The organism is Streptomyces hokutonensis (assembly GCF_000376565.1).
In the GTDB taxonomy this organism is placed as follows: domain Bacteria; phylum Actinomycetota; class Actinomycetes; order Streptomycetales; family Streptomycetaceae; genus Streptomyces; species Streptomyces hokutonensis.
Genome location: NZ_BARG01000024.1, coordinates 1 through 55941, shown reverse-complemented (window position 1 = coordinate 55941; position 55941 = coordinate 1). Strand labels below are relative to the sequence as shown.

Here is a 55941-nt window from a genome sequence, read left to right as displayed (position 1 = left end):
GCGAGCTGCGTGCCAACGGTCCGCACCCGCGCCCGGTCGTCGCGGCCAAGCTCGGCGTGTCCATCGCCGGTCTCGCCCGCGGCGGGGTCACCGAGCCGCTCACCACCGAGCAGATCGAGGCGCTGAAGAAGGAAAGCCCGGAGTGGCTGGAGAAGGAGCGCGCCACCCAGGCCGAGGTCCGCAAGGAAGCCGAGCGGATCAAGAACAAGAAGAACGCCGACAACGACTGACGGCCGCGGGGCGCAGGCGCTCAGGACGGAGACGCGCACGGTGACGGGGAAGTCGCTCGCGTTGTACCGGCAGGTGGCCGCCGACCTGGGCCGGGAGATCGGCGAGGGCCGCTACGGCTCCGGTGGACGGCTGCCCGCCGAGGGCGAACTCGCCGAGCGCTACGGCGTCTCCCGGGGCACGGTCCGCCAGGCGATGGCCCTGCTGCGCACCGAGGGCCTGATCGCCTCGCGGCGCGGCACCCGACGCGTCGTGATCGGAGCGCCGAGGCCCCAGAGCTTCGGCGAACTCCTCAGCTTCACGCGTTGGGCGCGTTCGACGGGTGAGGAACCGGGCGGCCGGATCGTCGCCGCGGAGACCCGCCCCGCCGACGCCACCGAGCGCGAACGGCTGCGGCTGCCGGCCGGGGCCGAGATCCACGCGGTACGGCGGCTGCGGACGCTCTCGGGGCGCCCCGTGATGGTGGAGCGCACCGTCTACCCGTCCGCCGTGGGCGAGTTGATCACCGGGCTGCCCCCGGACACCGTGTCGCACACCGTGGTCCTGGAGGATTCGGGGGTGCTGTTCGCGGACGCCCAGCACACCATCGACCTGTGCCTGGCCGACGCCGAGGACGCCCGCCTGCTCGGCTGCCGGCCCGGCGATCCGCTGCTGCGCGAGCGGCGCTGCAGCACCGACCCGGCGGGCACCCCGATCGAATGGTCCGAGGACCGCTATCTGCCGGAGACGGTGGCCTTCACCGTCCACAGCTCGGCCACGTCCGGCTCGTTGGCCCGACGGTCGGCGGACGAGGCGTGAGAGCGGCGATCCAGATCAGGCTCGTGCACAGGCGAACTGCTCGAGCAGCCAGTCCTGGGCTGCGCGCAGGACGTCGTCGCGGGCACGTGCCAGCGGGTTCCTGGCGATCTCCTCGTCCGGTGGGATCGCCGCGTCGTAGGTACGGCCCGTTCGGTCCGCGTCCCTGACTTCCGTCAGGGTTATCAGGGCGGCGTCGGACAGGCGGTACACCTTGTTGCCCGTGGGGACACCCCTGGTCGGTGTGCCGAAGGAGCGGGTGTTGGGACGCCCGCGGAAGGCCACCACGACCGCCTCGCCCGCGCTGGCTGTTCCTTGACTGGTCAGGACGGCGACCGGCGGGCTGCTCCTCGCGACGGGCCGGGCGTCGTCCCAACCCTTCGATATTCCGTCCAAATAGGGGGCACCGTTCTTGATCGACCAGGTGTACTTCTTGCCGCCGGCATCCACGAACATGCCGACCTTGCCGTCCCCCAGGATGGGTCCCACGACGGCCAGCACCGGCCACATGCCGCCGCCCGTTTCGTTGCGCAGATCGACCACCCAGCCGCAGGCGCCGTTCTCGTCCGCCTTCGCCACAGCCGCTCGACCCCGCCGTACGTACTGGTCGTACGCCTCCTGGGATCCCCGCGCCCCGGGAAAGGACAGGTAGCCGATCCCGTTCTTCAGTGAACGGCCCTCCAGCTCATGGAGATCAGTCGCGGAGGATTCCAACTGCTCCTTGGCCAGCTCGGGCTCCGCGAAGCTGCTGTGGGCGTCGCCCAGGCCCTGCAATGCCGAAGCGATCGCCCCGTAGGTGTCCGCCGGCTTCCGCGCACCGCGTGCCTGCGCGAACGCCTTGCTCCGCAGGTCCGTCCAGTCGACCTTGCGCCGAAGGAGCGAGTGCTCCTCCATGATGTCCAGGGCCTTCTACAGATACGTCCGCGCCACGGGCGCCATGTCGTCGTCCGTCGAATCCTGCGAACGGCTCGTACATCCCGTCGCCACGAGCATTCCGGCCAGCCCCGCACAGGTCGACATACGCCCTACCCGTCCCCACCCCACCGGTCCCCCAGCCTCTCGAAGCAGAAGGCAACCTTAAGACCGACGATCAACTACCGAGCAACTCCCTTACGTCACCGACTGGTTCGCAACAGGCTCATGAGCAGGGCCCGGAAGTGCGCGAAGTCCGGAGTCGTTGCCCCGGGGTCCTTGGCCTCGTCGTCCCAGCGGCGTACCGCGATGCCGTCGGCCGCGTGGGGACTCGCCTCGTATTCGGCGGTCTCGGCCGGCGGCATCGGGCCGCCCTGGATCTCCAGGGTGTGCACCGAGGCCGGGGAGAGGCGGTCGAAGTAGTCCGGTTCGACCGCGCACAGATACCGCTTCGCCGCCACGTGCAGCCGGATCGGCTCGGTGACCTCGGGGCCGAACCACTCGGCCAGCCGGTCCGCCCCGGTGTGGCTGTGCCGGTTGTCGATGCCCTCCTCCATCAACTCCGCGCCGCTGACCGGTCCGTGGAAGTGGCCGAGGTCGTGCAGCAGCGCGGCGACGACGAGTGCCTCGGACGCGCCCGCTTCCTCGGCACGGGCAGCGGCCTGGAGCATGTGCTGTGCCATCGTCACCCGCTCGCCCAGGTACGCGCTCGCGCCCTCCCCCTCGAAGAGTTGGGCCAGTTCCTCGATGAACTCCCCCGCTGCTACGGCCTCTTGGCGGCGCAGTACGGCCAACGTGCCCGCCAGCCCGTCGAGGTCGGCGTAGGTGCCCTGGAGGTGTCGGGCGCCGCTCTCCTCGAAGGCGGTGCGTGCGTGCAGCAGTCGTACGTTGTCGAAGATGAGGCAGTCGCCGGGCAACAGCCGGAATTCCAGCTGGAGTTCGGGGCGCAGGGTGATTTCGGCGAAGGTGCGGTAGGCCCGGTAGAAGGATGCCAGTTCGCCGACGGGGAGCGACAGGGTGCCGATGGAGCGGTTGTTGAAGCGCACCTCGCGGATGCGGCCGAGGCCGTCCACGTCGATCAGCGGGCGGTCGGCGGCCAGTTCGGTGTGCGCGTCGCCGAAGCGGAACGGCACCGGTGTACGGGTCAGCACCGCGAACGCCTCCGGGTCCTCGGCGCGCAGCAGTGCGGCGGCCTTGAAGCCGTCCACCAGACCGGAGTCGCCACCGGCCGCCGCGTTGGTCAGGCAGTGGAGCAGTTGGAGGGTCGGCACCGGGTCGCGGTACGGGTTGTCGGTGTGCGGGGTGATCCGGGCGCCGGTGAAGGCGAGGTTGTTGGGGTCCGGTTCGACCCGTACGTCGAAGAGCCGGCCGTAGTTGGTCTCGCGGACGTAGCCGAAGGTCCCGGCCACCTCCAGCACCTGGCCCTCGCGGCACGGCACCTCGCGCAGCAGGGCGAAGCCGAGCCCGATGACCGACTCCAGCACCCGCGCCTTGACCACCGGGTCGCTCAGATACTCCGCCCAACTCGCCTCGGGGAGACGGTCGTTCAGGTCGACGGCGGTCCACAGCGTCTTGCCGTTCTCGGCACGCCGGTCGCCGGGGCCACCCCCTGCGCCGGGCGCGTTGGCGGTCAGCCAGTGCGCGGAGTACGTGGACCGGTGGCCGTCCGGTGCCCAATCGACCTCGACGCCGTCCTGGGTCCGGCGTACGGCGTCCAGCGCGAGGTCGGCGGGCAGCTCGGTGATCTGGAACAGCTTCTGGCCGTTGCGCGGGTCGCGGCATCGGGGGCAGGGGCAGTTGTCCCGCAGCCACATGAGCGGAAGGTCTTCTACGGACTGTGACATCGCCATCACTCTCTCACCAAGTTGTACAGCCAACTTTTCGGACAGAGCGAACGTCTCAGCGCCGGATGAGCGAGAGGTGACGCACCGGCCACCGGCACATGAACCAGCTCGATGTCAGTCCGGCAGCAGGCGCAGGCCCGAGACGAGGACGTCGACCAGCCGGAGCGCGTCGTAGCGGTCGTCGCCCTCCGCGCCGACGCACAAGTTGCCGACGCCGCGCATGAGTTCGTAGGCGGTCAGGTCGGACCGGACCTCACCGGCCGCGGCCGCCGCGTCGAACAGTTCGGCGCACACGGGCAGGAGGCGGTCGAGGAAGTAGGAGTGCAGCGACTCGAAACCGGCACTGTCGGACCGCAGCACCGAGGCGAGTCCGTGCTTGGTGACCAGAAAGTCGACGAAGAGATTGATCCACTCTCGCAGCGCCATGTACGGACTTGCACTGCTCGCCAGCAGCGCCGGGCCGGCTTCGGCGCAGGCCTCGACCTGGTGGCGGTAGACCGCGATGACGAGATCCGCGCGGGTCGGGAAGTGGCGGTAGATCGTGCCGAGTCCGACACCGGCCTCGCGTGCGATGTCGCGCACGGGCGCGTCCACGCCGGACGCGACGAAGACCTTGGCAGCGGCGTCGAGAAGGGTCTCCTTGTTGCGCCGGGCGTCTGCCCGCTTGGACTGGGCCACCCCGCCCACACCTGCCTCGTTGTCGCTCACCGCGCAGTTCCTCCACCACTAGAGCTTGCTAAGCGGAACAAGGTTCCGTATCGTTTTCCGGAACAGCGTTCCGCTTGCTCATGATGCCAGAGCACAAGCCGGACGACCAAGCCATGCCTGCCACCACGTGTTGCCGAAGGACGGAAGGCGCCATGCCCCGCACACCCCGAACCACCTTCGGAATCATGACCGCCCCCATGCAGGTCGACTACCACGACATCCTCCGCGTCTGGCAGGAAGCCGATACCGTGCCGGAGATCGAGCACGCCTGGCTGTTCGACCACCTCATGCCGATCGGCGGCGACCCGGACGGACCGGCCTACGAGGGCTGGACGCTCCTCTCGGCGCTCGCCGCGCAGACCCGCCGGCTGCGGCTCGGCGTGATGGTGACGAGCAACCGTTTCCGGCCGCCCGCGCTGCTGGCCAAGATCGCCACGACCGTCGACATCGTCTCCGGCGGACGGCTCGACTTCGGCATCGGTGTCGGCTCCCGCCCGGACCATCCGCTGGCCCGGCGCGAGTACGCGGCACACGGCCTCCCCTTCCACGACTCCGGGCACGCGGTGGCGAGCCTCGCCGAGGCCTGCACGCTGATCCGGCGGCTGTGGACCGAGGAGCGGCCCTTCGACTTCCACGGCACCCACCACCACCTCACCGGAGCGTTCGGCAACCCCAAGCCCGTCCAGCGCCCCCACCCCCCGATCCTCATCGGCGGACGCTCGGCCGCGACCCTCCGCGTGGTCGCCGAGCACGCCGACCTGTGGAACATCCCCGGCGGCGACATCGCGGACGCCATCGCCCGCAGCGCGCTCCTCGACCGCTACTGCGCCGACATCGGCCGCGACCCCGCCTCCGTCACGCGCTCGATCCATCTCTCCGTGTCCTACGACAAGCCGGAGGCCACCAGGGACGCGATCCGCGAGGCGGTGGACGCGGGCTTCCACCACGTCGTCCTCGGACTGCCGGCGCCCTACCCCGCCGGTGTCGCCCGTTGGGTCGCCGACGAGCTGATCGACAAGGCCGTCTGAAAGTCCCGCCCCATCAGTCGTGCGGAAACGAGTGGTGTTCGTGTGCGACCCGCCAGCGGCCGTGCTCCTTGCGCAGGCCGAACGTGAGCCGCAGGCGCAGGGTGGGGTCTGCGGCGAGTTCCTCCGGGGTTCCGCAACGCAGGAGGGCGTGGGCGTAGGCGACGTCCGTGCCGGCCGTGATGTCGAGGGTGTCGATGTCGAAGCGGGCACCCTGGGCCTGCCACTCGAAGAAGGGCGGCCAGCTGGCGCTGTAGGCGGCGAGACCGTGGATGCCGGCGTGGGGCGCCGGGACGTCGTACATGACGAGGTCGTCCGTGTGGTCCACCAGTACGCCGTCGAGGTCGCCGCGGTGGACGGCCGCGGCCCAGTCGGTGATGAGGGCGCGGATCTGTGTCGCGTCGTCGGGCATGGGCGGCTCCTGTTCCTGTCCCCCACTCCATGGTCTCTCTGCCGACCGGATTCCCGATCTTCGGCGCGTCATCGCCCCGGCCGGGCGACCGAGACGGATGGCACACTCTCCCTGTGCCGCTGACCTTCGACGACCTCCTCACCCGTGCCACCGCGCTCTCCCGCCCGGGCAGACGTGCCGTGCTCGGCATCGCCGGCAGCCCGGGGGCGGGCAAGACGACCCTCGCCGAGCATCTGGTGCGGGAGCTCAACGGCACCGGCGAGCCATGGGTCGCGCACGTCCCCATGGACGGCTTCCACCTCGCCGACGTCGAGCTGGACAGGCTCGGCCGCCGCGCGCGCAAGGGCGCGCCCGACACCTTCGACGCGGCCGGATACGCGGCGCTGCTGCGGAGGGTGCGGGAGGAGACCGACGAGATCGTGTACGCGCCTGGTTTCGAGCGGGTGTTGGAGCAGCCCATCGCCGGTGCGATCCCCGTGCTTCCCACGGTCCGGCTGGTGGTGACGGAGGGCAACTACCTGCTGCTGGAGGCCGGTTCATGGGCGCGGGTACGGCCGTGTCTGGACGAGGTGTGGTTCTGCGAGGCCGACGAGGACGAACGTGTCCGCCGACTCGTCGTCCGGCACGAGGAGTTCGGCAAGGACCACGAGACCGCCGTGGCCTGGGTGTCGGGCACGGACCAGCGCAACGCCGACCTTGTCGCCGCGACGCGCGGCCGGGCGGATCTGGTGATCCCCCCGGCCGTGCTGCCCTCGCCGTACGGCGTGCCCCGCGGCTGAGGGCTCACGCGTGGAGTGTCAGCTCCGGCTCCCCGTGGGCGTCGCCCGCCGCGTCTCCGATCACCGCGGTGAACGCCTCGGTGCGGACGGTCAGTTCGCCGTTCTCGCCGCTCGTGAACTCGGCGGTGAGCGGCCCGGTTCCGGGGCCGTAGCGGACGACGAACACGTTCAGGTCCTCCGGTGCGCCCGGTGCCGGGTCGGCCTCCAGGGCCGTGGAGGTGACCAGGTGGCTCCAGCCCTCGTCGGGGTTGCCGTAGCCGCGCGGGTCGGCGGCGAGGGCGAACGCCGCCTCCTGCTGGGAGAGTTCGGCGCGGGCGTCGAAGTGGTCGGCGCCCTCGCCGGTCGGGTGGGTGAGGCGCAGGGTTCCTACGGAGGTGACGTCGCCCTCCGCCGTCCTGCGCACCCGGTCGCCGTCGTCCGCCGCGTAGGGCAGCCCGGCGAGCAAGTACGGTGCTCCGTCCAGCCGTTCGACGGCGACCGCCGTCCACAGGCTCGTGCCGTCGGTGACGTACAGGGAACGGATGTGCCGCAGGACGTGGTCGCGGCCTACGACCGGCTTGGTGACCAGCTTGGCGGTGAGACCGCCGGCGCGGAGGTCGCGGACCCGTACCTCGCCCATCGGGCGGCACAGCAGGAAGCCGTCGAGCACCGGGCCGAAGCCGTGCTGACGGTTGACGGCCGCAGGGAGGTAGTACGTGCCGTCGGCCTCGACCACCGACGGGGTCATCTTGTTATCGAAGGCCACCGACACGGTGCCGGCGCGGAGTTGGTGGCGGACCGGCTCCGTCGACGGGGTGCGGTGCCAGGGCGTGGTGTCCTGGATCTGCCAGACCAGCATCCAGGCGAAGTGGCCGTCCACTCCCCCGTCGGGCTTGACCGCGTGGCGGGCCCAGCGGCTGTCGCCACGGTAGCGGCCGATGTCCGAGCCGATACGGGCGCCGAAGTAGCGCAGCCCGAGGACCGATTCGAAGGCGGAGTGCTGCTCGCTGTAGCGCGGACCGCCGTTGTCGAAGCCGCCGCCCGTGAGGCGGGCGTCGATGTAGCGGGCCAGCGCCTCCCCGTCCTCGGCGAAGACGTGCTCGCCGCTGACGATGTGGGCCTTGGCGAGGAAGGACAGGGAGATCGGGCCGTAGTTGTTGTCGTACGCGCCGCCGTGCTCGGGCGGGAGGAGGGCGCCGCGGTCGCTCACGCGGTGGGCGCGGATCTCGTCCTCGTACACGGCGAGGGCGCGTTCGCGCACCGACTTCCCTTCCCCTGAAGGGAGATGACCGGCCAGCATCAGCCCGCCGACCACACATCCGATCGCCTGGTTGCCGGCCTCCTGCGGGTTGAAGAAGGTCGCCTCGGTGAGCCAGCGCCAGTAGCCGTGCGCCAACTCGACGACAGCGGCGCGCTGTTCGTCGTCGACGAGTCCGTCCGTCGCGTCCAGGACGTTGACCGCCTGGAGCAGAGCCCACGCGGTGCTCGGCCAGTCGCCGATGGGGTGCGCGCCCGCCTCCAGGACGTAACGGGCGTACGGGAGACCGGAGTTGCGGACCCTGAGGTTCGGGTAGCCGGGGTTGTCCTCGGTGTAGACGCGCTCGCGGAGATGGAAGGCGAGGCTGCGCCGCACCGCCTCCGGCAGCCGCGGGTCGTTGCCGCGCTGCCAGGCGAAGGCCAGCAGCGACGTGATGCCGAGCGAGGTGTCCCCGATGTCGTCGTAGCAGTCGGGGTGTTCGAGGTTGCCCTCCGGGGTGATGCGCCGCAGGGCCTGCTCGACGACGTCGGCGAGGACCGCGTCGTAGGCCTCCGGGGTGTCGGGGAGGTTGTGCAGCGGACCGCGCTGGTGGAGGAGGTGCACGGGTGGATCAGCCCTTCATGCCGGAGGTGGCCGTGGCGTGGGTCGTCGGGGTCAGAAGACGGGTGCGGGGCGGCGGGCGCGCAGGGCGACTCTCAGTGTCCGGGGGCCGTTTCCGCCGATGTAGACACGGTCCCCGGTCGTCGCGTCGGTGCCGCCGACCACGGTGTAGTCCTGACCCGGGTCGTACCGTAGTACGTCGCCCCGGTCCGGACCGGCGAGGGGTTCGCCCGCCTCGACGTCGACCTCGACACGGATCTCGTCGTCGCCGACCCGGTAGGTCATCGGCCCGGTCGTCAGACACCAGCGTCCGTCGCCGATCGGTGCGGCGCCCGCTACGACTCCCCCTGGCCGGAAGGTCAGTTCGAGGCACCAGGGCACCGATGGGCCGCTGATGTCGATCCGCAGGTCGGCCCCGTCCTCCCTCATGTCGACCCCGACCCGGGTCGTGTGGGAGACCTCGTCCTGAGGCCGGTCGGGGAAGGCCATCGCCGCGGAGAAGCGGCCCTCGTCCACCAGGCGGTAGGCGCCGTCGTCGCGCCTCCGGTCCTTCGGGAGCGGCTGATAGTAGGCGGTTGTGAGGGTTTGGGTGAGCTGGTACCGGTTGTCGGCGAGCTGTTCCATGTCGGCGGCACGGAACGGGCCCAGGTCGAAGAACACCCGCGAGAGACGGACCGCGTCGAGGACGGCGGCACCGGCGAACAGGCGCAGGAAGGTGGGGTTGCAGGCGAGGCCCGAGCGGATGCGCCGGTGCTCGGGCACGTCGGAGCCGCCGTACACCACGGTGTGCGCGGTGGCCGAGACGTGTGCGGCGAGGCGTGCGGTGGGGAGGTAGCGGTCGCGCGGGAGCTTCTCCACGTCCGGGGCCGGCAGGACGCGGCACAGATCCGGGGTGAGGAGGGTCAGGGCGAGCAGGTCGGGGTCGTCGATGCCGTCGGCGGCCGCCAGGCGGGCCGCGCGGGCGAAGTCGCCCCGGCCGGTGCGGATCGCGAGCAGCCGGTAGTGCGGCAGGTAGGGCCACAGCGCGCACGAAAGCCTCTGGTCCTGGCGGCGCGAGTGGACGGTCTCCACCGTGCCGTCCGGCCTGATCAGGTCCAGGGTCGCGGCGAGGTTGCGTTCGACGGCGTCCAGCAGGTCGCCGCGCCCGAGCACCTCGGCCAGCAACAGCAGCGCCGGGTTGGTCACGATGGACGCGTAGACGGCGCTGCGCTCCGAGTACAGCCCCTCCGCGTCGATGTCGACGCCCTCGGCGAGCCACTCCTCGGCGCGGTCGAGCAGCCGGTCGTCGGGGAACGACCGGTGCAGACGGGCGAGCGCCGCGCTCAGCTCCCAGCGGTGGTTCGGGGTGTGCACCCCGCCCACCACGAGGCTTTCGGAGGCGGCGCCGGCGATCTCGGCGAGCGCGGCCGTGACGTCGCGCAGTTCCGGACCCGCGCCGGCGGCGAGGACGTGCGCGTCGCACACGTCGTTGACGGTGAACGCGGAGTCCGGCGGTGACTGCACGTTGTCGCCGCCGGCGAAGAGGCCGGTGCCGGTCTGCGCGACCCGGAGGGCGCCGAGGTGGGCCAGCGCCGCGGCGACGGCGTATCCGCTGCCGTGCAGGGCCGAGTCCGGGGAACGGTAGGCCGCGACCAGAGTCTTCACCCGGCGGGCCAGGGCGCGGTGGGTCACGCCGGCGAGCTGCCCGTCGGGGTCGGCCGCCAGGGGGGCGGCCGACCGGTCGGCGGCGCCGGCCACCGCGCGGACGAACTCGTGGTCGAGCGGGGTGGACAAGGTCAGTCCTTCAGGCCGGCGTTGATGTCGGCGCCCATGACGTAGCGCTGGAAGACCAGGAAGATCACGATCAGCGGGATCATCGAGATGACCGAAGCGCCCAGCAGGACCGACCAGTTGATGTTCTGCGCGCCGACGATGCTCTGGATGCCGATCTGCACGGTGAACTTGTTCGGGTCGTTCAGCATCAGCAGCGGCCAGATGTAGTCGTTCCAGCGCCACTGGAAGGACAGGATGGCGAGGGTCAGCATGATGGGCCGGGAGAGCGGCACCATGATCCGCAGGAAGATCGACAGTTCGCGGGCGCCGTCGATGCGGGCGGCTTCCACGAGTTCGTCGGGGACCGTGATGAAGAACTGGCGGAACATGAAGCAGCCGGTCGCGGTGAGCACGGCCGGGAGGATGATGCCGGCGAACGAGTTGTAGAGGCCGAGGTTGCGGACCACCAGGAACTCGGGGGCGAGCATGACCTCGGACGGCAGCATCGTGGTGGCCAGGATGCAGATGAAGAACGCCTTGAGCCATTTGTTGTCGTACTTCGCCAGCGCGTACCCGGTGCAGCAGCTGACGCCCACCGTGAGGATCGTCGTGATCACGCACACGATGGCCGTGTTGATGAAGTACTGGGAGAAGTTGGCGCTGCGCCACGCCGCGGAGTAACCCGAGAAGGTGGGGTTGTGCGGAATGAAGGTCAGCGGATAGGAGAACAGGTCGCTGGCCGGCTTGAGGGAGCTGAGGATGAACCACAGCACCGGCAGCCCGTAGAGGCACGCCAGGACCCAGAGCAGTGTCGTCGCGGGTACGGCCCGTCGGAGACCACCACTGCTCGCACCGCGGGGTCGCTTCTTGGAAACGGCCCGTCCGGAACCGGCGTCGACCTTGCGCGGCATGTCTGTGGTTGTCATCGGTTCTCCACCCGCCGGTTGACGATCAGCTGGATGATCGCGACGGCCATCAGGATGAGCATGAGCACGAACGACGCGGCGCTCGCGTAGCCGATCTGGCCCCGTTGGAAGCCGGTCTGATAGATGTACTGGACCAGCAGGTTGTTCGAGGTTCCGGGTCCGCCGTTGTTGAGGGAGACGAACACCGGGTACTCCTTCATCGCGTTGATCGTGTTGAGCAGGATCACGATGAACGAGGTGGGCGCGATGCTCGGCAGCGTGATGCTGATGAACTGGCGCCAGGGACCGGCACCGTCGAGCGAGGCGGCCTCGTAGTACGACACCGGCACGTTCTTGATCGCGGCGATGAACAGCAGCATCGAGAAGCCCGTCCAGGCCCAGGACGCCGCGAACACAACCACGATCAGCGACAGGTCCGCGTTCGACTGCCACGGAACGGCCGACCCGCCGAGCTTCTCGATGACGTAGTTGACCAGACCGAAGTTCTCACCGAACAGCCACCGCCACAGGACACCCACGACGATGGGCGACAGCAGCCACGGGATGAAGAAGATGACCCGGGCGACGGACGCGCCCTTGGCGTGCTTGTTCACCACCAGGTTGGCGGCGAGCAGCGAGAGTGCGAAGTTCAGCGGCACGAAGAGCACGGCGTACAGCAGCGTCCGGGTCAGCGCGTCGTAGAAGGTGGAGTCCCCGAACAGGTTGTGGTAGTTGTCCAGTCCGATGAACTGGAACGCCCCCACACCGGTGTAGTTCGTGAAGGAGTAGACGAGCCCGATCACCGCCGGCCACACGAAGAACAGCGCGAAGAGCACGACATTGGCCGCGATGAGGACCAGCGGCGCGAAGGTGTAGGTGCTGCGTCGTTTCCTGGGCGGCCTCACGGACACGTCCGCGGCGCTTTTTGTCATCTTCCTGACTTCCGTGCTGGTGGATGGATTGCTGTGGGCCCACGCCGTGAGCCCGGCATCACGGAGGCGGCCAGGGCCGGGCGGCGACGGTGTCTCGACCCCGCCGCCCGGGCCCCTGGGCCTGCGATCAGCCGCCGACCGCCGTGTTGTAGCCGTCCACGATGTTCTGCAGGGCCTTGTCGACCGACTGCTGGCCGTTGATCGCCTTGCCGAGCTCCGTCTTGGTCGGGTCGGTGGCGAGGCTCTTGCCCTTCAGCACCCAGTTCGTCTGCGCGTTGTTGAAGTAGCCCGAGATCGGCGCGTACAGCGGGATCTCCTCGTTGTACAGCTTGAACGCCGCCTGCGCCGCCGCCGACTTGAAGGGGTACTTCGGGCTCAGTCCGCTCTCGACCGGGAGGAAGCCGGAGGTCTCGACCAGCTCGGTGTACTGCTTGGGCTCGTACACCCACGACAGGAACTTCTTGGCGGCGGCCGACGCCGCGCTGTTGTTGTTGAAGCCCACCATCATGCCGCCGCTGTTGACGTCACTGGCCTGCACCGGCTGGGCCGGCGTCGGGACGCTCGCCCACTCGAACTTCTTGATGCTGTCCGCGAAGGAGGCGACCTGCCAGACACCGGACCAGTAGGCGACGACGTCACCGCTCTGGAACATGGCCGACGGGTCGGCGCCGCTCGTCCACACCGACTTCGGCATGGTCTTGTCGTCGTTCAGTCCGACGAAGTACTTCACGGCCTTCTTGGTCGCGTCGTCCACCGAGAACTTGCCGGAGGAGTCCGCGTGGACGTACTTGCCGCCCATCTCGTACACCATGGCGCGGAGCCGGGACGGCGACTGGTCGAAGGTCAGGGAGTACTTGGCGCCGGTCTTCTCGCGGACCTTGTTGGCCGCCGCGATGAACTCGTCCCAGGTCCAGGTGTTCGAGGGCGAGCTCGGGACGGCGACGCCGGCCTTCTCGAACAGCGACTTGTTGATGAACAGGCCGGACGCGGTGACGTCCGAGGGGATGGCCAGCACCTTGCCGGACGAGTCCTTGGCGAGGAAGTTGGAGTTGATGTTGTTGGCCTTGTTGCCGGTGATGGAGCTGAGGTCGATCAGCTTGCTCGACCAGATCGGGTCGAGGGCGGGCACGTCGGCCACGTCGGGCAGGGAGTTCGCCTGCGCGGCGTTGTGCAGCTTCGTCGGGTATCCGTCGTAGGGGATGTTGACGAGCTTGACGCTGACGCCCTCTTCCTTCTTGTACTGCGCCACCAGCTTCTTCCAGCCCGCGTCCTGGCCCGGGACCGTGGAGATCCAGAAGGTCAGCGACTTGGAGGTGCCGCCGGAGCCGGACCCCGACCCGCACGCGGTGAGGAGCAGGGCTCCTGCCGTGGCCGCGGCAGCGAGAGGAACCATGCGGCGCACGCCGCCGTGGACGAGTCGGCGGGAGCGCCGCGCACTCACTCTGGTCATCTTCGATCCCTTTTCTTCGTAGCGGAGGAAGCACGGCGCCATCCGAGGCGGCACAGGTGCATTCTGCAGAAAGGTTCGCTTTCCGGGGGCGTGGCCTCGCCCGGCCTCGCCGTTCTGATGGGTGGCATCCCCGGCCCTCTCGGCCGCTGCCGCACAAGCACACCCTGGTGCGGTTGCCGTACTTCTCGTACGGGCGGGAGGCTCACTCCGAGTCGACGTCCCGGCCGACTTAGAAAGCGCTTGTCCGGACATTGGCAGACCGAGTCCGAGGCCGTCAATCCTTCACCCCCGCGGCATCGGTCACGGTTTGGACTCCTCTGGCGACCGCGAGCCGCGCGGCGCCCACCACGGTGCCGAGATCGCCGACCGTGCTGCTCACCACCTCGGTGGGCCAGCTCAGTCGCCCCAGCTCGGCCCGCACCCCGGGCAGCAGCTGCGGGTCCGTGCCCGTGCTGCCGCCCAGGACGATCAGTCCCGGGTCCAGTACGGCCGCCACGGCGGCGGCGAGTCTGCCCACGTCGGCGGCGTGCCGGCCGACCAGGGCGGACGCCGTGCGCTGCCCCTGCGCGGCCAGCGCGAACAGCCGGTCGGCGGTGTCGGGGCAGGGCCCGTCGGTGTCCCGCCAGGCGGCTGCGGCCCGACGCAGCAGCGAGCGGGCGCCGACGTACTCCTCCAGGGCCTCTCTGCGGGGCTCCACGGCGTCGTCCCACGGGTAGGGCAGCCGGGCCAGCTCACCGGCCGCGCCGTTCGCGCCGCGCAGCACATGGCCGCCGACGACGATGCCGAGACCGATACCGACGCCGATCCGCAGATATCCGAAGGTGTCGCGGCCCCGTGCGGCACCCTCGTGCAGCTCGGCGAGCGCCGCGCAGTTGACGTTGTTCTCCAGGTGGACGGGCACACCGGGCGGCAGGGCGACCGTCATGGCGTCGAACACCGGGCCGGCCTTGGCGGTCGCGGGGCGCATCCCGGCGCCGGCCCGGTTCCGCGCGGCGACGTCACCGACGGCGACGACGACCGTGCGCAGCGGGGTGCCGGCGGGCAGCGCGTCGAGGGCCTCGCGCACGGCGTCGGCCGCGTCCTCGCGGGACTCGGTGGCCTCGGCCAGCAGGGTGCCGTCGAGGGCGCAGCCGCGCACCCGGGTGAGGGCGGGGCCCAGGTCGACGGCGAGTACGGCACCGGCGGCCGGGCCGAGCCGGTATACGGCCGCGTTGCGGCCGGTGCCGCCCGAGGCGGTGCCGGAGTGGGCGGCGAGCCCGACGTTCTCCAGCTCCACGACGGCGGAGGACACCGTCGGCTTGGACAGGCCGGCCAGGCTCGCGAGCTGCGGGCGGGTCGCGCTGCCGGCCCCGGCCAGCACCTCGAACACCGCGCTCGCGCTCTCGGTCAGCCGAGACGCCCGCGCCACGACGTGTTCCACACTTCCCCCAGTTCACAGGCCGCGCGCCCGGAGGATCTCCATGGGCTGCGGCGATGGGATGTCCTGGCGTCACGCGGGCCCGGACGTTACGTCCCGTTGTCCGATGCGCGATGCCTCTTGACGCACTGTACTTCGTTAGTTAACTTCCTAACGAACGTCACGGTACTCGCCTGCCGTGGTCCGTCAGAAGCCCGTCCCGGGGCTTCCCTAGTGCTTCAACTTCCGTCCCCCCGGACACGGTTCGCCCACCGTCGCAGCACAGCGCAACGACGAAAGAGGTTCCGTGCAGGACTCCACGCCCCTCGTGGTCGGCATCGACGTGGGTGGCACCAAGACACATCTGCGCGCCTGCGCGGGCCCGGATGTCGTCGCCGACCACATCCGTGCCAGCAGCGGCTGGCGGCCGCACGACATCGCGACCGCCGCCGACTGGCTGACCTCTCTGGTCCAGGATTCCCTGCCCGCACACGCGCGCCCGTCCGCGGTCGCCGTGGGCGGGCACGCGTGCGAGACGCCCCGCCAGTGCGCCGAGATCCGCGACGCGCTGGAAAAGCGTCTCGGGATTTCCGCGCTCGTCGTGGGGGACGCCGAACTGCTCGTCCCCGCGGCCGGGTTGGACAAGGGGGTCGGCCTGGTGGCCGGCACCGGTTCCGTCGCGGTGGGCCTGCTCGCCGACGGCAGCCGGCTCCAAGTGGGCGGCTGGGGCGCCGTACTCGGCGACGAGGGCGGCGCCGCCGGTCTCGTCCGCGAGGCGGCCCGCGCCGCCTGGGCCGCGCACGACCGGGGCGAGACCCCGGACGCACTCGCCCTGGGACTCGTCGAGGCGTTCGCCGTGGCCGAAGTGCCCGCGCTCGGCGCCGCGTTGGAAAGCGCTTCCGACGTCTCCGCCGACTGGGGCCGCCACGCCCGCGTCGTCTTCACCGCCGCCGACACCGGCTCGCTCCTCGCGCGCGAGGTGATAGCCGAGGCCGGTCGGTCCCTGGCCGCACTCGTCGTACGGCTCGCCGAACGCGGCGTCCCCGTCGACGACGTGGTGGTCGCGGGCGGCACCGTCCTCGCCCAGCCCCGCCTGTACGAGGCCTTCACCACGGCGCTCGCCGAACGGGTGCCGGGGGCACGGCCGCAGCCCATCCGGGTACCGCCCGTCGAGGGCGCGGTGGCGCTGGCCCGATCGATCCTGTGAACCGCACGACTCCCGTTCACCCGGGGGTCATGTGACGGATGCCGAACCCCCTCCACAGGGACACGGCCCGCCGTAAACCTTCGCACGTACGCGTCAGTAGGCGTATGCGCTTTCATACGTCACACGCGCACCCCGAACCACAGCAGATCGCACGACCCCACCGGCCCCACGGGCCGTAGAACTCAAGAGAGGCACACACCCATGCCGTCACCCGCCGGGCACCGCACGGACGCCGGTCGACTCGCCGTGAACAGACGTGGATTCCTCAAGACCTCGCTCGGCGCCTCGGCCGGCGTGGTCGCCGCACCGACGCTGGTCGGCTGGCTGGCAGCGGCGGACGCCAAGGCCGCCACGGTTCCGCTCGCGTTCGTGGACGACTACAGGACGAACGTCATCGCGAACCTCACCCCCGAGACCAACGCGGTGGTCCGGGTCCTCGGCGGCATGGCCCGGATATGGAAGACGGGTGCCGCCTGGAACACCGGCACCCCGCTGCGGCCCGAGATCCTGCGCGCCAACATGCGGTACTGCATCGACCTCACCGCCCGCCGCACCGAGGCACAGGCGAAGGAGGCCTTCCTCTACGACCGGCAGCACCAGAGCTACGCGATGATCGCGGGCCTCGGTCCGTTGGCCGACCTCTACAAGTCGGGTGCCCTGGCGGTCACTTCGATCACCAGCGCCCCGGACGGCACCCCTGCCACCACGATCAGCGACGCCGTCCCCGCCGGCGCCCCCGCAGGTGCCGCGCTCGGCGCCGGCTCGCACGACTCCGCACTCGGCAAGGTGGCCGAACTCGTCGACACCCTGCGCGGCAACTACGCCTCGGGCAACCCGAGCAAGTACGCCTACCAGTACCCGCGTCCGTGGCGCATGAACGAGAAGAGCGAGGTCGTCGACACCGGCACGGTCGACGCGCTCGGCTACCCGGTCTACGACTCGAAGGTCGTCGTCGCCCCCCAACTCCTGCGCCAGCGCAGCACTTCCCCCGTCGACGACGGCGGCTTCCCCAGCGGCCACACCAACGCCTTCCACCTGGCGGGCCTCGCCTACGCGTACGCCGTACCGGAGCGCTTCCAGGAACTGGTCACCCGCACCCTGGAGTTGAGCCACACCCGGATCATGGCCGGCATGCACTCCACGGTCGACGTCATCGGCGGCCGCATCATGGCCACCGCGCTGGCCGCCGCCACCCTCGCCGACCCCGCCAACGCCGAACTCAAGGCCGCCGCCCGCGCCCAGGCCCTCGCCTACTTCGAGGCGCAGACCGGCACGACCGCGGACACCCTGTACGCCTACGCGCACTCGGCGTCCAACGCGACCGACCCCTACGCGGATCGGACCGCCAACTCCCGTCTGGTGGAGCCCAAGTTCACCTACGTCCTCACCCGCAGCGGCCGTGACACGGCGCTGACCGTGCCCAAGGGCGCGGAGGTCCTGCTGGAGACCCGGCTGCCGTACCTCGACGCGGCCCAGCGGCGCGAGGTGCTGCGCACCACCGCGCTGCCCTCCGGCTACGTCCTGCTCGACGGCTTCGAGCAGTGGGGGCGCCTCAACCTCTTCGCGGCGGCGGACGGCTACGGCTCCTTCGACTCCGATGTCGTCGTCGCGCTGGACGCGGCGGCCGGGGGCTTCGGCGCGGCCGACGCCTGGCGCAACGACATCGACGGCTGCGGCGGCCTGACCAAGCAGGGCACCGGGACGCTCACGCTGACCGGGCACAACGCGTACACCGGCGGGACCGTCCTCAAGTCCGGTGCGCTGGTGGCCGGTTCGGCGCACGCGCTCGGCCACGGTGACGTGAGCGTGCTCGGCGGCTCGCTGCGGGTCTCCGGGTCCGTGCAGATCCACGGCACCTACACCCAGCAGTCCGCCGCCCTGGAGGTCACGCTGCGCTCGGGCCACCAGCCCGCCGTCGAGGTCACCCGGCGCGCCACGCTCGGCAAGGGCAGCGTCCTGTCCCTGCGGCTCGACGCCGAGCACCCGCCGGCCGCGGGCTCCACGGTGCGCGTCCTGGGCGCCTCGGCGCTGCGCGGCCAGTTCGACGGCATCACGCTGAACTCGGACAAGCTGCGGGCCGTACCCGTGTATACGGCGGAAGGTCTGTCGGTACGACTCCTGAAGCGGTGACGCCCCTGGTGGCGGGAGCGATGCGACAGTAGGGCCATGACCCGGCTCCGGATCGCTCCCGCCACCGAGCGGCCGGCCTCACCGCAGGGCGGATGATGGCGCGCGAACAGCACTCGGTCCTCGACCCCGGCACGCTCGACGACGGCGGCGCGCCTCCCCTGCCGCGCCCGTCGGAGAGCCGGCCGGCCCGCCTCCGCGCCGGGCTGCGGCGCCACCGGCGGTGGCTGGTGCCGCTCCTGGTGGCGCTGCTCCTGGCGCAGATGGCCGCCGTGATGGTCACGACCGCCGTCCAGCAGACGCCGACCATCGACGAGCCGGTGTACGTGGCCACCGCCACCGTCTATCTGCGCGAGCACAGCCTCGACTACAACCCCGAGCACCCGCCCCTCGGGAAGCTGGTGATCGCCGCCGGGATCGCCCTCGCCGACCCGCACTTCGACACCGACTACAAGGGCGACCAGGGCGAGTTGGGCCGCCATCTGCTGTACGAGTCGGGCAACGACCCCTGGCGGCTGATGTTCTGGGCCCGGCTGCCGGTGATCGTGCTGACGCTGCTGTTCGGGCTGGTCGTCTTCGCCTTCGCCCGTGAACTCGTGGGCGCGGCAAGGGGGTTGGCGGCACTCGCCCTCTACGCCTTCTCCCCCGACGTGATCGCCCACGGCTCGCTGGCCACCCTCGACGTGCCGGAGGCGGGCTTCCTGCTGACGTCGGTGTGGCTGCTGTGGCGGGCCCGGCGGCGGCCCCGGCTGTACGTCCCGCTCGCGGGCGCCGCGCTCGGTGCGGCCGTGGCGACGAAGATGAGCGCCCTGCCCGCCGTACCCGTGCTGTTGCTGCTGGCCGCGGTGTCGGTGTGGTCCGCCCGCCGTCCGGCCGACCGTGAAGCGCGGCGGCGGGCGCTGCTCCTCGGCGCCGCGAGCGCGGTGGTCGTCGCGCTGGTCGCGGTCGCCGTCGTATGGGCGTCGTATCTGGTGGTGGACCCGCAGCTGCGGTTCGCGTCCACGGAACCGGTGCCCGCCGTGCACGGGCTGCGGGGGCGGGTGGTCGAGCTGCTGCCGTTCCCGCGGGCGTTCCTCGACGGGATGCGCATCCAGTTCGGTCTGGAGGACTACCCCTGGCAGGGCTTCCTGTTCGGGCACCTCTACACCGGGTCCCACTGGTACTACCTGCCCGCCGCGCTCCTGGTGAAGACCCCGCTCGGCATGCTCGCGCTGTGGGCGGCGGGTGCCGTCACGGTCGTGGCGGTACGGCGGCTGCGGCCGGCGGCGCCCTATCTGCTCGCGCCCACCGCCGTGCTGCTGGCCGCGGCGATGGACGGCTCGCGGGACTTCGGCACGCGGTACGCCATCTTCGTGCCGATGTTCCTGGCGGTCGCGGCGGCCTGTGTGCCGGTGCTGCGGTGGCGGTGGGCCGCGCTGTCCACGGGGCTGCTGGTGGCGTTCGTCGCGGTCAGTTCGCTGCGGACGTTCCCCTACTATCTGCCGTACTCCAACGAGGCGTTCGGCGGTCCGTCGAAGACCTATCTGCGGCTGCACGACTCCAACGTGGACTGGGGCCAGGACCTCGGGCGGCTCGCCGACCGGCTCCATGAGCGCTACCAGGGTGAGCGGATCTGGCTGGTCTACAAGGGCAGCGGGGTGCCGTCGTACTACGGCATCGAGTCGTCCGATCCGCGCAAGGTAGGGGTGCGCGAGGTGCACGGTCTGCTGGTCGTTTCGGACACCTCGATCGACAAAGCCCAGGGGAAACTGGCCGAGTTGATCGAGAGCAGTCGCCTGATCGATCAAGTCGGTCATTCGATCACCATTTACCGGCGCTGATCGCCCTCTGGTCACAACGCTCTGTGAGCTATGTTGAGTGACCGTGGGAGACAAAGGAGGCGGATCCGTGCCATCGCCGCAGCAGGCACGCGCCCAGGCATCCGCGATCACCTCGGGAAAGACCGACCCGGAAGTCGGGGCGGCGCCGACTTCCCAGCTCCGCGAACTCTTCGACGGGCCACGGCTGTCGCCGGGTCAGCGGCGCATCGCCCAGTACCTGATCGAGCACATCACCGAGGCCGCGTTCCTCTCCATCACCGATCTCGCGGACCGCGTCGGCGTCAGTCAGCCCTCGGTGACCCGGTTCGCCGCGGCGGTCGGCTTCAGCGGTTACCCGGCGCTACGGGAGCGGCTGCAGGCGATCGCCCTCAGCACCCTCGCGGGCGGCCCGGCGGCCGAGGTCAACCGCAGCAACGAGTTGCAGGCCGCGGTCGACGCCGAGATCGAGAACCTGGAGAACCTGCGCCGGGACTTCGCCGACCCCGACCGGCTGATCGAGGTGGGCCGCGAACTGTCGGCGTCCACCCCGCTGACCGTCCTCGGCCTGCGCATCTCCGTCTCGCTGGCGGAGTACTTCGCGTACGCCGCACGCCGTATCCACCCCGACGTACGGCTGGTCACCAGGGGCGGCAGCGTCGCCTACGACGCGATCCTGCAGTCACGCGAGGCGGGCGGCACCTGGCTGCTGGCCTTCGACATGCCCCGGCACGCGCACGAGACGCTGACCGCGATCCGGGTGGCGCGCAACGCCGGGCTCAAGGTGGCCCTCGTGACCGATCTGGCGCTCGGCGCGCTGGCCGACGAGGCCGACGTCACCTTCGCCACCGGCACCGGCTCCCGCCTGGTCTTCGACTCCTACGCGGCCCCCGGTGTGATGGCCTCCGCGCTGCTCCAGGCCATGACGGACGCCGATCCCGAGCGCACCCAGGCCCGCCTCGAGGACTACGAGCAGATCGCCGAGCAGCACCAGTTCTTCATGCGGGACTGACCCGCCACTCCCCCCTCGGATCACTTCAGAACCGGACGATTACACCCATTTCACGCATGAATGTTTTCATACGTCTTGCAAAGCGGACGGCATATATAAATACTGCTCACGGATCGCGTCCGGCCCACTCCGGACCCCGTTCCGCACCCGTGAGCCCAGCGCTCGCACCCGCCCCGAGAAAGCACCGGTCCGCCCATGCGCACGCCGCTCCACCTGCCGCGCCGGCGACACCTGTCCTCCGGGGCTCCTGCACGGACACCCCCAGCCGCCGTCTCCTACCCGCGTCGGCGCCAGGGGTGTTCGGTCGGGCATCGCCTGCGCGAGCGCCCAGGGCGGCCCCGGTCATCCCCTAGACCGGGGCCGCCCCACACCGTCGAACCACCCCCCGCGACGCCGCACACCGGGAAGCGATGACATGCAACTCACCACCACCCGCATCAGCCAGGACTGGCCCTGTCAGGTCAAGACGCCCGGCAGCTACGACTGGGAGCGCTCGGCCGCCAAGTGGCTGCGCGAGCTGGTGCCGGCCCGCTACGCCAGCTACCCCGCGTTCATCCGCCACCCCGTGCTGCTCGCCCGCCACGCCCAGATCCAGGTGCAGCACGAGATCCGCGTGGCCCGCACCGCCCTGCAGACCGCACGCGCCGACCTGCCCGGCCTCGGCCTGCCGGAGTCGGTCATCGAGCACACGATCAAGCTGTACGCCGCCGAGCTCCTCCAGCTGCAGCACATCGCGCGCAGCGTCCGCGCGGTGACCGAGGCACTGGTCGGGCACAGCACGGGACGCTGACCGGCGCCTCGAAAGCGCGGGCGTTCATCATGGACGGCGCGGCGTCGTTGGACGACGGCGTCGCGCCCCCTGCGACCCGAAGGCCATGCCAATGAGCGGTTCCCGTGTTCCGGGCCTCGTACTGCCCGGAGTGTTTCTGCTGGCTCTCGTCGTGGGCGCGTTCTGGTACTGGCGACACCGCGACGACGACTGAGCGGGCCGACCGCGCCGCAGGCCGGAGCGCCGGTCTACTGGCCGTCGAGTGTCGTGCGGGACTCCAGGTCCTTGCGGGTGTCGTCGCCGTAGACGCCGTTCTCGTCGCCGCGGATGCCGTACCAGAGCTGGAAGCGGGCGACGGCCTCCTTGAGGGTCGCGTCGAACTGCCCGTTGGTGGAGCCGTTCTCGTAGACGTTGGGGATGCGCAGCAGCCGCTGTTCGAGCTCCGTCACCTCGGGGCCGCTGTCTCCCTCGCGGAGGGTGCCGGCGCCGTCGGGGTCGGCGGTGCCCGTGGCGGTCGCGGAGGTCACCGGGGTGGGCGTGGTGACGGGCTGCGCGGTGCTGGCCTCGCCTCTGCCGGGCAGCAGCAGGGCGCAGGCGAAGCCGACCAGGGCGGCGGCGCTGACACCGATGGTGATGGCGGCCCGGCGGAGTCCGGGGCCGAAGGGGCTGTCGCTCGGTGCCGGGCGGAAGTCCCCGCGTACGGGCGGCAGTTCCTGTGTCTCGTCGTCGGAGCCGGAGAACGGCCGGGGCAGCGGGACCGACTCGAAGACGGAGGAGTCCCGGCGGGTGTCCCGCATCAGCTCCGCGAGGTTGTCGGAGCGGCGGCGGCGCAGCACACGGGCGGGTTCCAGGACCGGGCCTCCGGACGAGGCTCCCGGCTCGGGCGGTGTAGACACACTGCTCTCCTTCCGTTCCGCGCACACGGATCTCCGCCATTCCCCTGGAGAGATACGCGCGCACGGCCTCAGGAGTTCAGGTCACGCTCCGACGAACCGGTGCAGGGACGCCTTCAGCGCCGCGACGAACGCGTCCCGGCGCGTGTCGTCGAGTACCTCCAGGGAGAGGTAGGGGTTCAGGTCCTCCAGTTCGACCAGCAGCAGTTCACCGTCGGGGGCACGGCACGCGTCGACGCGCTGGATGCCGTGATCGACGGTGTTCCAGTCGACGAACCGCTGCGCGAACTCCAGGTCGGCGGCGGTGGGTTCGTACGTCTCGAGCCGCCAGCGCTGCCCGGTGTCCGGGGCGTACAGCGCGTACTGGAAGTCGTGGTCGACGAAGTAGAAGGACACCTCGTACGAGAAGTCGACGCACGGCTGGACCAGGACGCTGCCGTCGGCGAGGGCCGGCAGGCGGTCCGGCGGCACGATCTGCAGACCGATCGAGTCGGCGCCGAGCTTGGGCTTGACCACGTACCGGTCGGTGCGCGGCAGCCGGTCCAGGTCCTCGATCCGGTCGACGGTCGGGATGACCGGGAAGCCGGCGGCACTGAGGTCGAGGAGGTACTGCTTGCCCGCCATGTCCGCCCGGCCGGACAGCTGGTTGTAGACGCAGGCCCCGGCCTCGGTCGCGCGCTCGCGGAACGCGTCGTACCCCGCCTGGTACCCGAGGACGGGACCGCTGTTGCGGACCACGACCGCGTCGAACGCGTCCATCAGCCCGGCCGCGTCCAGCGGATGACACAGTGCCAGGTCGAAGTCCTCGCGCAGCCGGGAGGTCAGGCCGATGTCCTCGTCGCAGTAGCGGCGCCCGCGGGCCTGGTACGCCAGGTCGGTGACGTACAGGATGCGGGGGCGGGCCGGAGGCGGGGAGGGCATGCCGTTTCTCCTTGGCTGAAGTTGTCGGGTTGGCTGAGAGTGGGGAGAGCGTTCGCGCGTAATGATCAAAACGGTCGTGCCGGGTTCACCGGGTGGGCGGTCCGCCTCCGCAGGAGGCGCGGATCCTCAACTCGGGGAGGAGTTCCACGTGTTGACGCGGAGCCGGCCGCGCTCCGTTCCCGCGCTCGGCGAGCCGGCCGAGCAGCAGCTTCGCGGCCAGCTCCCCCACCGACCGCTTCGGCGGGGCCACGGCGGTCAGCGGGACGTCGGCGAGCGGGGCGACCTCGTCGTCGTAGGCGATGAGCGCCAGGTCGTCGGGGACGCGGATGCCGAGGGCCTGGAGCCGGGGCACGAGCACGATCGCGTCCTCGTCGCTGTGCACGAGGGCGGCGGTGACCCCGCGTCGGCGCACCGCGTCGGCCAGGAAGTCCACGCTCGCCTCGTAGTCGCCGTGTTCGCGGACCGAGGGGGCGCCCGGGGCGGCCTCGAGACCGAGGGAGCGTACGGCCGACCCGTAGCCCTCGATGATCCGGGCGGCGTGCGGGCCCTCCTGGAGCACCGCGGTGATCCTGCGGTGGCCGAGGGCGGCGAAGTGGCCGACGGCGACCGCGGCGCCGTGGGCCCGGTCGGTGCGCACCCGGTCGAGGGCGGCGGCCTGGTTGCCGGGCGGGGCGGAGCGTTCGACCAGGACGGTGGGCACGCCCCGGTCCACGAGCCACCGCTCCTGGCCGTCGACGGGCACACCGCCGGACCAGCTGGGCGCGACGAGCAGTCCCTGCGCGCCGCCCGCGAGCAGATGCCCGGCCTGTACGGCGTCCTCCGTGTCGACGTAGCCGGACACCCCGAGGACCAGCCGGCCGCCCCGGGCCCGTACGGCCTCGCGGGCGCCGCGCACGATGTCGGCGAAGATCGAGGCGGTGGTCGGCACGATCATTCCGATCACCGGGCCCTCGGCGGGCTCGCGCCGCACCGGCGGCTCCAGGACGCTCCCGCCCGGCCACACCACCGCGCCGTGCAGTCGCCGCACCCGGCCCTGGCCGGCCAGGGTCTCCACGTCGCGCCGCAGGGTGACGGCGGAGACGCCCAGTTCCGCGGCGAGTTCGGCGACCCGCAGGCTGCCGCGCTCGCGGACGAGTTCGAGCACCCGCTCATGGCGCTGGTCGACGTGGAGTCGCATGGGTCCCCCTGATGGCACTGCCGGTCGCCGTCACTCTATGCCTCGGACCGTATCGACCGTCTCGATCGTCTCGACCGCATCGGCCGGCGCACTCCGTCGTGGACTTCAGGGGACTCAGTTCCCTCTTGGCGGCGCACTGAGTGCCATCCGTGTCGGCCTGGTGCTACGTTCCCGTCCATGAGCTCCAAGCCGCCCATGCGGGACGCCCTGGTCGCGGCCGCCTTCCAGCTGTTCCTGGAGCGGGGCTACGAACAGACCACCATCGACGACATCGTGGCACTGGCCGGGGTCGGACGGCGTTCGTTCTTCCGCTACTTCCCGTCGAAGGAGGACGTGGTCTTCCCCGACCACGAGCGCTGCCTCGCCGACATGACGGCGTTCCTGGCGTCCGGCGGCGACGAGCACGAACCCGTGGGGCGGGTCTGCGACGCGGCCCGGCTCGTGCTGCGGATGTACAACGAGAACCCGACGTTCTCGGTCCAGCGCTACCGCCTCACCAAGAAGGTGCCGGGACTGCGCGCGTACGAACTGTCGGTGGTGTGGCGCTACGAGCGCGCCCTCGCCGACTATCTCCGCGGGCGGTTCGCCGGGCGGCCCGACGGCACCCTCCAGGCCGATGTGATCGCCGCCGCCGTGGTCGCCGCGCACAACAACGCGCTGCGTTCCTGGCTGCGTTCGGACGGGCAGCGCGACGCGGCCACCGAGGTGGACCACGCCCTGGGGTACGTGCAGTCCGCCTTCGGGAATCCGCCGGCGTCCGCCGCCGTGCAGGTGCAGCAACAGCCCGAGGACGTCGTGGTGGTCGTCTCCCGGCGTGACGCACCGCTGTGGCGCGTGGTCCAGGAGATCGAGTCCGCGCTCGGCCGCGACTGAACCGGAAAAGACGAGGGTACGCAGTATCTTTACGCCTGGCACTGAGTGCCATACGCTGTGGTCGTGCACGGTGGCACGGTGAACCGCGCACGTGCGTGCCCGGCTCGGCCGAGCACGCGGGATTCCGGCCGAGCGCAGGGAGTTGACAGCGTGTACCACCACTCAGGATTCGCGACCCGTCCGGCAGCCGGCTCCCCGGCGGGCGTACTCGAACCGCACGGCCCGGACGGGGACACCATCCTCTTCCAGCGCTGCACCTGGTGCGGCACCTCGATGTACCACCGGCTCCTGTGCCCGGTCTGCCAGGGCGGCGACCTGCGCACGGAGCGCAGCGAGGGCACCGGTACGGTGCGCCACTCGACGGTCGTGCACCGCAACACCCCCGCCGCGCGCAATGTGTCGCTGATCGAGATGGCCGAGGGATTCGTGGTGCGCGGCCGGGTCATCGGTCATCCCCTCGGCATCCACAGCGGCGACCGCGTCCGGCTGTCCACGGCCAAGGACCCGGTGCGGGGCGAACCGGTCTTCCAGCTCCTGGACGAGCCGTACCGCGCCTGGCACTGACCGCCAGCCTGGCCGGCACCGGTCTGCACCGGTCTGCACAGGGTTCCTGAACGGCCGTGCCGCACGGCCGAGTTCGGGCCCGGCCGCCGAAGATCGGCCGAATCCTCCTCCACAGGCAACCCACAGCCGCCGCTTCCCGTCCTCCGGGGCGCGAGGGGCTCCCGTGACCGACGGGACGCCCGCGTCTGGGGTTCGAGGAGGAGAACACATTGTTCCGTGCCCGGCGAATATGGGTCACGGCCGTGGCGGTGCTCGCGGTGGCGGGTGGGGTGTCCGGGTCCGCGCAGGCGGTACCGCCCTCGGACACCGGACCGTTCACGACCACGGCGACGGCCGACGACGGCACTCTGCCACCGGGTTGGCGGATCACCGGAAAGGGATCCGCGCAGCAGCTGGTGTGGCGCTCGGGCAGGCAGGTGCCCATGGGGGACGCCCGGGTCGAGTTCCACGCCGGTGGCCGGCTCCTCGGCGTACCGAGACCGGCGAAGGACGGACGGACCTTCCGGCTCGGCCTCGACGCCGCCACACCCGGGAAACTGACGGACCTTCAAGTGGTGGCCGGCGGACGGCGGTTGGACGACACCGGTGACACCAGCGGTTCCGGCACGGGCCGTTCGGGGGCCGTCGCCCGGCCCGCCGCTCAACTCCCGCCCGCCGCCGTCGATCCCGGCAAGCGGGGTGCGTACCGTACGACGACCGGCGAGTACACGCTCGACTCGGTCCGGCTGCCCGGGTATTCCACGCCGATCGAGATGAAGGCCGTCGTGGTCGCGCCGAAGGGCGCCACCGGCAAGCGGCCGCTCGCGCTGTTCCTGCACGGCCGGCACTACACCTGCTACAAGCCGGGCACCGAGGACATCACCGGCGACTGGCCCTGCCCGACCGGCACCAAGTCCGTGCCGAGCTACCGGGGTTATCTGCGCGACCAGCAACTCCTGGCCTCCCAGGGCTATGTGACGGTGTCGATCTCCGCGAACGGCATCAACGCCCAGGACGCCGAGGCCGAGGACGCCGGCGCGCAGGCCCGTTCGTCGCTGATCCGGCTCCACCTGGCCCACTGGGCCGACTGGTCCGCCCACCCGGGGACCGCTCCGGCGGTCGTCCGCGACGCGCCGCCGGCGGACCTCTCCCGCGTTCTGCTGATCGGTCACTCGCGAGGCGGCGAGGGCGTCAACCGGGCGGCGATGGACAGCCTCTACCCGCCGCCGGCCGCGCAGGACGGCTACCACGGCCCGGTGCGCTGGAAGATCCGCGGGACCGTCCTCATCGGCCCCACGATCTTCGGCCAGAACCCGGTGGCCGACGTGCCGTCCGTGACGATCCTGCCCGGCTGCGACGGTGACGTCTCCGACCTCCAGGGCGAGGTGTACGTCGACGGTACCCGCGGCGTCAGCCGGGGCACCGCGCTGCACAGCGCGGTCTACGTCGAGGGCGCCGACCACAACTTCTTCAACACCGAGTGGACGCCGGGCCAGGCGCAGGCGCCCGCCGAGGACGACTTCTACAACGACCCCGACCAGCGGGACGCGGTGTGCTCGCCGGGCACCGCGACCCGGCTGACCGCCGACCAGCAGCACAAGGCCGGCTCCACCTACATCGCCACCGCGGCCCGGCTGTTCGTCGCCGGTGACGACCGGGCGCGCGAGCTGCTCGACGGCTCCGGCCGCCGGGCGCCCTCGGCGGATCCCGCGCGGGTCCTCACCCACGCGGTGGGCGCGAACCGCGGCGCCGGCTTCCTGCCGGACGGTCAAGTCGCCGTCTCCGGCGCCAAGTTGTGCTCCGCCGTGGATCCCGACCCGGCCGCCGCCTGCCTGAGCGACAGCAGCAAGGGCATCTCCCCGCACTTCGCACAGTGGGACACCAGCAAGGAGATCGGCCGCCGTGCCGTCGCGCTGCGCTGGTCCGCGGCCGGCTCGCCGACGACGGTGCGTCCGTCCAAGCCGGTCTCCCTGAGCAGTGCCAAGTCCCTCGCACTTCGGGTGATCGTTCCGCCCAACACCACCGGCACCCAGCTCGACGTCTCCCTCACCGACGCCTCCGGCCACCGCGCGACCCTCGGCCGGGTCCGCGTCGACGGCCTGCCCGGCACCGGGCGCACCGCCTCATACTGGGCGCGCGAGGTCCGGGTACCGCTCACCGCCGCAACCCGCTCCGGACTCGACCTGCGCCACATCAAGTCCCTTGTCCTGACCCCGCGTTCGCGCTCCGGGCAGGCGTGGCTGATGGACGCCTGGGGCTGGCGCCCCGGCACTCCGGCCGCCGTCGCGGCCCCGCTCCCGCGCGTCGACATCGGCCGGCTCACCGTCAAGGAAGGGGACTCGGGCGTCAAGACGTACCGCGTACCCGTCCAGGTGTCCGGCCGGGGCAGCGGCCAGGTACGGATCTACGTCAGCGATCCGGCCACCGGCCAGGACACCTCACGCCTGGTGACCGTGCGGCCCGGCGGCCACGACCTCGACGTGTCGGTCGAGGTGAAGGGCAACACCCGCTTCGACTACGGCGCCCAGCACGACCTGTTCGTGAAGGCGGTGCACGGCGCGGTGGTCGGCGCCCATCACGGCGGCGTGACCACCGAGAACGACGACCCGATGCCCACGTACACCGTCACCCCGGTCGCCGACCGGGTCACCGAGGGACAGCCCCTCAAGTGGAAGGTGACGCTGTCGGCGCCCGCGGACGTGGACATCAACCCCGCGTTCGCCGTCCAACCGGTCACCACGGGGCCGGAGTTGTCCACCCTCGACGTCGACCCGCAGTGGCTCCGCGAGAACTCCGGAGAGGAGCCCGCCCCGGAGCGGCCCCTGTCCAAGGTAGCGAACCTGGCTCTCTGGACGACCGTCCCTGCGGGACAGTCCAGTGCGGAGATCAGCCTGCCCACCATCGCCGACCAGGTGACCGAGCAGCCCGAGTCCGTGCTCTTCCGGGCCATGGACGACAACGGCGACCCGCTGCCCAACGGCCCGGTGCTGACCGGCACGGTGCTCGACGCGTCGTAGCGGAACGCCGTACGAAGTGAAGGGGCCGCAGCCCGGAGGCTGCGGCCCCTTCGCCGTGCGGTGGGTCAACTCGGCTGTTTCGTCCCGCCGTTCATCTTGGCGCGGTTCTCGGTGAGGAGTTCCTGGACGCGTTGTTCGATCTCGCGCGGGTCCAGGCCCAGGGCGGCTCCGATGTGGGCCGACCACACCTCGGAGCGGAGGTTGGTCTCGAAGTCGAGGTCGGCGCGGACGTTCTCGCGGGCCGCCTGCCGGTTCTGGCTCACCATGACGAAGGTCGACAGGAAGATGGCCTCCAGGCTGACGATCATCGTGAGCAGTCCGTACGGGTACGGGTCGAAGATCCCGGCGTGCCCGAGGAGCCCTTCGTTGAGGGCGATCCAGACGGCGAACCACAGGGCGTGCAGATAGACGAAGAGCATGGTGCCGGCGAAGGCGGTGATGGCGTCGGCGACTCGGTCCTGGGTGCTGCGCATCCGGGCGAAGACGATCCGCTCCTGCCGCAGCCGCAGGTCGGCCGGGTTCAGCGCGGGGTCCACGGGCGCTCCCTGGGTTCGGTGTGCAAGGTTCGTCCTCAGACTTTGAGGGTGACGCGGATGCCGACGGTGCCGTCGAGACCGCGCCGCAGCCTGCTGCCGAGGAGCGTGAGACGGCCGGTGAGCCCGTACTTGCGCTTGATGAGGGCGCGGTAGTGGGCGGTGGTCTCGGCGTCGGTGAGTTCGGCGGTGCCGGGGACCTGGTCGCCGGTCGGGTTGCCGCGCAGGTCGCAGGGGCCAACGAGGACATCGCCGCGGGCCCGGATGCGCTTCACCTTCCAGGAGTCGGCGACCGTCCACACCCCGAGGGTGTCGCCGTCGCGCACCACCCACACCGGGGTGGGGACCGGGGAGCCGTTCTTGCGGTAACTGGTGATCAGCAGGTACTGGCCTGCGCCGAGCCGGTCCAGCGGGGTCTCGTCCATGGTCGGCAGTCTAAGCACCCGAGGGTGCCCGCAGGAGATCGAGATACCGGCGGGCGAAAAGGTATGCGTCTCCAGGCCAGCGCGCCGACAAATAGCTGCCGTCCTGTACGACGAACGCGTGCGTGTCGTCGCTCGCGGTGCCGCGCCGGGTGAGCTCCCTGGGACCGCGTTCGAACTGCGTGCCCGGGTCGTCGAGGGCGGCCCGCACCTCGTCCTCCACGTAGGCCGGGTAGGTGCGGTAGTAGCGGCCGAGACGCCAGGCGGTGGTCAAGTAGGCGGTACGTTCCATGTACTTGGGCAGGCAGGTCGTACGGCGGCCGGCGAGCACGCTGCTGCCGGTGCCCGGGTCCTCGGTGCGGGCCAGCACGAGCACGCCGTGGCAGATCGCGCCGACCGGGCGGCCGAGGGACCAGAACTCCCCCACTTTCGCCCGCAGTTGGGCCGAGCCGAGGTACTGGCGCATACCGGGTGCGTGGCCGCCCGGCAGCAGCAGCCCGTCGAAGCCGGTCACGTCCACGTCCGCCCAGGCGACCGTGGCGCCGAACTCCGGTGCCTCGGTGAGCTGTTGGTAGAACCGCTTGGGTTCGTCCTCGGCGCCGAGCTGCCCGAACAGCACTCCGGTGAGCAGTCGAGGGTCCGCGGCGGGCCGCGTCCCGGCCCGCTCGGTGGCGAGCACGACCTCGTGCCCCGCGTCGGTGAGCAGCCGCCAGGGCACGGCGACCTCGGTGACGTCGAAGTCACGGTCGGGGACCGGCATCAGCACACGCATGGGCTCATCATGGCAGCCGGGTCGGGTGTTCATGACAGCACGACGTGGCGGCAACGGCGTGCCAGCGCTGTCCGCCGTACGACTTGGCGGGGTCGGTCGAGTGCCACCGCCACCCTCCGCGCGGCTCGGCAGGCTCAGCCGAGTGCCACCGCCACCCGGCGCACGACTCGGCAGGCTCAGTCGAATGCCGCCGCCATCCTCCGCACGGCTCGGCAGGCTCAGCCGAATGCCACCGCCATCCTCCGCACGGCTCGCCGGGGTCAGCCCAGCGCCGCCCCCAGCCGCCGCACGGCTCGGCAGGCGCAGCCCAGCGCACCGCAATCCTCCGCACGGCTCGACAAGCTCACCCCAACACCACCGCCACCCCCGCACAGCTCGACAAGCTCACCCCAGCGCCGCCGCCATCCTCCACACGGCTCGCCGGCGTCAGCCCAGCGCCACCGCAACCCGCCGCACAGCCCGGCAAGCTCAGCCCAACACCACCACCCACCGCACAGCTCGACAAGCTCACCCCAACACCACCGCCACCCCCGCACGGCTCGGCAGGCTCAGCCCAGCGCGCCGCCATCCTCCGCACGGCTCGACAAGCTCACCCCAGCGCCGCCGCCATCCTCCGCACCGCCTCCCTGATCACCTCCGGGGACGTCGCGAGGTTGAGCCGTACGTATCCCGTGCCGCCCGTGCCGAAGTCGATGCCGGGGCTCAGCGCGACCCTGCCCCGGTCGAGGAAGACCCGCGCCGGATCGTCACCGAGGCCGAGTTCACGGCAGTCGAGCCAGGCGAGGTAGGTGGCCTCGCCGGGTCGGTACCCCACGGTGGGCAGGTGCTCGGCCAGCAGAGCGGTCAGCAGTCGGCGGTTGTCGTCGAGGCCGGTCAGCAGGGCGTCCAGCCAGGCGGTGCCGTCGCGCAGGGCGGCGGTGTGGGCGATGACGCCGACGTGGCTCGGGCCGTGGCCGACCTCTTCGGGCATGCGGTCCAGGTCGGCGGCGGACGCGGGTCCCGCGACGGCGAGGGCGGCCTTGAGGCCGGCCAGGTTCCAGGCCTTCGACGCCGACATCAGCGACAGGCCGCTCGCCGCGCCCGGGACGCTCAGATAGGGCACAAACGCGGCGCCCACCGCGACGACCGGTGCGTGGATCTCGTCGGCCACGACCCGCACGCCGTAACGATCGGCGAGGGCGGCGACGGCAGCCAGTTCGGCGGCGGTGTGCACAGTGCCGGTCGGGTTGTGCGGGCTGCACAACAGATACGCGGCCCGCCGCCCGCCCTCGACCGCGCGCCGGAACGCGTCCTCCAGGGCGCCGAGGTCGATGCGCAGGTCCGCGCCCAGCGGCGCTTCCACCACCTGCCGGTCCATATGGGTCACGAACTGGAAGAACGGCGGATACACGGGCGGGTTCAGCACCACCGGATCACCCGGCCCGGTGACCAGCCGGAGCATCTCGACGACGCCCAGCATGACGTCCGGCACGATACGGGTGCGTGCCACGGCGAGCCCGTCCCACCCCCACCGCTTCTCCGCGAACGCGGCGAGCGCCTCCGCGTAGGCCGTACCGGCGGGATAGCCGGTGTCCCCGAGGGCGAGCGCGTCCGTGACCGCGCGGACCACGGCGTCGGCGAGCGGCACGTCCATCTCGGCCACCCACACCGGCAGCACGTCCTCGGGATAGGTGCGCCATTTCATGCTGGTACGACATCGGAGGCGGTCGAGGGTGAGCGCGCGCAGGGGATTCGGTTCACCGGCCGCGGCCTGCGGGTTGCTGGTCATGGGGCTCAAGATAGGGGGGCCACGCCCCGTGGGCGACGGGCCGCGCCGGGCGCCGCCGAGGCCAACTCGGCCGTCCGGAGCGCCTGTTGTGGCCGGCGGCTGAACCCGATCTTCCAGACGGTGAACGGGACGGTGCCGGGCCACGTATGGAGGAAGGGCACCTCAACGACCGGAGGGCCCCGCGGTGTTCGGCACCGCACGTTCGGGGTTCGGGAGCCAGGCATGAGGCACGCACGACGACGGGTCGTCCGACGAGTGACACGGTTGACGGCTGTCGGCGGACTCCTGCTGGGAGGTGCCATGGTCACCCAGGCGGCCATGGCGAGTGACACCCCGGCCAGGGACGCCGCCACGCTCAGCGCGCCGCAGACGCCCGCGGACAAGGGTTCCGCCCTGGTGGCGAAGCTCGGTTCGGCCCGTACGGCGGGCAGTTGGGTCGACTCCGGCGGCCGTACGGTCGTCGCGGTGACCGACAAGGCGACGGCGGCCGAGGTGACGAAGGCGGGCGCCGAGGCGAAGGTCGTGCCGTACAGCATGAACCAGCTGAAGTCGGCCGCCACCACGCTGAGTTCGGCGCCCAAGATCGCGGGCACCGCGTGGGCGATGGACTACCGGAACAACAAGGTGCTCGTGGAGGGCGACAGCAGTGTCTCCGCCACCAGCTGGGCCGCGATGACGAAGGTCGCGAAGAGCATCGGCGCCTCGGTGGAGATGCAGCGCACGCAGGGCAAGTTCACCACCCGGATCAACGGGGCGCAGCCGATCCTGTCGACCGGCGGCCGTTGCTCGGCGGGCTACAACGTGACGAACGGCCAGACCGACTTCATCCTCACGGCCGGGCACTGCGGCCCGGTCGGCTCGATCTGGTTCGCCGACAACCAGGGTGACCAGCAGTTGGGCAAGACGGTCTCCGACAACTTCCCCGGCAGCGACTTCTCCCTGGTGCAGTACGCGAGCGGTTCGGCGGGCGAGGGCGCGGACGTGGTCGCGATCGGCAACGGCAGCGGGGTGACGATCACCGGCCTGGCCGACGCGGCCGTGGGCGAGAAGGTGTTCCGCAGCGGCAGCACCAGCGGGCTGCACGACGGCGAGGTGACCGCGCTCGACGCGACGGTGAACTATCCCGAGGGCACGGTGACCGGTCTCGTCCAGACCACGGTGTGTGCCGAACCGGGCGACAGCGGCGGCCCGTTGTTCTCCAACGGCATCGCGCTGGGAGTGACCTCGGGCGGCAGCGGTGACTGCACGGCGGGCGGTACGACGTTCTTCCAGCCGCTGACCAAGGCGCTGGCCGCGCTCAACGTCAAGCTGCTGGTGGCACCGAAGACGGCCGCCTCGCCCGCGCCGTCCGCCTCGGCGGCAGGCAGCGCGGCGGCGGGCACCGGTTCGGTCACGCCCGGGACGTCGGCGCCGGCGACGAACACCACGGCGGGCACGACGACCCTGGCGTCCAGGCTCACGGACCCGAAGAACGTGGGCCCGGGTCTGCTGGTGATCGCGGGAAGTCTGATCGCTCTGGTGGCGACGCGCTGGATCCGCGCGGAGCAGGACCGCAAGGCCTTCCAGCGGCACTATTCGGCGATGTGGGGCTGATCACGCGGGGAGTTCCTCGCGGGTGATCGCGGGGGTTGTCGGGTCGGGTCGACGGGGGCTCGACCGGCTGGACCGAGGGTCACGAGGAAGGCCGGGCGACGGGATCCGAACGACTTCTGCGCGCCGGCCGGGCGGCTCTCAGGCCGCCGTGGCCGGCTGAGGAGCCGCGGTGGCCCACTCCATCACCAGCCGCCGGTACTCCTCGCGCTGTTCGACGCTCAGTGTCCCGCCCGATCGGAGCCACAGGGCTCTGATCTCCTCGTTGACCTCGGCTGCCGATCGCTCGGTGGCTGATTCAACACGGGTGGACATGGTGTGAAGCATACGTCGCCGTAGGTGAAGGCGATGTGAGTAATCACGAGCCAATCGGACATATCGGACCGTGTTACTGATCACGTCCATCTGTCAAGCCCCGTAACGCATTTCACACCTCTGCCACACCCAGCACCAGCACCTGGATCGCCAACACCGCGGCCCCGCGCGCCCAGTCGTGGAAGTCGGAGACCTTGGTCTCCACGTCGAGCGGCGCCGCCAGCGGGTGCCGGTGGGCGCGCAGTGTGTCCTCCACCATGGCCTCGGCCACGTCCATCAGGCCGACGCCCTCACCGGCGAGCAGGATCTTCTGCGGCAGCACGAAGTTGGCGATCTGGGCGACCAACACACCCAGCGCGCGGGCCGCTTCGCCGATCACCCGGGCGGACATGGGCTCACCGGCCGCGGCTCCGGCGAGGATCTCCTCGTACGAGAGGTCCTGCCCGGTGGCGGCCTGGACCTGGTAGCGGATGCTGGGGATGGTCAACAGCGAGACGGCGCTGCCGCGTTCACCGGTCGGCGTGAGCGGGCCGTTGGGGTTGAGGATCCAGTGGCGTCCGAAGCCGCGGTCCTCCTCGGCGTAGGGCACCCGCCTGCCGCCCAGGACCAGGCCGTAGCCGACGCCCGCGCCGATGGTGAGGACGACGAAGCGGTCGAGGCCGCGCCCGGCGCCGAACCAGGTCTCGGCCTCGACGAACGCGGCCACGTCGTTCTCCACGACGACCGGCAACCCGGTGCGCTCCTCGACCAGTTCGGCCAGCGGGACGTCGTTCCAGTGCAGGAAGGCCGACTCCCCCACCACGGCACGGTCCCGGACGAGACCGCCGACGCCGATGCCTATGCCCGTGAGGGTGGGGAACCGCGCGGTGAGTTCGCCGGTCATCCCGGCGAGCAGGTCGGCGACTTCGGCCGGGTCGTGGGTGGTGAGCGGTCGGTCGAGGCGGGCGACGATCTCGCTCCTGAGGGTGGTGACGACGCCGTAGACCATGTCCTCGGTGACCTTGAACCCGAGGAAGGTGCGGGATTCGGCGACCACGTCGAGGGGTTGCGAGGGGCGGCCCTGGCGGACCTCGGCCGGGCCGCCGCCGTCGGGGACCTCGACCAGCAGGCCGGACTCGATGAGCGGCTTGGTGAGGCGGGTGAGGCTGCCCGCCGAGAGGTCGAGCCGGCGCGCGATGTCGGTGCGCGACAGCGGACCGTGGACGAGCACCTCGATCGCCACGGAGCGTTCGCCGGGGCTCAGCGGCTGCCAGCTGGCGGCACGTGTGGTCATGGGCGTCAGACTCCCACAAGCAAGATATTTTCGCTCTAGAACTAATCAAGCCACTCTATGACCGAAATCCCGCACAGAAAAGATGTGTGCACAGCTATTGACGCCACGATTCTTTCGCGTCAAAAGTAAGTCACCCGAGGACGAGCCGTCGCAGACGAAGGAGTCTCCAGATGACCACCGCCTCAAGCAGCCCCCCGTTGCGCCCACCGCGGGCCCGTGAAGGCGGGGGCGACGGACGGCTGGCGGCGGTCTTCATCGCCCCGGCCCTGCTGGGCTTCCTGGTCTTCCTGCTCTGGCCGACCCTGCGGGGCATCTACCTGAGCTTCACCCGCTTCAACCTGCTGACGCCGGCGAAGTGGGTGGGCCTCGACAACTACGACCGGATGGTCCACGACCCCATCTTCTGGTCGTCGCTGCGAGTCACCGTCGAGTACGTGGTCATCAACATCGGCATCCAGACGGTGTCGGCCCTCGCCATCGCGGTCCTGCTCCAACGGCTCACCCAGTCCGCCCTGTTGCGCGGGATCGTGCTGACGCCGTATCTGATGTCGAACGTCGTCGCCGGCATCGTCTGGCTGTGGATCCTCGACACCCAGCTCGGCATCGGCAACCAGATCATCGGGGGACTCGGCTTCGACCACATCCCCTTCCTCGCCGACAAGACCTGGGCGATCCCGACGATCGCCCTGATCAACGTGTGGCGGCACGTCGGCTACACCGCGCTGCTGCTGTTCGCCGGGCTCCAGGCCATCCCGAACGACATGTACGAGGCGGCGAAGGTGGACGGCGCGAGCGAGTGGCGCATGTTCTGGCGGATCACGATGCCGCTGCTGCGGCCGGTCCTCGCGGTCGTGCTGATCATGACGGTGATCGGTTCGTTCCAGGTGTTCGACACGGTCGCAGTGACCACCGCGGGCGGCCCGGCGAACGCGACCAACGTCCTCCAGTACTACATCTACGGCTCCGCCTTCGGCCGCTTCCAGTTCGGCTACGCCTCGGCGATGTCCGTGGCCCTGCTGATCGTGCTGAGCGCGATCACGTTCCTCCAGTACCGGATCACCCGCGCCGGCCAGACCGACCTCGGCTGACCGGAAGGAGACGACATGGCCACCCTGACCACCACGCCCAACGTGCCCAACACACCCACGACGACACAGCAGGCGACCGTACGGCCGCCCCGGCGCCGGATCTCCGTCGGCAAGGTCGCCGCATGGACGGCGATGGCCGCGATCATGCTGATCACTCTGCTGCCCTTCTTCTGGATCCTGCGCACCGCGCTCTCCACGAACACCGGGCTCGCCGCCCATCCCTCCGACCCGCTGCCGGTCGACTTCACCACCGGCGGTTTCGAACGAGCACTGGGCCTCCAATCGACCAAGGAGGCGATCGCACAAGGCGGTTCGGGCGGTGGGCTGACGTTCTGGCGCTATCTGCTCAACTCGGTGATCGTCTCGACCCTGGTCACCGTCTGCCAGGTGTTCTTTTCCGCGATGGCCGCCTACGCCTTCGCCCGGCTGCGCTGGCGAGGCCGGGAGCGGATGTTCGGGCTGTTCCTGGCCGGGCTGATGGTGCCGGCCATCTTCACCCTGCTGCCGAACTTCGTGCTCATCAAGCAACTCGGGCTCGTGGACACCTTGTTGGGGATCGCGCTGCCGACGATGTTCATGACGCCGTTCGCGGTCTTCTTCCTCAAGCAGTTCTTCATGAACATCCCGCGCGAGGTCGAGGAGGCCGCCCTGCTCGACGGCGCGGGCAAGGTCCGCGTCTTCTTCCGTGTGCTGCTGCCGATGGCGTCCACTCCGATCCTGACGCTGGGCGTGCTGACGTACATCACGTCCTGGAACGACTACTTCTGGCCGTTGATGGTGTCCTACAGCGACAGTTCCCGCGTGCTGTCGGTGGCGCTGGCGATCTTCCGCTCACAGACCCCGCAGACCGGCTACGACTGGTCGGGCCTGATGGCGGCGACCCTGATCGCCGCGCTCCCGATGCTGGTGCTGTTCTCGGTGTTCGCGCGCCGCATCGTCAGCTCCATCAGCTTCACCGGAATCAAGTAAGGGGCAGGACATGCGATTTCGTACGGTCATGGCATTGACCGGGGCGCTCGCGCTGTCCCTGACGGCGGGCTGCGCGAAGGGCGACTCCGTGGGGTCGGCCTCGAACACTGTGACGTACTGGCTGTGGGACTCCAACCAGCTCCCCGCCTACCAGGCCTGCGCGAAGGGCTTCGAGCAGCAGAACCCCGGACTCAAGGTGAAGATCACGCAGTTGGGCTGGGGCGACTACTGGACCAAGCTCACCGCGAGCTTCATCGCGGGCACCCAGCCGGACGTGTTCACCGACCACATCCAGAAGTTCGGCCAGTTCGCCGACCTGAAGGTGCTGGAGCCGCTGGACGACCTCGGCATCACTGACGCCGCCTACCAACCCGGGCTCGCCGCCAACTGGGTGGGCCAGGACGGCCATCGCTACGGCGCCCCGAAGGACTGGGACACGGTCGCCCTCTTCTACAACCAGAAGATGGCCGAGTCGGCGGGCCTGAGCGCGGACCAGCTCAACAGCCTTTCCTGGAACCCGACGGACGGCGGCACCTTCGAGAAGGCCATCGCCCACCTCACCGTCGACAAGAACGGCAAGCGCGGTGACGAGCCGGGCTTCGACAGGAAGCACGTCAAGACGTACGGCCTCGCCAGCGGCGGTGCGGGCGACGCCGACGGCCAGACGACATGGAGTCCCTTCACCGGCTCGGCGGGCTGGAACTACACCGACAAGAAGCGCTGGGGCACCGAGTACCAGTACGACAGCAAGACCTTCCAGTCCGTGATCAAGTGGTACTTCGGGCTGGCCAAGAAGGGCTATCTCGCGCCGTACACGGACTTCAGCGACGGCGCCAACCCGGCCAACGCGCAGATCGCCTCGGGCAAGGCGGCGACCTCCTTCGACGGGGCGTGGATGATCTCGACGTACTACGCGGCGAAGGGCGTCAAGGTCGGTACGGCGTTCACGCCGGCCGGTCCGAGCGGTGAGCGGGCGACCATGATGAACGGTCTCGCCGACTCGATCACCAAGAAGGCGCACAACAAACCTGGCGCGGAGAAGTGGGTCAAGTACCTCTCCTCCGACGAATGCCAGAAAACGGTCGGCAGTTACGGAATCGTGTTCCCTGCGACCCCCGACGGCACGGACACCGCCGTCGCCGCCTACAAGAAGAAGGGCATCGATGTCACGGCCTTCACCAGGCCGGTCGCCGACAAGAAGGACTTCACGACCTTCTCCTATCCGATCACCAACTACGCGGCGGACGTGTACGCGTTGATGCACCCCGCCATGCAGGACGTCTACGCCAACGACGCACCCGTCAGCGGCCTGGGCAAGACGAACAAGCAGATCAACTTCATCCTCGGTCAGTGACGCGTCGGTCGACGACCGGCGCGCCAGCGACATCCTCGTCAGAGAAGGACACGCACCTATGACGTTCTCCCTCGGCATCGTCGGAGCAGGCCAGTTCTCGGGCCAGTTCGCCAGACTGTTCCAGGCCCACCCGGGCGTGAGCGAGGTCTATGTGACCGACCTCCTGCCGGAGCGGGCGGAGCAACTGGCCGCCGAACAAGGGCTGGCGGGCACCTTCCCCTCCTACGAGGCCATGCTGGAGTCGAATGCCGTCGACGCCGTCGCGATCTTCACCCAGCGCTGGACGCACGGCCCCCTGGTCCTCCAGGGGCTCGGCGCGGGCAAGCACGTGTACTCCGCGGTCCCCATGGCGATCAGCACGGAGGAGATCGCGGCGATCATCGACGCGGTCAAGGCGACCGGACTGACGTACATGATGGGCGAGACGAGCCAGTACAACCCGGCGACCGTGCACGCCCGCAACCAGATCGCGGAGGGCGCCTTCGGGCGGATCTTCTACGCCGAGGGCGACTACGTCCACGACATGGATCTGGGGTTCTACGAGGCGTACCAGTACAGCGGCGGCGACAACTGGAAGGCCACCGCCAGCTATCCGCCCCTGCTGTACCCGACGCACTCGGTCGGCGGGGTGCTCGGCGCCTGGCAGACGCACGCGGTGAGCGTGTCCGCGATCGGGGTGGTCGACGAGCGCGGGGACGGGGTCTTCGACCGGGAGGTCAGCCAGTTCGGCAACGACTTCTCCAACGCGACCGCGCTGTTCGAGGTGGCGGGCGGCGGTTCGTTCCGTACGAACGAGTTCCGGCGCGTGGGTTATCCCTCGCAGATCCGGGAGTCGCGTTTCCGGTTCTTCGGCACGGACGCGAGCATGGAGCAGCTCGCGACGGTGGCGTTCTGGCAGGACAAGAAGGGGGTGAAGGACATCAGCGAGCTGCTGGAACCCAAGCCCACCATGTCTCCTGACGATCCGTCACTCCAGCACATCGCGCCGGACCTCCGGGCCGCCTTCACCTCGGGCTCGGCGCCGGTGCACGACCGGTCGCGGCTGCCGCGGGAGTTCGACAACCTGCACAACGGCCACGAGGGCAGTCACCACTTCCTGGCGGACGACTTCGTGACTGCGGTCAACTCCCGCACCCTGCCGTCCGTGAACGCGTGGGTCGCGGCCCGCTACACCCTGCCGGGCATCGTCGCGCACGACTCGGCACGGCAGGGCGGGGCGAGGCTGGAGATCCCGGACTTCGGGGACGCGCCCGAGTAACGGGCCTGATACGCAAGCCGGGTGACCGACTGTCAGGTGCCCGGCTTGCGGCCGTAGACGAAGACGTCGTCGCCGTTCTTCAGGAGCGACCAGTACTTCTTCGCGGTGGCCGGGGTCATGTTGACGCAGCCGTGCGAGCCCGGCGGGTTCCACATGCTGAGGTTGACCGAGTGGAAGGCCTGGCCGCCGTCGAAGAACTGGCTGTACGGCATGGGCACGTTGTAGATGTTCGAGACGTGGTCGATGTCCCGCCAGTAGATCTTCTTCAGCCCCGTGCGGGTCTCGTAGCCGTTGCGGCCGGTGCGCACCGGGACCGGGCCGTAGACGAGGCGGCTGCCGTCCTGGATCCAGCTGATCTGGAGCGTGAGGTTGACGCAGGCGATACGGCCCTTGTTGGTCGGGCACTTGCCGGCCGCGTTGGGCTTGTTGCCCACGGCCTTCTGCTTGTTCATCAGGTCCATCACACCCCAGGTGACGGAACCCGCGTAGCCGATGTTCGGCGTGATGCCGTGCTTGGTCTGGAAGGCCCGGATGGCCTTGCAGTCGGCGGCGGACTGCTTGCCGTCGACCGGCCGGCCGAGGAACTTCTCCACCTGCTTCTGGTACGGCCCCGCCTGCGTCGTACAACTCGCCGCCGCCTGCGCCGGCATGCTGCCCAGCGCGAGCGTGAGCGGCGCCACCAGCCCGGTGAGCCCGAGCACTACGGCGCCTCGTCTGCGTATGTCCCCCATGACCTGCCCTTTCCCTTGCCCCGGTACTGCGATCTCTGCCAACTAGACAGGTGCGCAAGGGTAGGGGTTGTAGAGCGGGTCACGCTGCGACGAAACGGTGACATTCCTCGCCATCCAGGTGCCCCGGCGGCAGGCGACGGCCGTATGCGACCAGGAGCAGGTCCTGTGCCCGGCCGCGCAGGGGGGCGCCGGTGCCGAAGGACCAGTCGAGGTCGTCGGCGCAGAGTCGTACGCCGTCGAGGTTGGTGCCGAAGAGGCGGAACGCCCTGGGGTCGACGGCGTTCAGGACGATCCGCAGGCGGTCCTCGGGGACACTGCGGTCCAGGCCGAGCGCGACCGTGATGTCCAGGCCGTGGACGACGTCGTGGCCGAGGGCCGCCGCGATGCCGCCGACGGGCGGTTTCCAGGGGTGATGGGCGTGCTCGCGGAGGAAACCGGCGAGTTCCCGGTCGCTGTGGCCGGCCGCGTCCCGGCGGGCCAGCCGGTCGGTCGTACGGTGCAGACTGCCGCCCGCCTTGGCCAGCTCCCACAGCACCCTGCCGGTCGGATACCGGAACCCCATCGACAGATGCGCCACGACCTCCCGCACCCGCCATCCCGCGCACAGACTCGGCGCCTCCCACTGCGCGGGCGTCAGGGTGTCCAACAGGTCGGCCAGCTCCCGGCGTTCGGCCGCGATGGCCGTGGTGATGTCGTGCGTCGTGGTCCCCATGTGTCAAGGCTCCCGGCGCCCGATCCATAAGTCCAAGAGCGGGTCCGTCTCACAACTAGCATTGCCGGTTATGGAGTTGAGGCAGCTGCGGTACTTCGTGACGGTCGTCGAGGAGGCCAACTTCACCCGGGCCGCCGAGCGGCTGCATCTCGCGCAGCCCGGGGTGAGCGCGCAGATCCGGCAGCTGGAAAGGGAGGTGGGCCAGCCTCTGCTGGACCGGTCGGGCCGGACGGTGCGGCCGACGGAGGTCGGCGCGGCCGTACTGCCGTACGCGCGGGCCGCTCTCGCGGCTGTCGAGGGGGTGCGGCAGACGGCGGCGGAGTTCGGCGGGCTGCTGCGCGGGCGGGTCGCGATCGGGCTGGTGCCCGGAGCCCTCGGTCATCGCATGGACGTGCCCGCGCTGCTCGCCGACTTCCACGACGCACATCCCCAGGTGGAGATCACCCTCACCGAGGACACCTCGGACCGGATGCTCACCGCGCTGCGCCACGGGGAGCTGGACATCGCCGTGTCGGGCCTGCCGGACCCCGAGCCGGCACCCGGTCTCACGCACCGGATCGTGATCGACGAACCCCTGGTCGTGGCGGCGGCCCCGGGTCAACCGCTGCTCGACGAACACCTCGGCCGTACGTCCGTCCCGCTGACCGCGCTGCGCGGGCACCGGCTGATCAGCCTGCCCCGGGGGACGGGGGTGCGCGGGGTGCTGGACCGGCTGTGCGCGGAGGCGGGTTTCCGGCCCCGTGTGACGTGTGAGGCGGCGGCGCCGGACGCGCTGATGCGGCTCGCGGAACGGGGGCTCGGGGTGGCCGTGGTCCCACGCCCGCAGGGCGCCGCCGCAGCGCTCCGGTTGCTCCGTATCGACGATGCCCGGGCGCGGGGGCGGGTCGCGGTGGTCTGGCGTACGGACGGCCCTGCGGGGCCGGCGGCGCGGGCGTTTCTGGCGACCTTGCGGGAGAGGCTGCCCGGACGGGAGTAGTACGGCTATCAGTCCACTTCCGGGACTGGTATCGGTCCACTTTCCTCGGAGTGGACCGATACCCGGCCCGCCGCCTCCGCCTACGCTCCAGCCCATGCACCGCACTCTCGCCGCCGATCTCGCCCGGCTCCCTGAACTCCTCCAGTCCGCCCGTGACTTCGCCGCCCGTGAGCTGGCCGGTGTGGCCGAGCGGCCGGTCGTGCACCCCGGGAAGGCGCCCGAGCAGGACCCGCTGCCGGCCGACGGGACCGGCGCCGAGGGTGCGCTCGCGCGGTTCGCCGAGCGGTGGGCGCCCGGTTTCTCCGGGTCGGCGGGTCCGCGCTACCTCGGGTTCGTGACGGGCGGTGCGACGCCCGCTTCGGTCACCGGCGACTGGCTGACCAGCGCGTACGACCAGAACGTCTCGGGCGCGGCCGGTTCCTGGGCGGCGGCGCTGGAGCGGGAGACGGTCGGGTGGCTGCGCGAGCTGTTCGGGCTGGGCGAGGCGCACTCCGGGGCCTTCGTGTCGGGCGCGACCGTGTCCAACACGGTGGGACTCGCCGTCGCCCGGGAGTGGCTCGGCGAGCGGCTGGGCGTGGACGTGTCCCGGGACGGCGTCTCCGCGCTCGGCCCGGTGGACGTGCTCTCCGGCAGTCCGCACTCCAGCATCACCAAGGCGCTGTCCGTGCTGGGCATCGGCCGGGACCGGCTCCGGCAGGTGCCCGTGCTCGCCGGAAACCGTGAGGCCGTCGACGTGACCCGACTCGACGCCGCCCTCGCCGAGTTGGGAGGCCGCCCGGCGATCGTGGTGGCGAACTCCGGCACGGTGAACACCGTCGACTTCGACGACCTGCGCGCCATCGCGGCCCTCAAGGAACGGCACGACTTCTGGCTGCACGTGGACGCCGCGTTCGGCGGTTTCGCCGCGCTCTCCCCCGCCCACGCCCATCTCGTCGACGGACTCGACGCGGCGGACTCGGTCTGCGTAGACCTCCACAAGTGGCTCAACGTGCCCTACGACGCGGCCGTCCAGTTCACCCGCCGCCGCGACCTGCAGACCAGGGTGTTCCACAACTCCTCCCCCTACCTCGGCCTGCCGACCGGCGACCCGGACTTCCTCCACCTCACCCCGGAGAACTCCCGCCGGCTGCGCGCCCTCCCGGCCTGGTTCTCCCTCCTGGCCTACGGCCGCACCGGGCACCGCGAGATCGTCGAGCGCAACGTCGCCCTCGCCCACCGCCTCGGCGAGGGCATCGCCGCGCTCCCGGGCCTGCGGCTTTCGGCACCGGTCCGGCTGAACGTCGTCTGCTTCACCCTCGCCGAGAACCCGACGCAGGAACGGGTGGCCGCGCTGGCGGAGGCCGTCGCCGCGACCGGCGAGGCGTTCCTGACACCGACGGTGTACGACGGGACGCCCGCGCTGCGGGCCGCGTTCAGCAACTGGCGGACGTCCGAGGCGGATACGGAACGGGTGTTGGCGGTGCTGGCTTCACTGCCCCTCACCCGCCGACTCTGAAAGAGCCCTGCGGAACCCGGTGGCCACCGCGGTGACCCCTCCGTCGACCGTGAGCGTGGTGCCGGTGATCCACGAGGCGTCGCGCGAGGCGAGGAACGCGACGGCCGCGGCGATGTCCTCGGGCTCGCCGACCCGGCCGAGCGGATACAGGCCGCTCAGCGCGTCCAGTTCGTCGTCCCGACCCTCCCACGCGGAGGTGCGGACCGTGCCGGGCACCACCAGGTTGACCCGCACCCCCCGCCGGGCGGCGTGTCCGGCGAGGGTGCGGGTGAGCGAGATGAGCCCGGCCTTGGCCGCGCTGTAGGCGTGGTTGCCGAAGTCCTGGGCCCCGTTGACGGAACCGATGCTGACGATCGCCCCGCGTCCGGAGGCGACCAGGTGCGGGAGTGCGGCGCGGCAGCAGCGGAACGTCCCCGTCAGCGTGATGTCGAGGTCACGCGACCACTCGTCGTCCGGTTCGTCCTCGAAGAGTGGGACGTCGGGGGTGCAGTGTGCAGCGCAGTTGACCAGGACGTCGAGCGACCCGAAGGTGTCGACGGCGTGCGCGACGGCTCGCTCGACCGCCCGCTGCTCCCCCACGTCGCAGCCCAACGCCTCTGCCGCCAGCCCGAGTTCACGCAGGTCCGCCGCCGTTTTCTCCGCCTCGGGCAGATCGGTGTCGGTCACCAGAATCCGCGCGCCCTCCTCGGCGAGCCGCCGGGAGATGGCCGCGCCGATGCCCCGGGCCGCACCGGTGACGAGAACTCCGTACCCCTCGAAGCGCGTTGTGTCAGTCATGCACGCGAACCTACTGCCGGAACGATCAACTCGGCAGATAGCGTGCGGACATGAACGCGTTCATACAGCAACTGCCCGCGCTGATGGGTGTGGTGATCGGCGCGCTCGGCTCGTATCTGGCGGTAGTGCGGGGCGACCGGGTCCGGTTCCGGAACGAGCAGGCGGCGCGTTGGGAGGAGCGGCGACTCGCCGTGTACACCGACTACGCCCGGGACCTGAAGCGGTCCGTGACCCTCAACTACCGTGTCGCCTCCCACTTCGGCAACGACCCGCACCCGCATCCGCTGGCTCCCGAGGACGCGACACCGCTGATGGCGGAGGCCGCCGTGGCCAGGGACCCGTCCGGAGAGGCGCTGATCCTGCTGGGGAGTCCGCTGGTGGTGGAGCGGGCTCGGGTCTGGGTAGTCGCGGTGATGGACATGGAACAGTTCCTGCGTGAAGAGACGCGCGATCCGGTCGCCTGGCAGGGCCTGCTGGCCCGACAGCGGGCCGGTCGCGAGGGCTACAACGCGGCCGTACGCGACGATCTGGCGCTGCCACCGGGCCACTCGGCCCGCTGGTCGGTGACACAGGTGTGAGGCCTCACCGATACCCCGTCACATCCGCCGCCTTCCCCACGTCCTGCACCTCCACCAGATACCGCCACGCGTCCGGCCGGCTCCCGTCCAGGTCCGTGAAGCCGTACACCGGGGCGAGCCCGCCACTGGACAGCGACTGCCCGTTCCAGCGGGCGACTTGGGGATCGGTCGCGAGGGCGGTGACGGCGCGGCCGACGTAGCGCGGGGTCTCCGAGATGGCGAAGTGCGGGACGCGGTCGAGGGCGTCGCGCCAGTTCTCCTCGCGGACGCCGAACTGGTCGAGCATGATCTCCGAGCGCAGCCAGCCGGGAGTGAGCGCCACGGCGGTGGCGCCGCGTGGGCCGAGTTCGTGGCCGAGGGCGAAGGCCATGCGCAGGACGGAGGACTTGGCGAGGTCGTAGAAGAAGGAGACGCGGTAGGTGTCGCGGTTGTACTCGGCGGTGCCGTCGGTGACTTCGACGACCAGGCCGCCGGGGCGGCGCAGCAGCAGGGGCAGGGTGTGGTGGCTGGTGATCGCGTGGGTCTCGACCGCGAGCCTGAGGAGCCGGAGCCCCTTGTCGAGGTCGTGTTCCCAGACCGGGGTGTCCCAGGCGAAGAGGTGTTCGCCGCCCCAGATGTCGTTGACGAGGATGTCGAGGCGGCCCTGTTCGTCGTCGATGCGGTCGACGAGGGTCCGTACGGCCGAGGGTTCGAGGTGGTCGGTGGGTACGGCGACGCCCCGGCCGCCGGCCGCGGTGACGAGGTCGGCGGTGTCCTCGATCGTCTCGGGCCGGTCGTACTCGGAGCGCCGGGCGCGGGTGGTGCGGCCGGTGACGTAGACGGTGGCTCCGGCCGCGCCGAGCTCCACGGCGATCCCGCGTCCCGCTCCGCGGGTCGCCCCCGCGACCAGCGCGACCTTGCCTTCCAGTGGGCCCGGCATGTCCGACCTCCCGTGCTCGTTCGACGTGTCTCCTGTCGATCGTGCACGGGAAGCCGGACATCTTCTGTCGGGATTGTGTCCGGGGCGTCAGTGGCCCCGCGCGATCCACTCCTCCAGGTGAGTGGCCTCGGCCCCTACGGTCGTCGAGTCGCCGTGTCCCGTGAGCACCTTCGTCTCGGGCGGGAGGGTCAGGAGGCGGTCGCGGATGGAGTCGATGATGGTCGGGAAGTGGGAGTACGACCGTCCCGTGGCGCCCGGGCCGCCGTGGAAGAGGGTGTCGCCGGTGAAGACCGTGGCAAGCCCGGGGTCGTAGAGGCAGACCGCGCCGGGCGCGTGACCGGGTGTGTGCAGGACCTTCAGGTCGGCGCCCGCCGCCTCGATGACCTGGCCGTCGGCGAGATGGGCGTCGGGGTCGCGGTCGGGGTGGGTCTGCTTCCACAGGGGCAGGTCGTCGGGGTGCAGCCAGATCGTGGCGCCGGTGCGGTCCGCGAGGGCGGGGGCGGCGTCGATGTGGTCGTTGTGGGCGTGGGTGCAGATGATGGCGGTCAGTCTGCGGTCGCCGATCGCCTCGAGGATGGCGTCGGCGTCATGGGCGGCGTCGATGACGACGACCTCGTGGTCGTCGCCGACGATCCACACGTTGTTGTCGACGTCCCAGGTGCCGCCGTCGAGCGTGAACTGCCCTGAGGTGACGAGGTGTTCGATGCGCGCGGCCATCAGAGCACCACCACCGAACGCAGCACGTCGCCGCCGTGCATCCGCTCGAACGCCTTCTCCACCTCGTCGAGTTGGACTGTCTCGGTGACGAACGCGCCGAGATCCAGGCGGCCTTGCTGGTGCAGGTCGATCAGCATCGGGAAGTCGCGGGAGGGCAGACAGTCGCCGTACCAGGACGACTTGAGGGAACCGCCGCGCCCGAAGACATCGAGGAGCGGGAGTTCGAGCTTCATCTCGGGCGTCGGGACGCCGACGAGGACGACCGTGCCGGCGAGATCACGGCCGTAGAAGGCCTGCTTGTACGTCTCGGGGCGGCCGACCGCCTCGATGACGACGTCGGCGCCGAAGCCGCCGGTCAGTTCGCGGATCGCCTCGACGGCGTCGGACGTCTTGGAGTTGACGGTGTGGGTGGCGCCCATCGTGAGGGCCTTCTCCAGCTTGCGGTCGTCGATGTCGACGGCGATGATCCGCGCCGCGCCCGCGAGCCGTGCCCCGGCGATCGCCGCGTCGCCGACCCCGCCGCAGCCGATGACGGCGACGGTGTCGCCGCGCCCGACGTTCCCGGTGTTGATCGCCGCGCCGATTCCGGCCATGACCCCGCAGCCGAGGAGACCGGCGACGGCCGGGGAGACGGTCGGGTCGACCTTGGTGCACTGGCCCGCCGCCACGAGCGTCTTGTCGGCGAAGGCTCCGATACCGAGGGCCGGGGAGAGTTCCTGGCCGGTCGAGGCGAGGGTCATCTTCTGCTTGGCGTTGTGGGTGTTGAAGCAGTACTGCGGCCGGCCGCGCAGACAGGCCCGGCAATTACCGCACACCGCACGCCAGTTGAGGATCACGAAGTCGCCCGGGGCGACGTCGGTGACGCCCTCGCCGACCGACTCCACGATCCCCGCCGCCTCATGGCCGAGCAGGAAGGGGAAGTCGTCGCTGATGCCGCCCTGCTTGTAGTGCAGGTCGGTGTGACAGACCCCGCAGGCCTGGATCTTCACCACGGCCTCACCGGGTCCGGGGTCGGGTACGACGATCGTCTCGACCCGGACCGGTTCGTTCTTTCCCGGCGCGATCACGCCGCACACTTCCTGCGCCATGGTCCTGAACCCTTTCGTCGATCGTTGTCCCTGCCTGAGACCCTACGCGTGACTGATCGGTAAGGGCACGACGGAGGCTCGACACCGTCGGCGGCGGCCGACGTAGCCTGAATGCTCCGACCGCATCCCGGGGAGCGCCGTGAGCATCGCAGGGACTCGGAGCGACCCGCCGGCCTGGCGGCTGCTCCTCGACTACGTACGGCCGCACCGCTGGGCCCTGTTGGCGGGCGCGCTGCTCTCGCTGGTCACCGGGGGCACCGGGCTGCTGCTTCCGCTGGTGGCGCGGGGACTCATCGACGACCTCTCGCACGACCGGACGATCACCGGGGCGCTGCTCGCGATGTCGGCGCTGGTGGTCGCCAACGCGGCGGTGGGCGCGCTGGGTTCGTACGTGCTGCGGCGCACCGCCGAGTCGGTGGTGCTCGGCGCGCGGCGCGCCCTGTCGTCGTATCTGCTGCGGCTGCGGATCAGCGCGGTGGACCGCAGCGAGCCCGGCGACCTGATGGCCCGCATCACCTCCGACACCACCCTGCTGCGCGAGGTCACCACCGACTCACTGGTCGGCCTCGGCACCGAGGGGCTCATCCTCGTCGCGACGATCGTGATGATGGGCCTTGTCGACCCCGTGCTGCTGGCCGTCACCCTCGGCGTGATCGTGGGCGCGGGCACCGTGCTCAGCGTGATCGTGCCGCGCATCAACCGGGCCAGCCGGCAGGCGCAGGACGCGATCGGCGTGATGGGGGCCTCGCTGGAGCGGATCCTCGGCGCGCTGCGCACGGTGAAAGCGTCCGGCGCCGAGGACCGCGAGGAGCGCACCCTGCACGCGGCGGCCGAGGAGTCGTGGCGGCAGAGCATCCGCGCCGCCAAGTGGGCTGCGGCGGCGGGCAATACGGCCGGTCTGTCGATGCAGATCGCGTTCATCACCGTCCTCGCGGTGGGCGGGGCGCGCGTGGCGACGGGCGCGATAAATGTCGGCACGCTGGTCGCCTTCCTCCTCTACGTCTTCTACCTCATGATGCCGATCCAGCAGGTCGTCGGCGCGATCACGCAGTACCAGACGGGCGCCGCGGCCCTCGCCCGCATCCAGGAAGCGCTCCAGCTCCCCGCCGAACCCCCGTCCCTGCCCGCCCAGTTGCCCTCCCCCGGGGCCGAACCGGCCGCCCTCGCCTTCGACGACGTCCGCTTCCGCTACGCCGACGACCTGCCCTACGTCCACCACGGCGTGACCTTCTCCGTGCCGGCCCAGGGCATGACGGCGTTCGTCGGCCCGTCCGGCGCCGGCAAGACCACCGTGTTCTCCCTCATCGAGCGCTTCTACGACCCCGAGTCCGGCGCCATCACCCTCGACGGCCGGAACCTCGCGGACTGGGAGCTGTCCGGACTCCGCTCCGCCATCGGCTACGTGGAGCAGGACGCCCCGGTCCTGTCGGGCTCCCTGCGCGACAACCTGCTGCTCGGCAACCCGGACGCGAGCGCGGACGACGTCACCCGCGTGCTGAAGACGACCCGCCTCGACGGCCTGGTCGCCCGGCTCCCGAAGGGCGTGGACACCCTGGTCGGCCACCGCGGCACCCGCCTCTCCGGCGGCGAACGCCAGCGCGTCGCGATCGCCCGCGCCCTGCTGCGCCACCCCCGCCTGCTGCTCCTCGACGAGGCGACCTCGCAGCTCGACGCGGTCAACGAGGCTGCCCTGCGCGACACCGTCGCCGATGTGGCCCGTACGACGACGGTCCTGGTCGTCGCGCACCGGCTGTCCACGGTGACGATGGCCGACCGGATCGTCGTCATGGACGCGGGCCGGGTCCGCGCGGTGGGCACACACCGGGAGCTGGTGAGCGCCGACCCGCTCTACGCGGAGCTGGCCGCGACGCAGTTCCTGGCGACGGCGGGCTGATGCCGCCGCACGACTGAGGGCCGCCCGTTTCCGGACGGCCCTCGATGTCTGCGCGGTCTCGCTAGCCGACAGCGGGAAGAAGTCCCGTGACCGGCGCGGCCATGTCGGTGACCTGGTGCAACTGCTGGAGGTCGTTGAGGTGGTTCAGCGCCTTCATCTGGTCGGCGACCTTCGGGATCTGCGCCTGGTGCTCGGCGGGGATCTCGCTCACCGCGAGCGAGTCGAGCAGGGCGACCGGGCTGACCTTGCCGTCCTTGAAGGCGGGCGCGTCGGCGGCGTTCGCCATCGGCGCGACGAGGCCGGTGACCCCGACGGCGAGACCAACGGCGGCGGCAATACGTCGTGTTGAGATCATGCTTCCAGCAACGCGGACGGTAGCCGCACGGTCACGGGCACCGGTCACCACTCACCCGTGAGGCGGAGCGCGCCGCTCGGTTTGCCGACCCCGGCCCGGCGGAGGAGTCTCGTAGGAGAGGCCCGCGCGGCTCGCTCCTGTTCGGGCCGCGGCCCTCCAAGGAGGTAACCATGGGCACCGCGGCACGCCCCGGCTTCGACACCGAAGCCCTGCGCCGGGGCATCGAAGATCACACAGCGGCGACACTTCTGTCGCTCTACGCCGACGACGCGGAGATCCACGTCGTCGACCACCAGACCCAGCCCAGCAACCCCAAGGTCCTGCACGGCCGGGAAGAGATCGGCGCCATGCTCGCCGACGTCTACAGCCGTGACATGACGCACAAACTGGAGGAGTGCGTCGTACAGGGGGACCGAGTCGCCTACAGCGAGTCCTGTCAGTACGCCGACGGGACCCGGGTCCTGGCCGAGTCGATGCTCGTACTGGACGACGGCAAGATCACCCGGCAGACCATGATCCAGGCATGGGACGGCTAGCCAGATGGGTGCCGAGGGTCCGGGTCACCACCAGGCTGACCTGGACCTTCTCGGCCAGTACGGTACCCGCAGGACCCGCTAGGACTCGACGGCGAGCACCAGTTTCCGCAGCAGCTCTGCGAGCGTCCGCCGCTCTGCTGGGTTCAGCGCTGCGAGCAGCTCGAGCTCGCCCGCTTCCTCCGCCGCCACGTGCTCCTCGAGGACCGCGTATCCGGCGTCGGTGAGCCGTACCCGCACCCGCCGTCGGTCCCCCGTCTCATGGGTGCGGGTGATCAGCCCCGCCTCCTCGACGGCCGCCAGCCGCGCGGAGAGCGCCCCACGGGTCAGCCCCAGCAGTTCCGCCAGCCGTGACGGACTCGTCTCGTACGGCGGCCCGAGCCTGCGCAGCATGAGCAGCACCTTGAACTGCCACTGCTTGAGCCCGTCGGCGTCGAGCACGTCCCGCCGCGCCTGACCGGCATGCCGGGCCAGGATCGCCAGCCGGAAGAAGATCTGCTCCTTCACCGGGTCCATCCAGGGGAGTTCCTTCGCCCAGAGCGCCACGTGCCGGTCGACCGAGTCCTCCACGTCTGCCTCCCGCAGTGGTTTTCTTGTGGATAGTTTTTCGCATAACTACCTTCCCCGTCATGACATCCACAGCGAACGCGGTCGTCCCCGTCGAGGAACTCATCGCAGCGGCCCACGAGTTGAGCGTGACGGGACGATGGGAGCGCGCCTCCCGCCTGCTGGACGCATGCACCACTGACGCATCCGACCCCCGGGCGCGGATCGCCCGCGCCGCCGCGCAAGTCGCCCTGGAACAGGACTGGTTCGCGGGCACCGACACCGCGACGGCACGTATCGAGGCGGCCGGGAAGGAGTTCCCGGGCGGCGACTGGGACGTGGACTTCGCGCGGCTGCGGAACACCTACCGACGGCTGCTCGTCGTCGACGGCCGACTCCGGTTGGGCCCGGACGGGAAGGACCCGGAAGCCCTCACGTCACTGCTCCGCGAGGCGGAGGCGTTGCGGGACGGCGCCCCGGACGAGGGGCGCCGGGGCTGGGCGGAGATGTACCTCGGCCTCATCACGGACAACCACTTCGCCGACCTGCCGGGGGCACCCCCGCACTACGCGTCCGCGCTGCGCGCCGCCGAGTCGGTCGACGACCCGTTGCTGGCCCGCGAGGCCCTGCGCCACCTCGGCGACCACGACCACGACGCCGGAGACCACGACCTGGCGCTGGAGCGCTGGAGCCGGGCGACCACGCTGGGCGCGGGAGCGGGCACGGTCCCCGGCACGCTCTCCCAACAACTGCTGCTCGCCGTGCTGGCCCGGGACTCCGGCGACGAGGCCGGGGCCAGGGCACTGGCGACGGAGGTCGCCCGCTGGGCGGAGGCCATCGGGGCGCCACGCCTCGCGGCGCAGGCCCGGGACTTCCTGACCGGTGTCGACCCGACGCGGCCGCCCGAGCAGAACGGGTCCTGACGACCGTACGACTCCCTCGGTTAGGCTGTCCGTGGGTCGTGACTGGCGCTGAGGTGGAGCACCACCGTGGAGCGGCCCACGCGGAGTGAATGCCGTGCGCCTGGGCGATCGGTCAACCAGCTCAGGAGTGGATCATGTCTCAGGCACGGCTCATGGACGGCACGGCGCTCGCCCGGCGCATCGTCGAGGACACCGCGAAGCAGGCCGCCGACCTCAAGGAACGCACCGGTACGGCACCCTGTCTGGCGACGGTCCTGGTCGGCGCGGACCCGGCCTCCGTCACCTACGTCCGAATGAAGCAGAACCGCAGCCGCAAGGCCGGCATCGAGTCCCGGCACGTCGAACTCCCCGCCACCACGACCACCGCCGAACTGGTCGCCACCCTCACCACGCTCTCCACCGACCCCACCGTCCACGGCATCCTGCTCCAGCACCCGATGGGCGAACACATCGACGAGCGGGCCGCGTTCGAGGCGATCGCGCCGGAGAAGGACGTCGACGGCGTCACCTTCGCGTCCTTCGCGGCGATGAGCTTCGGCCTGCCGGGCTTCGTGTCCTGCACGCCCGGCGGCATCATGCGGCTGCTCGACGAGTACGACGTCGACCCGTCCGGCAAGCGGGCCGTCGTCGTGGGCCGCAGCGCGATCCTCGGCAAGCCGGCAGGGATGCTGCTCCTGGCCCGCGACGCGACGGTCACCTACTGCCACTCCCGCACCCGCGACCTGTCGGCGGCGGTCCGCGAGGCGGACATCGTGGTCGCCGCCGTGGGGCGCCCCAGGCTGATCCGCGGCGAGGACATCAAGCCCGGCGCGGTCGTGCTCGACGCCGGCTACAACGCGGGCAACGTCGGTGACGTCGACTTCGACTCCGCCGCCGAGCGCGCCTCGCTGATCACGCCGGTGCCGGGCGGCGTCGGTCCGATGACCATCGCCACGCTCCTGGAGCAGACCGTGACGGCCGCGGCCCGGCAGCTCGGGGTGTGATCAGCGCGTCCACGCGCTGTAGTCCATGACGTCCCCGGCCTTGACGCCGTACTCGGGCTGGTCCTTCGTGGAGGTGCTCTCCATCCCGAGGACGGCGCCGGTGGCCGGATCCATGATCAGCATCAGTCGGCTGCCCGACTGCCGATACACATAGGCCTCCCCGCGCCGCCCGAGCCGGTCGGTCACCTCCCCCGCCGGCCGCAGCCCGTCCGCCCCCGCGAGCAGCCGCGCCAACGCGGCCGACTCCCGCGCCCCGAGCGTCCAGTGGTCCAGCAACTCCCCCACGGCGCCGAGGAGTTCGGGGGTGGTCAGCGGTGTCTTGCTGTACGCGGTCTCCTGGAGGTACGCCCGCAGTCCCGGCACGTCGTGCGGGGGCCGGGCATCGGGCGGGACATCGCTCCAACTCGGCGGATACGTAGTCTCCTTGAGGACATGCCCGTCCTCCACGACACGCTCCGTGTGACTGTCGTCCGCGTTCCAGCGCACGATGCGTTCCTCGGGGATGGTGACCGGCGGCTTGTCGTCGGACATGCCGAGACTCCACGTCTGCACGTGGGTTCCCTTGCGCAGCACGGGAGTTCCGTCGACCGCGACCGCCGCGGCGAGAGCGGCGAGCTGTTTCAGTGACACGGGCGTGGAGTTCGCCTGCACGACCAGGGGGCGGGGCGCCGCCACGGCGGGAGTCCCGCTCGGCCCACCCAGCAACAGCGTGAACACGGTGGCCGCTACGGTGACTCCGGCCACGAGACTCCAGAGCAGCCGGCGACGCCGTTCGTACAGCAGCCGGTTGAGCCGACGAGAGGCGTGGTGGTCCAGCGGCCCGTCGCCGTAGAGGGGTCCATCGGCCGTGAACGGGTTGGCGCCACGCAGTAGTTCAAGTTCATCGACCATGGCGTCGATCCTCCGGTCCACCTGTAGCGCCCCAAAGGGGCGCGGGGAACTGCGCGACCAGCCACGACGGCGCCGCAGAGTACTCAGTCAACGCCCCGCCCCTCCCAGCACCGAGAGCCGATCGATCTCCGCTCTCAACCTCCGCCGTGCCCGATGCAATCGCATGGCCGCAGCCCGCACACCGCACCCAAGGACGACGGCAACCTCCTCCACGCCCAGCTCCTCCCACGCCGTCAACCGCAGCACCTCCTGGTCGGCGGCCGACAACCGCGCGAGCGCCTCGTGCACCCACCCACCGGGTGCCTCCGCATCGGGCCCCACCGCGACCTGCCGCCCGTGCGCGCTCTCGTCGTTGCCCAGCCGATGGACAAGCCGACGGCGGCGCCCGTACCCCCGTACCGCGTTGGCCAGGCAGTTGCGGGCAACGCCGTACAGCCAGGGCAACGGGAGCGGCGGCAGATCCGCACGGCGGCGCCAGGCGACGGTGAAGACCTCCGCCACCACTTCCTCCACCTCACCGCTCCGCCCGTCCAGTCGCCGGGCAACGTAGCGGCTGACCGCCCAGTAGTGCTCGCGATAGGCAGCGGCGAAGATCTCGTCGTTGCTCATGTTCCGTTCGTGTCCGGCACCCGGGCGATCGTCACACCCGATTTCGTGATTCTCCTCGCGCCCGTCGAGTGTGACGGGCGGGCGGGGCGCGGACACAGGCGGGGCGTGAGAGACCTCAAGAGCATCAAGTGGCTGACGACCACGGATCACAAGACGATCGGCACGCTGTACCTCGTCACGGCGTTCGGGTTCTTCCTGATCGGCGGCGTCATGGCGCTCCTCATGCGCGCCGAACTCGCCAGACCCGGACTACAGATCATGTCCAACGAGCAGTTCAACCAGGCGTTCACGATGCACGGCACGATCATGTTGCTGATGTTCGCGACGCCGCTGTTCGCCGGCTTCACGAACTGGATCATGCCGCTGCAGATCGGCGCGCCCGACGTGGCGTTCCCGCGGCTGAACATGTTCGCCTACTGGCTGTACCTGTTCGGCTCGACGATCGCGGTGGGCGGTTTCCTCACCCCGCAGGGTGCGGCCGACTTCGGCTGGTTCGCCTACTCCCCGCTGTCGGACGCGGTCCGTTCGCCGGGTATCGGCGCCGACATGTGGATCATGGGTC

At 70.7% G+C, this 55941-nt stretch carries 54 protein-coding genes and 1 riboswitch (1 of these 55 only partly in view); of the genes, 25 read left to right on the top strand and 29 right to left on the bottom strand.

Annotated features, from left to right (window positions below):
- On the top strand, positions 1-230 hold the 3' portion of the coding sequence (locus SSP08S_RS12215) for a DUF5997 family protein (RefSeq protein ID WP_019067880.1). It extends 154 nt beyond the left edge of the window; 230 of the gene's 384 nt are visible here — the last part of the coding sequence; its start codon lies beyond the left edge, outside the window; the stop codon is at positions 228-230.
- Positions 231-270: 40 nt separating this feature from the next.
- Complete coding sequence (locus SSP08S_RS12210; RefSeq protein ID WP_019067879.1) at positions 271-1026, top strand: GntR family transcriptional regulator; 756 nt, start codon at positions 271-273, stop codon at positions 1024-1026.
- Between the two features lie 15 nt (positions 1027-1041).
- Here the strand turns inward: SSP08S_RS12210 and SSP08S_RS55195 are convergent, their stop codons facing one another.
- The 3 genes from SSP08S_RS55195 to SSP08S_RS12195 all read right to left on the bottom strand — a co-directional run bounded on the left by SSP08S_RS55195 (position 1042) and on the right by SSP08S_RS12195 (position 4487).
- Complete coding sequence (locus SSP08S_RS55195) at positions 1042-1917, bottom strand: S41 family peptidase (RefSeq protein WP_019067878.1); 876 nt, start codon at positions 1915-1917, stop codon at positions 1042-1044.
- 221 nt (positions 1918-2138) lie between these two features.
- On the bottom strand, positions 2139-3779 hold the full coding sequence (tmpA, locus tag SSP08S_RS12200) for a 2-trimethylaminoethylphosphonate dioxygenase (protein WP_043259413.1): 1641 nt from the start codon (positions 3777-3779) through the stop codon (positions 2139-2141).
- A gap of 114 nt (positions 3780-3893) precedes the next feature.
- The gene (locus tag SSP08S_RS12195) at positions 3894-4487 is read right to left on the bottom strand and encodes a TetR/AcrR family transcriptional regulator (protein WP_019067876.1); all 594 of its coding nucleotides are present in this window, start codon (positions 4485-4487) and stop codon (positions 3894-3896) included.
- A 152-nt stretch (positions 4488-4639) separates the two neighbouring features.
- On the opposite strand from SSP08S_RS12195, the gene SSP08S_RS12190 reads away from it, so the two are divergent.
- The gene (locus SSP08S_RS12190) at positions 4640-5515 is read left to right on the top strand and encodes an LLM class flavin-dependent oxidoreductase (RefSeq protein ID WP_019067875.1); all 876 of its coding nucleotides are present in this window, start codon (positions 4640-4642) and stop codon (positions 5513-5515) included.
- A gap of 13 nt (positions 5516-5528) precedes the next feature.
- Here SSP08S_RS12190 and SSP08S_RS12185 read toward each other — a convergent pair whose 3' ends face one another.
- The gene (locus SSP08S_RS12185; RefSeq protein WP_019067874.1) at positions 5529-5924 is read right to left on the bottom strand and encodes a nuclear transport factor 2 family protein; all 396 of its coding nucleotides are present in this window, start codon (positions 5922-5924) and stop codon (positions 5529-5531) included.
- Positions 5925-6037: 113 nt separating this feature from the next.
- Between SSP08S_RS12185 and SSP08S_RS12180 the strand changes: the two genes are divergently transcribed.
- Positions 6038-6703, top strand: coding sequence for a nucleoside/nucleotide kinase family protein (locus tag SSP08S_RS12180; RefSeq protein ID WP_019067873.1), 666 nt, complete (start codon positions 6038-6040; stop codon positions 6701-6703).
- 4 nt (positions 6704-6707) lie between these two features.
- Here the strand turns inward: SSP08S_RS12180 and SSP08S_RS12175 are convergent, their stop codons facing one another.
- The 6 genes from SSP08S_RS12175 to SSP08S_RS12150 form a co-directional block, all read right to left on the bottom strand.
- Positions 6708-8543 carry a hypothetical protein gene (locus tag SSP08S_RS12175; RefSeq protein WP_019067872.1) on the bottom strand — a complete coding sequence of 612 codons (1836 nt, stop codon included), beginning with the start codon at positions 8541-8543 and terminating at the stop codon, positions 6708-6710.
- A 51-nt stretch (positions 8544-8594) separates the two neighbouring features.
- Positions 8595-10313, bottom strand: a complete 1719-nt coding sequence (locus SSP08S_RS12170; RefSeq protein WP_019067871.1) for a hypothetical protein — start codon at positions 10311-10313, stop codon at positions 8595-8597.
- 2 nt (positions 10314-10315) lie between these two features.
- A complete protein-coding gene (locus SSP08S_RS12165; protein WP_026178417.1) occupies positions 10316-11218 on the bottom strand; it encodes a carbohydrate ABC transporter permease in 903 nt (300 codons plus the stop codon).
- Positions 11215-12129, bottom strand: a complete 915-nt coding sequence (locus SSP08S_RS12160; protein ID WP_026178416.1) for a carbohydrate ABC transporter permease — start codon at positions 12127-12129, stop codon at positions 11215-11217. The genes SSP08S_RS12165 and SSP08S_RS12160 overlap by 4 nt, the downstream gene beginning before the upstream one ends.
- 127 nt (positions 12130-12256) lie before the next feature.
- A complete protein-coding gene (locus SSP08S_RS12155) occupies positions 12257-13579 on the bottom strand; it encodes an extracellular solute-binding protein (RefSeq protein WP_019067868.1) in 1323 nt (440 codons plus the stop codon).
- A 274-nt stretch (positions 13580-13853) separates the two neighbouring features.
- Positions 13854-14987, bottom strand: a complete 1134-nt coding sequence (locus SSP08S_RS12150; RefSeq protein WP_019067867.1) for an ROK family protein — start codon at positions 14985-14987, stop codon at positions 13854-13856.
- Positions 14988-15282: 295 nt separating this feature from the next.
- On the opposite strand from SSP08S_RS12150, the gene SSP08S_RS12145 reads away from it, so the two are divergent.
- The 5 genes from SSP08S_RS12145 (at position 15283) to SSP08S_RS12125 (ending at position 21907) form a co-directional block, all read left to right on the top strand.
- Complete coding sequence (locus tag SSP08S_RS12145; protein ID WP_019067866.1) at positions 15283-16182, top strand: N-acetylglucosamine kinase; 900 nt, start codon at positions 15283-15285, stop codon at positions 16180-16182.
- Between the two features lie 201 nt (positions 16183-16383).
- The gene (locus SSP08S_RS12140; RefSeq protein ID WP_019067865.1) at positions 16384-18312 is read left to right on the top strand and encodes a phosphatase PAP2 family protein; all 1929 of its coding nucleotides are present in this window, start codon (positions 16384-16386) and stop codon (positions 18310-18312) included.
- Positions 18313-18404: 92 nt separating this feature from the next.
- On the top strand, positions 18405-20129 hold the full coding sequence (locus SSP08S_RS12135; protein WP_019067864.1) for an ArnT family glycosyltransferase: 1725 nt from the start codon (positions 18405-18407) through the stop codon (positions 20127-20129).
- A gap of 67 nt (positions 20130-20196) precedes the next feature.
- Positions 20197-21117, top strand: coding sequence for a MurR/RpiR family transcriptional regulator (locus tag SSP08S_RS12130; RefSeq protein ID WP_019067863.1), 921 nt, complete (start codon positions 20197-20199; stop codon positions 21115-21117).
- A gap of 415 nt (positions 21118-21532) precedes the next feature.
- A complete protein-coding gene (locus SSP08S_RS12125) occupies positions 21533-21907 on the top strand; it encodes a hypothetical protein (RefSeq protein ID WP_019067862.1) in 375 nt (124 codons plus the stop codon).
- A 227-nt stretch (positions 21908-22134) separates the two neighbouring features.
- On the opposite strand, the gene SSP08S_RS12115 is transcribed toward SSP08S_RS12125, so the two are convergent.
- The 3 genes from SSP08S_RS12115 to SSP08S_RS12105 all read right to left on the bottom strand — a co-directional run bounded on the left by SSP08S_RS12115 (position 22135) and on the right by SSP08S_RS12105 (position 24877).
- Positions 22135-22782 (bottom strand): peptidoglycan-binding domain-containing protein, encoded by a 648-nt coding sequence (locus SSP08S_RS12115; protein ID WP_026178414.1) that lies wholly within the window; start codon positions 22780-22782, stop codon positions 22135-22137.
- 81 nt (positions 22783-22863) lie between these two features.
- Entirely contained in the window at positions 22864-23700 is an 837-nt protein-coding gene (locus tag SSP08S_RS12110) for an ATP-grasp domain-containing protein (protein ID WP_019067860.1), read from the bottom strand.
- An 85-nt stretch (positions 23701-23785) separates the two neighbouring features.
- Positions 23786-24877 (bottom strand): substrate-binding domain-containing protein, encoded by a 1092-nt coding sequence (locus SSP08S_RS12105; RefSeq protein ID WP_019067859.1) that lies wholly within the window; start codon positions 24875-24877, stop codon positions 23786-23788.
- Between the two features lie 195 nt (positions 24878-25072).
- Here SSP08S_RS12105 and SSP08S_RS12100 point away from each other — a divergent pair, with 195 nt between their 5' ends.
- The 3 genes from SSP08S_RS12100 (at position 25073) to SSP08S_RS12090 (ending at position 29310) form a co-directional block, all read left to right on the top strand.
- Entirely contained in the window at positions 25073-25750 is a 678-nt protein-coding gene (locus SSP08S_RS12100) for a TetR family transcriptional regulator (protein WP_019067858.1), read from the top strand.
- A gap of 150 nt (positions 25751-25900) precedes the next feature.
- Positions 25901-26314 carry a Zn-ribbon domain-containing OB-fold protein gene (locus SSP08S_RS12095; protein WP_019067857.1) on the top strand — a complete coding sequence of 138 codons (414 nt, stop codon included), beginning with the start codon at positions 25901-25903 and terminating at the stop codon, positions 26312-26314.
- Between the two features lie 209 nt (positions 26315-26523).
- On the top strand, positions 26524-29310 hold the full coding sequence (locus SSP08S_RS12090) for a hypothetical protein (RefSeq protein WP_019067856.1): 2787 nt from the start codon (positions 26524-26526) through the stop codon (positions 29308-29310).
- 65 nt (positions 29311-29375) lie between these two features.
- Here SSP08S_RS12090 and SSP08S_RS12085 read toward each other — a convergent pair whose 3' ends face one another.
- From SSP08S_RS12085 to SSP08S_RS12070, 4 genes are all read right to left on the bottom strand, one after another.
- On the bottom strand, positions 29376-29846 hold the full coding sequence (locus SSP08S_RS12085) for a DUF1003 domain-containing protein (RefSeq protein WP_019067855.1): 471 nt from the start codon (positions 29844-29846) through the stop codon (positions 29376-29378).
- 35 nt (positions 29847-29881) lie between these two features.
- On the bottom strand, positions 29882-30268 hold the full coding sequence (locus SSP08S_RS12080; protein WP_019067854.1) for a PPOX class F420-dependent oxidoreductase: 387 nt from the start codon (positions 30266-30268) through the stop codon (positions 29882-29884).
- A gap of 10 nt (positions 30269-30278) precedes the next feature.
- Positions 30279-31037 (bottom strand): type 1 glutamine amidotransferase domain-containing protein, encoded by a 759-nt coding sequence (locus tag SSP08S_RS12075; protein ID WP_019067853.1) that lies wholly within the window; start codon positions 31035-31037, stop codon positions 30279-30281.
- A 589-nt stretch (positions 31038-31626) separates the two neighbouring features.
- Complete coding sequence (locus SSP08S_RS12070) at positions 31627-32805, bottom strand: MalY/PatB family protein (protein ID WP_019067852.1); 1179 nt, start codon at positions 32803-32805, stop codon at positions 31627-31629.
- Positions 32806-33027: 222 nt separating this feature from the next.
- Between SSP08S_RS12070 and SSP08S_RS12065 the strand changes: the two genes are divergently transcribed.
- The gene (locus tag SSP08S_RS12065; protein WP_043259400.1) at positions 33028-34398 is read left to right on the top strand and encodes a S1 family peptidase; all 1371 of its coding nucleotides are present in this window, start codon (positions 33028-33030) and stop codon (positions 34396-34398) included.
- 138 nt (positions 34399-34536) lie between these two features.
- On the opposite strand, the gene SSP08S_RS12060 is transcribed toward SSP08S_RS12065, so the two are convergent.
- Both SSP08S_RS12060 and SSP08S_RS12055 read right to left on the bottom strand, forming a co-directional pair.
- Positions 34537-34722, bottom strand: coding sequence for a hypothetical protein (locus SSP08S_RS12060; protein ID WP_019067850.1), 186 nt, complete (start codon positions 34720-34722; stop codon positions 34537-34539).
- Positions 34723-34822: 100 nt separating this feature from the next.
- Positions 34823-35983, bottom strand: a complete 1161-nt coding sequence (locus SSP08S_RS12055) for an ROK family transcriptional regulator (protein ID WP_019067849.1) — start codon at positions 35981-35983, stop codon at positions 34823-34825.
- 170 nt (positions 35984-36153) lie between these two features.
- On the opposite strand from SSP08S_RS12055, the gene SSP08S_RS12050 reads away from it, so the two are divergent.
- Genes SSP08S_RS12050 through SSP08S_RS12035 form a run of 4 tightly spaced genes read left to right on the top strand, consistent with a single transcriptional unit; the run spans position 36154 to position 40652 of the window.
- On the top strand, positions 36154-37071 hold the full coding sequence (locus SSP08S_RS12050; RefSeq protein WP_019067848.1) for a carbohydrate ABC transporter permease: 918 nt from the start codon (positions 36154-36156) through the stop codon (positions 37069-37071).
- A gap of 15 nt (positions 37072-37086) precedes the next feature.
- The gene (locus SSP08S_RS12045) at positions 37087-38040 is read left to right on the top strand and encodes a carbohydrate ABC transporter permease (protein ID WP_019067847.1); all 954 of its coding nucleotides are present in this window, start codon (positions 37087-37089) and stop codon (positions 38038-38040) included.
- A 10-nt stretch (positions 38041-38050) separates the two neighbouring features.
- Entirely contained in the window at positions 38051-39394 is a 1344-nt protein-coding gene (locus SSP08S_RS12040; protein ID WP_026178412.1) for an ABC transporter substrate-binding protein, read from the top strand.
- A 58-nt stretch (positions 39395-39452) separates the two neighbouring features.
- A complete protein-coding gene (locus SSP08S_RS12035) occupies positions 39453-40652 on the top strand; it encodes a Gfo/Idh/MocA family protein (RefSeq protein WP_019067845.1) in 1200 nt (399 codons plus the stop codon).
- A 32-nt stretch (positions 40653-40684) separates the two neighbouring features.
- Here the strand turns inward: SSP08S_RS12035 and SSP08S_RS12030 are convergent, their stop codons facing one another.
- The gene (locus tag SSP08S_RS12030) at positions 40685-41383 is read right to left on the bottom strand and encodes a L,D-transpeptidase family protein (RefSeq protein ID WP_026178411.1); all 699 of its coding nucleotides are present in this window, start codon (positions 41381-41383) and stop codon (positions 40685-40687) included.
- A 79-nt stretch (positions 41384-41462) separates the two neighbouring features.
- On the bottom strand, positions 41463-42095 hold the full coding sequence (locus SSP08S_RS12025) for a maleylpyruvate isomerase family mycothiol-dependent enzyme (RefSeq protein ID WP_019067843.1): 633 nt from the start codon (positions 42093-42095) through the stop codon (positions 41463-41465).
- Positions 42096-42165: 70 nt separating this feature from the next.
- On the opposite strand from SSP08S_RS12025, the gene SSP08S_RS12020 reads away from it, so the two are divergent.
- Both SSP08S_RS12020 and SSP08S_RS12015 read left to right on the top strand, forming a co-directional pair.
- Positions 42166-43071, top strand: a complete 906-nt coding sequence (locus tag SSP08S_RS12020) for a LysR family transcriptional regulator (protein ID WP_019067842.1) — start codon at positions 42166-42168, stop codon at positions 43069-43071.
- A 94-nt stretch (positions 43072-43165) separates the two neighbouring features.
- Positions 43166-44566, top strand: a complete 1401-nt coding sequence (locus SSP08S_RS12015) for a pyridoxal phosphate-dependent decarboxylase family protein (protein ID WP_019067841.1) — start codon at positions 43166-43168, stop codon at positions 44564-44566.
- On the opposite strand, the gene SSP08S_RS12010 is transcribed toward SSP08S_RS12015, so the two are convergent.
- Positions 44540-45343, bottom strand: a complete 804-nt coding sequence (locus SSP08S_RS12010; protein ID WP_019067840.1) for an SDR family NAD(P)-dependent oxidoreductase — start codon at positions 45341-45343, stop codon at positions 44540-44542. The two genes, SSP08S_RS12015 and SSP08S_RS12010, sit on opposite strands and share 27 nt — an antisense overlap.
- Positions 45344-45393: 50 nt before the next feature.
- On the opposite strand from SSP08S_RS12010, the gene SSP08S_RS12005 reads away from it, so the two are divergent.
- Positions 45394-45921 (top strand): hypothetical protein, encoded by a 528-nt coding sequence (locus SSP08S_RS12005; protein WP_019067839.1) that lies wholly within the window; start codon positions 45394-45396, stop codon positions 45919-45921.
- Positions 45922-45925: 4 nt separating this feature from the next.
- On the opposite strand, the gene SSP08S_RS12000 is transcribed toward SSP08S_RS12005, so the two are convergent.
- The 3 genes from SSP08S_RS12000 to SSP08S_RS11990 all read right to left on the bottom strand — a co-directional run bounded on the left by SSP08S_RS12000 (position 45926) and on the right by SSP08S_RS11990 (position 48645).
- Positions 45926-46840 carry an SDR family oxidoreductase gene (locus SSP08S_RS12000; protein WP_019067838.1) on the bottom strand — a complete coding sequence of 305 codons (915 nt, stop codon included), beginning with the start codon at positions 46838-46840 and terminating at the stop codon, positions 45926-45928.
- 87 nt (positions 46841-46927) lie between these two features.
- The gene (locus SSP08S_RS11995; protein WP_019067837.1) at positions 46928-47557 is read right to left on the bottom strand and encodes an MBL fold metallo-hydrolase; all 630 of its coding nucleotides are present in this window, start codon (positions 47555-47557) and stop codon (positions 46928-46930) included.
- The gene (locus SSP08S_RS11990) at positions 47557-48645 is read right to left on the bottom strand and encodes an S-(hydroxymethyl)mycothiol dehydrogenase (RefSeq protein WP_026178410.1); all 1089 of its coding nucleotides are present in this window, start codon (positions 48643-48645) and stop codon (positions 47557-47559) included. The genes SSP08S_RS11995 and SSP08S_RS11990 overlap by 1 nt, the downstream gene beginning before the upstream one ends.
- 139 nt (positions 48646-48784) lie before the next feature.
- Between SSP08S_RS11990 and SSP08S_RS11985 the strand changes: the two genes are divergently transcribed.
- Complete coding sequence (locus SSP08S_RS11985; protein ID WP_019067835.1) at positions 48785-50539, top strand: ABC transporter ATP-binding protein; 1755 nt, start codon at positions 48785-48787, stop codon at positions 50537-50539.
- 61 nt (positions 50540-50600) lie between these two features.
- Here the strand turns inward: SSP08S_RS11985 and SSP08S_RS11980 are convergent, their stop codons facing one another.
- Positions 50601-50894, bottom strand: a complete 294-nt coding sequence (locus SSP08S_RS11980; RefSeq protein ID WP_019067834.1) for a hypothetical protein — start codon at positions 50892-50894, stop codon at positions 50601-50603.
- A gap of 170 nt (positions 50895-51064) precedes the next feature.
- Between SSP08S_RS11980 and SSP08S_RS11975 the strand changes: the two genes are divergently transcribed.
- Complete coding sequence (locus SSP08S_RS11975; protein ID WP_019067833.1) at positions 51065-51430, top strand: nuclear transport factor 2 family protein; 366 nt, start codon at positions 51065-51067, stop codon at positions 51428-51430.
- Positions 51431-51508: 78 nt separating this feature from the next.
- On the opposite strand, the gene SSP08S_RS11970 is transcribed toward SSP08S_RS11975, so the two are convergent.
- Positions 51509-51997: a MarR family winged helix-turn-helix transcriptional regulator gene (locus SSP08S_RS11970; protein ID WP_019067832.1), complete on the bottom strand. Its 489-nt coding sequence runs from the start codon at positions 51995-51997 to the stop codon at positions 51509-51511.
- Between the two features lie 59 nt (positions 51998-52056).
- Between SSP08S_RS11970 and SSP08S_RS11965 the strand changes: the two genes are divergently transcribed.
- Positions 52057-52896, top strand: a complete 840-nt coding sequence (locus SSP08S_RS11965) for a hypothetical protein (protein ID WP_019067831.1) — start codon at positions 52057-52059, stop codon at positions 52894-52896.
- A 28-nt stretch (positions 52897-52924) separates the two neighbouring features.
- Positions 52925-53009, top strand: a riboswitch (ZMP/ZTP riboswitch).
- A 21-nt stretch (positions 53010-53030) separates the two neighbouring features.
- Entirely contained in the window at positions 53031-53879 is an 849-nt protein-coding gene (locus SSP08S_RS11960; RefSeq protein WP_019067830.1) for a bifunctional 5,10-methylenetetrahydrofolate dehydrogenase/5,10-methenyltetrahydrofolate cyclohydrolase, read from the top strand.
- Here the strand turns inward: SSP08S_RS11960 and SSP08S_RS11955 are convergent, their stop codons facing one another.
- Complete coding sequence (locus tag SSP08S_RS11955) at positions 53880-54770, bottom strand: CU044_5270 family protein (protein ID WP_019067829.1); 891 nt, start codon at positions 54768-54770, stop codon at positions 53880-53882. It lies immediately after the preceding gene.
- Between the two features lie 87 nt (positions 54771-54857).
- Positions 54858-55379, bottom strand: coding sequence for an RNA polymerase sigma factor (locus tag SSP08S_RS11950; protein ID WP_019067828.1), 522 nt, complete (start codon positions 55377-55379; stop codon positions 54858-54860).
- Between the two features lie 105 nt (positions 55380-55484).
- Between SSP08S_RS11950 and SSP08S_RS55190 the strand changes: the two genes are divergently transcribed.
- A partial coding sequence (locus SSP08S_RS55190; protein ID WP_174479381.1) for a cbb3-type cytochrome c oxidase subunit I occupies positions 55485-55941 on the top strand: 457 nt, incomplete at its 3' end.

Excerpts from the sequence above, each read along its gene's own strand:
- SSP08S_RS12015 (WP_019067841.1), top strand. The coding sequence starts at position 43,166 with ATGCACCGCACTCTCGCCGCCGATCTCGCCCGGCTCCCTGAACTCCTC.
- SSP08S_RS12010 (WP_019067840.1), bottom strand. The coding sequence starts at position 45,343 with ATGACTGACACAACGCGCTTCGAGGGGTACGGAGTTCTCGTCACCGGT.
- SSP08S_RS12100 (WP_019067858.1), top strand. The coding sequence starts at position 25,073 with ATGCGGGACGCCCTGGTCGCGGCCGCCTTCCAGCTGTTCCTGGAGCGG.
- SSP08S_RS12025 (WP_019067843.1), bottom strand. The coding sequence starts at position 42,095 with ATGGGGACCACGACGCACGACATCACCACGGCCATCGCGGCCGAACGC.
- SSP08S_RS12055 (WP_019067849.1), bottom strand. The coding sequence starts at position 35,983 with ATGACCACACGTGCCGCCAGCTGGCAGCCGCTGAGCCCCGGCGAACGC.
- SSP08S_RS12030 (WP_026178411.1), bottom strand. The coding sequence starts at position 41,383 with ATGGGGGACATACGCAGACGAGGCGCCGTAGTGCTCGGGCTCACCGGG.
- SSP08S_RS12075 (WP_019067853.1), bottom strand. The coding sequence starts at position 31,037 with ATGCGTGTGCTGATGCCGGTCCCCGACCGTGACTTCGACGTCACCGAG.
- SSP08S_RS12060 (WP_019067850.1), bottom strand. The coding sequence starts at position 34,722 with ATGCTTCACACCATGTCCACCCGTGTTGAATCAGCCACCGAGCGATCG.
- SSP08S_RS11960 (WP_019067830.1), top strand. The coding sequence starts at position 53,031 with ATGTCTCAGGCACGGCTCATGGACGGCACGGCGCTCGCCCGGCGCATC.
- SSP08S_RS11980 (WP_019067834.1), bottom strand. The coding sequence starts at position 50,894 with ATGATCTCAACACGACGTATTGCCGCCGCCGTTGGTCTCGCCGTCGGG.
- SSP08S_RS11955 (WP_019067829.1), bottom strand. The coding sequence starts at position 54,770 with ATGGTCGATGAACTTGAACTACTGCGTGGCGCCAACCCGTTCACGGCC.
- SSP08S_RS12070 (WP_019067852.1), bottom strand. The coding sequence starts at position 32,805 with ATGACCAGCAACCCGCAGGCCGCGGCCGGTGAACCGAATCCCCTGCGC.
- SSP08S_RS12080 (WP_019067854.1), bottom strand. The coding sequence starts at position 30,268 with ATGGACGAGACCCCGCTGGACCGGCTCGGCGCAGGCCAGTACCTGCTG.
- SSP08S_RS12135 (WP_019067864.1), top strand. The coding sequence starts at position 18,405 with ATGATGGCGCGCGAACAGCACTCGGTCCTCGACCCCGGCACGCTCGAC.
- SSP08S_RS11975 (WP_019067833.1), top strand. The coding sequence starts at position 51,065 with ATGGGCACCGCGGCACGCCCCGGCTTCGACACCGAAGCCCTGCGCCGG.
- SSP08S_RS55195 (WP_019067878.1), bottom strand. The coding sequence starts at position 1,917 with ATGGAGGAGCACTCGCTCCTTCGGCGCAAGGTCGACTGGACGGACCTG.
- SSP08S_RS12125 (WP_019067862.1), top strand. The coding sequence starts at position 21,533 with ATGCAACTCACCACCACCCGCATCAGCCAGGACTGGCCCTGTCAGGTC.
- SSP08S_RS12035 (WP_019067845.1), top strand. The coding sequence starts at position 39,453 with ATGACGTTCTCCCTCGGCATCGTCGGAGCAGGCCAGTTCTCGGGCCAG.
- SSP08S_RS11990 (WP_026178410.1), bottom strand. The coding sequence starts at position 48,645 with ATGGCGCAGGAAGTGTGCGGCGTGATCGCGCCGGGAAAGAACGAACCG.
- SSP08S_RS12105 (WP_019067859.1), bottom strand. The coding sequence starts at position 24,877 with ATGCGACTCCACGTCGACCAGCGCCATGAGCGGGTGCTCGAACTCGTC.
- SSP08S_RS12190 (WP_019067875.1), top strand. The coding sequence starts at position 4,640 with ATGCCCCGCACACCCCGAACCACCTTCGGAATCATGACCGCCCCCATG.
- SSP08S_RS12045 (WP_019067847.1), top strand. The coding sequence starts at position 37,087 with ATGGCCACCCTGACCACCACGCCCAACGTGCCCAACACACCCACGACG.
- SSP08S_RS11995 (WP_019067837.1), bottom strand. The coding sequence starts at position 47,557 with ATGGCCGCGCGCATCGAACACCTCGTCACCTCAGGGCAGTTCACGCTC.
- SSP08S_RS12065 (WP_043259400.1), top strand. The coding sequence starts at position 33,028 with ATGAGGCACGCACGACGACGGGTCGTCCGACGAGTGACACGGTTGACG.
- SSP08S_RS12165 (WP_026178417.1), bottom strand. The coding sequence starts at position 11,218 with ATGACAACCACAGACATGCCGCGCAAGGTCGACGCCGGTTCCGGACGG.
- SSP08S_RS12155 (WP_019067868.1), bottom strand. The coding sequence starts at position 13,579 with ATGACCAGAGTGAGTGCGCGGCGCTCCCGCCGACTCGTCCACGGCGGC.
- SSP08S_RS12110 (WP_019067860.1), bottom strand. The coding sequence starts at position 23,700 with ATGCCCTCCCCGCCTCCGGCCCGCCCCCGCATCCTGTACGTCACCGAC.
- SSP08S_RS12185 (WP_019067874.1), bottom strand. The coding sequence starts at position 5,924 with ATGCCCGACGACGCGACACAGATCCGCGCCCTCATCACCGACTGGGCC.
- SSP08S_RS12000 (WP_019067838.1), bottom strand. The coding sequence starts at position 46,840 with ATGCCGGGCCCACTGGAAGGCAAGGTCGCGCTGGTCGCGGGGGCGACC.
- SSP08S_RS12160 (WP_026178416.1), bottom strand. The coding sequence starts at position 12,129 with ATGACAAAAAGCGCCGCGGACGTGTCCGTGAGGCCGCCCAGGAAACGA.
- SSP08S_RS12140 (WP_019067865.1), top strand. The coding sequence starts at position 16,384 with ATGCCGTCACCCGCCGGGCACCGCACGGACGCCGGTCGACTCGCCGTG.
- SSP08S_RS12050 (WP_019067848.1), top strand. The coding sequence starts at position 36,154 with ATGACCACCGCCTCAAGCAGCCCCCCGTTGCGCCCACCGCGGGCCCGT.
- SSP08S_RS12020 (WP_019067842.1), top strand. The coding sequence starts at position 42,166 with ATGGAGTTGAGGCAGCTGCGGTACTTCGTGACGGTCGTCGAGGAGGCC.
- tmpA (WP_043259413.1), bottom strand. The coding sequence starts at position 3,779 with ATGTCACAGTCCGTAGAAGACCTTCCGCTCATGTGGCTGCGGGACAAC.
- SSP08S_RS12040 (WP_026178412.1), top strand. The coding sequence starts at position 38,051 with ATGCGATTTCGTACGGTCATGGCATTGACCGGGGCGCTCGCGCTGTCC.
- SSP08S_RS11950 (WP_019067828.1), bottom strand. The coding sequence starts at position 55,379 with ATGAGCAACGACGAGATCTTCGCCGCTGCCTATCGCGAGCACTACTGG.
- SSP08S_RS11965 (WP_019067831.1), top strand. The coding sequence starts at position 52,057 with ATGACATCCACAGCGAACGCGGTCGTCCCCGTCGAGGAACTCATCGCA.
- SSP08S_RS12005 (WP_019067839.1), top strand. The coding sequence starts at position 45,394 with ATGAACGCGTTCATACAGCAACTGCCCGCGCTGATGGGTGTGGTGATC.